Origin of the sequence: Ureibacillus sp. 179-F W5.1 NHS (genome assembly GCF_045369345.1) — a bacterium.
Taxonomy (GTDB): Bacteria; Bacillota; Bacilli; order Bacillales_A; family Planococcaceae; genus Ureibacillus; species Ureibacillus halotolerans.
Map to the genome: position 1 here is coordinate 1 of NZ_JBIQFG010000016.1, position 57671 is coordinate 57671.

51 protein-coding genes (1 of these 51 running past the window's edge) are annotated in these 57671 nt (G+C 34.5%); 35 read left to right on the forward strand and 16 right to left on the reverse strand.

The window, feature by feature from the left end; genetic code table 11:
* Positions 1-112 precede the first annotated feature (112 nt).
* Both ACH0B5_RS09145 and ACH0B5_RS09150 read right to left on the reverse strand, forming a co-directional pair.
* Positions 113-679, reverse strand: a complete 567-nt coding sequence (locus tag ACH0B5_RS09145) for a GNAT family N-acetyltransferase (RefSeq protein WP_406927750.1) — start codon at positions 677-679, stop codon at positions 113-115.
* 106 nt (positions 680-785) lie between these two features.
* Positions 786-1457, reverse strand: a complete 672-nt coding sequence (locus ACH0B5_RS09150) for a LytR/AlgR family response regulator transcription factor (protein ID WP_122973712.1) — start codon at positions 1455-1457, stop codon at positions 786-788.
* A 215-nt stretch (positions 1458-1672) separates the two neighbouring features.
* Here ACH0B5_RS09150 and aceA point away from each other — a divergent pair, with 215 nt between their 5' ends.
* The 3 genes from aceA to ACH0B5_RS09165 all read left to right on the forward strand — a co-directional run bounded on the left by aceA (position 1673) and on the right by ACH0B5_RS09165 (position 6011).
* Entirely contained in the window at positions 1673-2956 is a 1284-nt protein-coding gene (gene aceA / locus ACH0B5_RS09155; RefSeq protein WP_122973713.1) for an isocitrate lyase, read from the forward strand.
* Positions 2957-3024: 68 nt separating this feature from the next.
* Positions 3025-4626, forward strand: a complete 1602-nt coding sequence (aceB, locus tag ACH0B5_RS09160; RefSeq protein ID WP_122973714.1) for a malate synthase A — start codon at positions 3025-3027, stop codon at positions 4624-4626.
* Between the two features lie 206 nt (positions 4627-4832).
* Positions 4833-6011, forward strand: a complete 1179-nt coding sequence (locus ACH0B5_RS09165; protein WP_122973715.1) for a pyridoxal-phosphate-dependent aminotransferase family protein — start codon at positions 4833-4835, stop codon at positions 6009-6011.
* A gap of 59 nt (positions 6012-6070) precedes the next feature.
* On the opposite strand, the gene ACH0B5_RS09170 is transcribed toward ACH0B5_RS09165, so the two are convergent.
* Genes ACH0B5_RS09170 through ACH0B5_RS09180 form a run of 3 tightly spaced genes read right to left on the reverse strand, consistent with a single transcriptional unit; the run spans position 6071 to position 10837 of the window.
* Entirely contained in the window at positions 6071-7876 is a 1806-nt protein-coding gene (locus ACH0B5_RS09170) for an ABC transporter substrate-binding protein (protein ID WP_122972684.1), read from the reverse strand.
* A 23-nt stretch (positions 7877-7899) separates the two neighbouring features.
* Positions 7900-9396, reverse strand: coding sequence for an ABC transporter permease (locus ACH0B5_RS09175; protein WP_122972685.1), 1497 nt, complete (start codon positions 9394-9396; stop codon positions 7900-7902).
* A gap of 1 nt (position 9397) precedes the next feature.
* Entirely contained in the window at positions 9398-10837 is a 1440-nt protein-coding gene (locus ACH0B5_RS09180) for an ABC transporter permease (protein WP_406927751.1), read from the reverse strand.
* A gap of 139 nt (positions 10838-10976) precedes the next feature.
* Here ACH0B5_RS09180 and ACH0B5_RS09185 point away from each other — a divergent pair, with 139 nt between their 5' ends.
* The 4 genes from ACH0B5_RS09185 (at position 10977) to ACH0B5_RS09200 (ending at position 16597) form a co-directional block, all read left to right on the forward strand.
* Positions 10977-12722, forward strand: coding sequence for an ABC transporter ATP-binding protein (locus tag ACH0B5_RS09185; protein WP_122972687.1), 1746 nt, complete (start codon positions 10977-10979; stop codon positions 12720-12722).
* A 134-nt stretch (positions 12723-12856) separates the two neighbouring features.
* Positions 12857-14602 (forward strand): adenine deaminase, encoded by a 1746-nt coding sequence (gene ade, locus ACH0B5_RS09190; RefSeq protein ID WP_174232692.1) that lies wholly within the window; start codon positions 12857-12859, stop codon positions 14600-14602.
* Positions 14603-14900: 298 nt separating this feature from the next.
* Positions 14901-15296, forward strand: coding sequence for a YkvA family protein (locus ACH0B5_RS09195; RefSeq protein ID WP_241559345.1), 396 nt, complete (start codon positions 14901-14903; stop codon positions 15294-15296).
* 47 nt (positions 15297-15343) lie between these two features.
* Positions 15344-16597 (forward strand): DUF5050 domain-containing protein, encoded by a 1254-nt coding sequence (locus tag ACH0B5_RS09200; RefSeq protein ID WP_406927752.1) that lies wholly within the window; start codon positions 15344-15346, stop codon positions 16595-16597.
* A 175-nt stretch (positions 16598-16772) separates the two neighbouring features.
* On the opposite strand, the gene ACH0B5_RS09205 is transcribed toward ACH0B5_RS09200, so the two are convergent.
* Positions 16773-18311: a methyl-accepting chemotaxis protein gene (locus ACH0B5_RS09205; RefSeq protein WP_122972689.1), complete on the reverse strand. Its 1539-nt coding sequence runs from the start codon at positions 18309-18311 to the stop codon at positions 16773-16775.
* Between the two features lie 298 nt (positions 18312-18609).
* Positions 18610-20604, reverse strand: a complete 1995-nt coding sequence (locus ACH0B5_RS09210; protein ID WP_406927753.1) for a methyl-accepting chemotaxis protein — start codon at positions 20602-20604, stop codon at positions 18610-18612.
* Positions 20605-20854: 250 nt separating this feature from the next.
* On the opposite strand from ACH0B5_RS09210, the gene ACH0B5_RS09215 reads away from it, so the two are divergent.
* The 3 genes from ACH0B5_RS09215 to ACH0B5_RS09225 are packed head-to-tail and all read left to right on the forward strand — an operon-like array spanning position 20855 to position 21800.
* Positions 20855-21196 (forward strand): GNAT family N-acetyltransferase, encoded by a 342-nt coding sequence (locus tag ACH0B5_RS09215; RefSeq protein ID WP_406927754.1) that lies wholly within the window; start codon positions 20855-20857, stop codon positions 21194-21196.
* Between the two features lie 13 nt (positions 21197-21209).
* Positions 21210-21449 (forward strand): GNAT family N-acetyltransferase, encoded by a 240-nt coding sequence (locus tag ACH0B5_RS09220; RefSeq protein ID WP_406927755.1) that lies wholly within the window; start codon positions 21210-21212, stop codon positions 21447-21449.
* Between the two features lie 42 nt (positions 21450-21491).
* Entirely contained in the window at positions 21492-21800 is a 309-nt protein-coding gene (locus ACH0B5_RS09225) for a YolC/YozM family protein (RefSeq protein WP_406927756.1), read from the forward strand.
* A 51-nt stretch (positions 21801-21851) separates the two neighbouring features.
* On the opposite strand, the gene ACH0B5_RS09230 is transcribed toward ACH0B5_RS09225, so the two are convergent.
* The 3 genes from ACH0B5_RS09230 to ACH0B5_RS09240 all read right to left on the reverse strand — a co-directional run bounded on the left by ACH0B5_RS09230 (position 21852) and on the right by ACH0B5_RS09240 (position 25324).
* A complete protein-coding gene (locus ACH0B5_RS09230) occupies positions 21852-22796 on the reverse strand; it encodes an N-acetylglucosamine kinase (protein ID WP_341361421.1) in 945 nt (314 codons plus the stop codon).
* A complete protein-coding gene (argH, locus tag ACH0B5_RS09235) occupies positions 22793-24313 on the reverse strand; it encodes an argininosuccinate lyase (protein WP_122972693.1) in 1521 nt (506 codons plus the stop codon). Before argH ends, ACH0B5_RS09230 begins: the two co-directional genes overlap by 4 nt.
* A gap of 117 nt (positions 24314-24430) precedes the next feature.
* Complete coding sequence (locus tag ACH0B5_RS09240) at positions 24431-25324, reverse strand: EamA family transporter (protein ID WP_122972694.1); 894 nt, start codon at positions 25322-25324, stop codon at positions 24431-24433.
* 339 nt (positions 25325-25663) lie between these two features.
* Here ACH0B5_RS09240 and ACH0B5_RS09245 point away from each other — a divergent pair, with 339 nt between their 5' ends.
* Positions 25664-26608 (forward strand): carbohydrate kinase family protein, encoded by a 945-nt coding sequence (locus ACH0B5_RS09245; RefSeq protein ID WP_122972695.1) that lies wholly within the window; start codon positions 25664-25666, stop codon positions 26606-26608.
* Between the two features lie 84 nt (positions 26609-26692).
* On the opposite strand, the gene ACH0B5_RS09250 is transcribed toward ACH0B5_RS09245, so the two are convergent.
* A complete protein-coding gene (locus tag ACH0B5_RS09250) occupies positions 26693-27412 on the reverse strand; it encodes a YetF domain-containing protein (RefSeq protein ID WP_174232693.1) in 720 nt (239 codons plus the stop codon).
* Between the two features lie 132 nt (positions 27413-27544).
* Positions 27545-28225 carry an adenine nucleotide alpha hydrolase family protein gene (locus tag ACH0B5_RS09255; protein ID WP_122972696.1) on the reverse strand — a complete coding sequence of 227 codons (681 nt, stop codon included), beginning with the start codon at positions 28223-28225 and terminating at the stop codon, positions 27545-27547.
* 327 nt (positions 28226-28552) lie between these two features.
* Between ACH0B5_RS09255 and ACH0B5_RS09260 the strand changes: the two genes are divergently transcribed.
* The 12 genes from ACH0B5_RS09260 to ACH0B5_RS09315 all read left to right on the forward strand — a co-directional run bounded on the left by ACH0B5_RS09260 (position 28553) and on the right by ACH0B5_RS09315 (position 38191).
* Positions 28553-30961, forward strand: a complete 2409-nt coding sequence (locus ACH0B5_RS09260) for a Na+/H+ antiporter subunit A (RefSeq protein ID WP_406927757.1) — start codon at positions 28553-28555, stop codon at positions 30959-30961.
* Positions 30951-31373 carry a Na(+)/H(+) antiporter subunit B gene (locus tag ACH0B5_RS09265; protein ID WP_122972698.1) on the forward strand — a complete coding sequence of 141 codons (423 nt, stop codon included), beginning with the start codon at positions 30951-30953 and terminating at the stop codon, positions 31371-31373. Before ACH0B5_RS09260 ends, ACH0B5_RS09265 begins: the two co-directional genes overlap by 11 nt.
* A 1-nt stretch (position 31374) precedes the next feature.
* Positions 31375-31713 carry a Na(+)/H(+) antiporter subunit C gene (locus ACH0B5_RS09270; RefSeq protein ID WP_122972699.1) on the forward strand — a complete coding sequence of 113 codons (339 nt, stop codon included), beginning with the start codon at positions 31375-31377 and terminating at the stop codon, positions 31711-31713.
* A complete protein-coding gene (locus tag ACH0B5_RS09275; protein ID WP_122972700.1) occupies positions 31706-33184 on the forward strand; it encodes a Na+/H+ antiporter subunit D in 1479 nt (492 codons plus the stop codon). Before ACH0B5_RS09270 ends, ACH0B5_RS09275 begins: the two co-directional genes overlap by 8 nt.
* 5 nt (positions 33185-33189) lie before the next feature.
* Positions 33190-33672 carry a Na+/H+ antiporter subunit E gene (locus ACH0B5_RS09280; protein ID WP_122972701.1) on the forward strand — a complete coding sequence of 161 codons (483 nt, stop codon included), beginning with the start codon at positions 33190-33192 and terminating at the stop codon, positions 33670-33672.
* Positions 33673-33957, forward strand: a complete 285-nt coding sequence (locus ACH0B5_RS09285) for a Na(+)/H(+) antiporter subunit F1 (RefSeq protein WP_122972702.1) — start codon at positions 33673-33675, stop codon at positions 33955-33957.
* On the forward strand, positions 33935-34336 hold the full coding sequence (locus ACH0B5_RS09290) for a Na+/H+ antiporter subunit G (RefSeq protein ID WP_122972703.1): 402 nt from the start codon (positions 33935-33937) through the stop codon (positions 34334-34336). Before ACH0B5_RS09285 ends, ACH0B5_RS09290 begins: the two co-directional genes overlap by 23 nt.
* 331 nt (positions 34337-34667) lie before the next feature.
* The gene (locus ACH0B5_RS09295; RefSeq protein ID WP_406927758.1) at positions 34668-35042 is read left to right on the forward strand and encodes a GntR family transcriptional regulator; all 375 of its coding nucleotides are present in this window, start codon (positions 34668-34670) and stop codon (positions 35040-35042) included.
* A 2-nt stretch (positions 35043-35044) separates the two neighbouring features.
* The gene (locus tag ACH0B5_RS09300; RefSeq protein WP_406927759.1) at positions 35045-35932 is read left to right on the forward strand and encodes an ATP-binding cassette domain-containing protein; all 888 of its coding nucleotides are present in this window, start codon (positions 35045-35047) and stop codon (positions 35930-35932) included.
* A complete protein-coding gene (locus ACH0B5_RS09305) occupies positions 35916-36641 on the forward strand; it encodes a hypothetical protein (RefSeq protein ID WP_148037826.1) in 726 nt (241 codons plus the stop codon). The genes ACH0B5_RS09300 and ACH0B5_RS09305 overlap by 17 nt, the downstream gene beginning before the upstream one ends.
* The gene (locus tag ACH0B5_RS09310; protein WP_122972707.1) at positions 36638-37336 is read left to right on the forward strand and encodes a hypothetical protein; all 699 of its coding nucleotides are present in this window, start codon (positions 36638-36640) and stop codon (positions 37334-37336) included. Before ACH0B5_RS09305 ends, ACH0B5_RS09310 begins: the two co-directional genes overlap by 4 nt.
* 39 nt (positions 37337-37375) lie before the next feature.
* The gene (locus tag ACH0B5_RS09315; protein ID WP_122972708.1) at positions 37376-38191 is read left to right on the forward strand and encodes a metallophosphoesterase; all 816 of its coding nucleotides are present in this window, start codon (positions 37376-37378) and stop codon (positions 38189-38191) included.
* A gap of 43 nt (positions 38192-38234) precedes the next feature.
* On the opposite strand, the gene ACH0B5_RS09320 is transcribed toward ACH0B5_RS09315, so the two are convergent.
* Positions 38235-39416, reverse strand: a complete 1182-nt coding sequence (locus ACH0B5_RS09320) for an alanyl-tRNA editing protein (RefSeq protein ID WP_122972709.1) — start codon at positions 39414-39416, stop codon at positions 38235-38237.
* A gap of 223 nt (positions 39417-39639) precedes the next feature.
* Here ACH0B5_RS09320 and ACH0B5_RS09325 point away from each other — a divergent pair, with 223 nt between their 5' ends.
* The 5 genes from ACH0B5_RS09325 (at position 39640) to ACH0B5_RS09345 (ending at position 44909) form a co-directional block, all read left to right on the forward strand.
* Complete coding sequence (locus ACH0B5_RS09325; protein ID WP_406927760.1) at positions 39640-40617, forward strand: BMP family lipoprotein; 978 nt, start codon at positions 39640-39642, stop codon at positions 40615-40617.
* Positions 40618-40630: 13 nt separating this feature from the next.
* The gene (locus ACH0B5_RS09330) at positions 40631-42277 is read left to right on the forward strand and encodes a methyl-accepting chemotaxis protein (RefSeq protein ID WP_406927761.1); all 1647 of its coding nucleotides are present in this window, start codon (positions 40631-40633) and stop codon (positions 42275-42277) included.
* Between the two features lie 88 nt (positions 42278-42365).
* Complete coding sequence (locus tag ACH0B5_RS09335) at positions 42366-42665, forward strand: DUF6509 family protein (RefSeq protein ID WP_341361429.1); 300 nt, start codon at positions 42366-42368, stop codon at positions 42663-42665.
* Positions 42666-42928: 263 nt separating this feature from the next.
* Entirely contained in the window at positions 42929-44113 is a 1185-nt protein-coding gene (locus tag ACH0B5_RS09340) for a CaiB/BaiF CoA transferase family protein (RefSeq protein ID WP_341361430.1), read from the forward strand.
* Between the two features lie 226 nt (positions 44114-44339).
* Positions 44340-44909 (forward strand): hypothetical protein, encoded by a 570-nt coding sequence (locus ACH0B5_RS09345; RefSeq protein ID WP_341361431.1) that lies wholly within the window; start codon positions 44340-44342, stop codon positions 44907-44909.
* Here the strand turns inward: ACH0B5_RS09345 and ACH0B5_RS09350 are convergent.
* Both ACH0B5_RS09350 and ACH0B5_RS09355 read right to left on the reverse strand, forming a co-directional pair.
* Positions 44899-46356 carry a hypothetical protein gene (locus tag ACH0B5_RS09350; protein ID WP_122973382.1) on the reverse strand — a complete coding sequence of 486 codons (1458 nt, stop codon included), beginning with the start codon at positions 46354-46356 and terminating at the stop codon, positions 44899-44901. The two genes, ACH0B5_RS09345 and ACH0B5_RS09350, sit on opposite strands and share 11 nt — an antisense overlap.
* A gap of 120 nt (positions 46357-46476) precedes the next feature.
* Entirely contained in the window at positions 46477-46665 is a 189-nt protein-coding gene (locus ACH0B5_RS09355; RefSeq protein ID WP_122973383.1) for a hypothetical protein, read from the reverse strand.
* A gap of 564 nt (positions 46666-47229) precedes the next feature.
* On the opposite strand from ACH0B5_RS09355, the gene ACH0B5_RS09360 reads away from it, so the two are divergent.
* From ACH0B5_RS09360 to ACH0B5_RS09390, 7 genes are all read left to right on the forward strand, one after another.
* A complete protein-coding gene (locus ACH0B5_RS09360) occupies positions 47230-47427 on the forward strand; it encodes a hypothetical protein (RefSeq protein ID WP_122973384.1) in 198 nt (65 codons plus the stop codon).
* Between the two features lie 158 nt (positions 47428-47585).
* Positions 47586-50603, forward strand: a complete 3018-nt coding sequence (locus ACH0B5_RS09365; RefSeq protein WP_406927762.1) for a lantibiotic dehydratase — start codon at positions 47586-47588, stop codon at positions 50601-50603.
* A 130-nt stretch (positions 50604-50733) separates the two neighbouring features.
* A complete protein-coding gene (locus ACH0B5_RS09370; RefSeq protein ID WP_341361434.1) occupies positions 50734-52080 on the forward strand; it encodes a lanthionine synthetase C family protein in 1347 nt (448 codons plus the stop codon).
* 23 nt (positions 52081-52103) lie between these two features.
* Entirely contained in the window at positions 52104-53828 is a 1725-nt protein-coding gene (locus ACH0B5_RS09375) for an ABC transporter ATP-binding protein (protein WP_122973387.1), read from the forward strand.
* 16 nt (positions 53829-53844) lie between these two features.
* The gene (locus ACH0B5_RS09380; RefSeq protein ID WP_122973388.1) at positions 53845-54132 is read left to right on the forward strand and encodes a hypothetical protein; all 288 of its coding nucleotides are present in this window, start codon (positions 53845-53847) and stop codon (positions 54130-54132) included.
* 7 nt (positions 54133-54139) lie between these two features.
* Positions 54140-55081, forward strand: a complete 942-nt coding sequence (locus ACH0B5_RS09385; RefSeq protein WP_406927763.1) for a S8 family peptidase — start codon at positions 54140-54142, stop codon at positions 55079-55081.
* A gap of 190 nt (positions 55082-55271) precedes the next feature.
* On the forward strand, positions 55272-56201 hold the full coding sequence (locus ACH0B5_RS09390; protein ID WP_122973390.1) for an AEC family transporter: 930 nt from the start codon (positions 55272-55274) through the stop codon (positions 56199-56201).
* 90 nt (positions 56202-56291) lie between these two features.
* Here the strand turns inward: ACH0B5_RS09390 and ACH0B5_RS09395 are convergent, their stop codons facing one another.
* On the reverse strand, positions 56292-57671 hold the 3' portion of the coding sequence (locus ACH0B5_RS09395; RefSeq protein WP_122973391.1) for a catalase. 117 nt of this gene lie beyond the right edge of the window; 1380 of the gene's 1497 nt are visible here — the last part of the coding sequence; the start codon falls outside the window, past its right edge; the stop codon is at positions 56292-56294.

Sequence of the window (57671 nt, forward strand, 5' to 3'; positions counted from 1 at the left end):
CGTGTCATCGCGCTTCGCAGAAAGCGTCGATGGTAGTTGAGGGGTACCCCCTGTGAGAGTAGGACGTTGCTAGGCAACAAAGACCACTGAAAATTCAGTGGTCTCTTTAAACTTAATTTTGTTCATGCTCTTCCTTTAATATGGAGTAAATTTTTAAATCTTTATGTTCTCCTTTAACAAACATCGATTTTCTGAGGATGCCCTCAAAAGTCATGCCCGATTTTTGCATAACCCGCTCTGAACCAAAATTTTCTACAAAACATCGTGCTTGAATACGAGTAAGGTCCATATGTTCAAAGCCGAGAGAAATCACTTGCTTTGCTGCTTCCGTCATCATCCCTTTCCCCCAATGTTCATGAGAAAGGGCATATCCGATTTCAGCTGTTTTATGTTTTGTGTCCCATGTTATAAAATCGATGGTTCCAATGAATTTTTTATTTTCTTTGTCTACGATGCCCCAAGGAGAAAGTTGATGAGCTTTATATCTTTTTAATGAGAAGTCGATAAAGGCTTTCGTATCTTCAATCGTTTTGTGTGTATCCCACACTAAATATTTTGTAACTTCATCATTAGAACAATAATGAAACATTTCTTCTAAGTCATCGAGAGTTATTTTTCGAAGGATTAGACGTTCTGTTTCCAATATTGGGAGATCACTATAAATATCTTTTATTTTCATGACATCGCCTCTTCTCCAATTAAGTTAATAGTAATTATAAACGATTCGATGTCATCTACAAAGATGGTAGTTACTAAATTTTAACAAAATTATATTTATAAAAAGATTAAAACTCTAGTGCTCTTCTCAAATCATGGATATAAGACTGACTAACGGGTAGTTCTTCTCCATTTTTAAGTTCAACAACAAAGTTTGACGTTAAGTCTCGAGAGATTTTTTTTATATAGTAAATATTTAATATATAGGATCGATGAATGCGCAAAAAATATTCTGGAAGTTTAGTTTGGAGTTCCTTTAATGTCATATTTGATTTAAATTGTTCATTGTCGGTGTAAAACCAAGTTCGTTTTTGCAGACTTTCAATATAGGATATTTGCTTAACGGGGATAGGAGTCCAATCTTCATCTCGTTTCCCAGTTAAAAATTTAAAGGATTGTTGTTTTTCCGGAAAATATGTGGAAGGCAAAATAATAATTAAGGCAGCGTCTTGTTGATCAATCGTAATAGGATATCCCATTGTATAATAGGGTACTCCAAGGGTGGACGCATCAAGTACCAATTCAGTTTTTTTACGATGCTTCAGGACTTGTGCGGCAATGCTATCTGGATGAACATATTCCCCCGTTTTTAAATGAATATGATGAATGCTAGGACAATAGTAAATATACGTATTATCCGTTGCAATGGCTAAAGATGCATCCTTTGGTAGCCAATCTTCTAAAATAAGTTTGAATTGCTCTAAGCCCTCTTTAGATACATTCAAATTTCCTATTTTCATATTTAGAATCCCCCTAAGTGTTATAACTAAATCTAAATACTTCATCACGAATTAATACCAGTTCATCCCAAATTCTAAAGGTTTCGTCAGAAAATAATGAAAAATAAAATACTCTGTTATATATTAATTTACATCAAATACTTCTGTTATGGAACAGTAAATTCAAAAAATTTTTAACAGATTGTATTTAAACAAAGGGGAAGGTGTGAATATTCATGTCAACAAGACAAGAAAAAATTGAAGCTATAAAAAAGGATTGGGCAGAAAACCCACGCTGGAAAGGGATTGAAAGAACATATACTGCTGAAGAAGTTGTAAAATTACAAGGTTCTGTAGTAGTTGAACAAACTTTAGCCAAAAGAGGTGCGGCTCGTCTTTGGAAGTCATTGCATGAAGAAGACTTTATTAATGCTTTAGGTGCGTTAACTGGTAACCAAGCGGTACAACAAGTAAAGGCTGGTTTGAAAGCGATTTATTTATCTGGATGGCAAGTAGCTGCAGATGCGAACCTTGCTGGCCAAATGTACCCTGACCAATCATTATATCCAGCTAACTCAGTGCCTCAAGTTATAAAACGTATTAATCAAGCGTTACAAAGAGCAGATCAAATTGATCATGCAGAAGGGCGAAATGATGGCTTCGACTGGTTTGCACCAATTGTTGCAGATGCAGAGGCTGGATTCGGCGGACCTTTAAATGTGTTCGAACTTGTAAAATCAATGGTTGAAGCGGGTGCTGCTGGCGTTCATTTAGAGGACCAGCTTGCTTCTGAGAAAAAATGCGGTCACCTTGGCGGGAAAGTATTACTTCCTACTCAAAACGCTGTTCGTAATTTGATTGCTGCTCGTCTTGCAATGGACGTAATGGGAGTAGATACAATTTTAATTGCACGTACAGATGCCGATGCTGCGGACATGGTAACTAGTGATATTGACCCTCGAGATGCAGAATTTATTACAGGGGAACGTACGCCAGAAGGATTCTTCCGTACGAAAGCAGGCATTAAGCAAGCAATTGCCCGCGGTTTAGCGTACGCACCGTATGCGGATTTAATTTGGTGTGAAACTTCCAATCCATCTTTAGAAGAAGCTCGTCAATTTGCAGAAGGGATTCATGCGAAATTCCCAGGCAAAATGTTAGCTTACAACTGTTCACCTTCCTTTAACTGGAAAGCGAAACTGTCAGATAAAGAAATTGCAGAATTCCAACGCGAGATTGCGAAAATGGGCTATAAATTCCAATTCGTTACATTAGCTGGTTTCCATTCACTTAATAAATCGATGTTTGAACTTGCATTAGACTATAAAGATAATGGTATGGCTGCATACTCAAAACTTCAACAGGCGGAGTTTGATTTAGAAGCGAAGGGCTATACAGCTACAAAACATCAACGTGAAGTAGGTACTGGTTACTTTGATGAAGTGTCACAAACAATTTCTGGTGGTACATCGTCAACAACTGCAATGGCGGGATCTACAGAAGCAGAACAATTCGTATAACGAATGTTTGAAATTTGCCTAGGCATGATTTGAATAATGTTATTTATATAAGGGTGGGGATTTTGAAAATGGAACAGGCAACATCACAAAAGCTTAAAATTGTTGGGGAACTAACAGAACAAGCAAAGGAAATTTTAACGCCTGAGGCACTTGAATTCATTGTTTCACTTCATGATAAGTTTAATGGGCGACGAAAGGAATTATTAGAAAAACGGAATGAAAGGCAAAAGCGACTTGATGGGGGTGAGCAACTAGAATTTTTACGAGAAACAGAGGAAATTCGTCAAGGAGATTGGACAATTGCCCCCCTTCCAAAAGATTTACAAGATCGTCGTGTAGAAATTACTGGGCCGGCAGTAGACCGCAAAATGGTTATTAATGCATTAAACTCTGGTGCCAAAATGTTTATGGCATGTTTTGAAGATGCATCGACGCCAACATGGGAAAACATGATTGCTGGTCAAATTAATATGCGGGATTCCGTCCGTCGTACTATTGAGTTTACCCAAGAATCGAATGGGAAAACGTATAAACTTAATGAACAAACCGCTGTTCTTTTAGTTCGGCCGCGTGGTTTGCATTTACTTGAAAAAAATGTACTCGTTGATGGGGAACCTATGTCCGGTAGCTTCTTTGACTTTGGCTTGTATTTCTTCCATAACGTAAAGGAATTATTGGCTAACGGATCCGGTCCATACTTTTACTTACCGAAGCTTGAAAGTCATTTAGAGGCAAGACTTTGGAACGATGTGTTTGTTTATGCCCAACAATATTTAAATATTCCACAAGGTACAATTAAAGCAACTGTATTAATTGAAACAATCGTTGCTGCCTTTGAAATGGACGAAATTTTATATGAACTGCGGGAGCATTCAGCAGGACTAAATTGTGGTCGTTGGGATTATATTTTCAGCTTTATTAAACGATTACGAAATCAGCCGGATGTTGTTTTGCCAGACCGTGGTCAAGTAACAATGACCGTTCCGTTTATGAAGGCTTATACATCCTTATGTATTCAAACTTGCCATAAACGGAATGCCCCTGCGATGGGCGGTATGGCAGCCCAAATTCCGGTAAAAAATGACGAAGAGGCGAATAAACTTGCCTTTGCAAAAGTTGCGGAAGATAAACGTCGTGAAGCAACGGATGGTCATGATGGTACTTGGGTTGCTCATCCAGGGTTAGTTCCGGTTGCCATGGAACAATTCGATGCGATTATGAAAACACCGAATCAAATTGATAAAAAACGTGAAGATGTTAAAGTAACGGCAGAGGATCTTGTTGCCGTACCAAAAGGTACAATTACAGAAGAAGGTCTTCGTATCAATTGTAGTGTAGGTGTACAATATATTGCATCATGGTTACGAGGAAATGGTGCTGCACCTATTAATAATTTAATGGAAGATGCAGCAACTGCTGAGATTTCCCGTACCCAAGTATGGCAATGGATTCGTCATGAAAAGGGAATTTTAGAAGATGGACGTAAAGTGACATTGGAGTTAACACTGGAAGTATTAAATGAAGAGCTTGCAAAAATTAAAGAAGCTGTTGGGAAACAGGCTTATAACAGTGGTCGTTACGAAGAGGCGGCGGAACTGTTTAAAACTTTAATCGAGCAAGACGAGTTTATTGAATTTCTAACTTTACCGGGTTATGAAAAAATAAGCTAATTTACAAAAGGGATGAAAAGGTTGCCTCCTTTATTTATTCCTTCGTTCTAAGGGGATTATATATAAATTAATTGTTCGACATGGGGATGGGTGTCTTACTAGTGTAATAGCTAGTAAGACATTCTTTTTGTTTTAAAGAAGGGAAATCATCGATTATTGGAGAAAAGGTTAAGGATAGAAAAACGTACATAAAGGGAAGGTGTCACATGAAAAATAAGGAATTGCTTTTAGTGCCAGGACCAACACCGGTTATAGATGAGATTTATGATGCTTTAGCGAATGAAACTAGGGGACATACGGATCCTCGGTTTGTAGCAATTTATAAAAATGCTATTGAACAGACGAAACAGTTGCTTCAAACCGATGGGGAAGTATTTATTGTTGCAGGATCAGGAACTTTGGCAATGGAAATGGCAATCGTTAATACGATTGGAAAAGGAGAAAGACTACTTGTAATAAGCCATGGTTATTTTGGTGATCGATTTAAACCTTTAGCAAAAGCTTATGGAATTGAAGTAGATGTGTTGCAAGCAGAGTGGGGCAAGCAAGTGGATCCATTACTTGTAGAGGAAACATTGACACAAAAAGAATATAAAGCGGTAACAATTACGCATGCAGATACTTCGACGGGGGTTCTTTCAGACTTAGACATCCTCGTACCATTAATTAAAAAAACAGGTGCCTTAGTTATATTGGATGGAGTAGTTGCTACGGCTGCCCTTGATGAGAATATGAGTAAGTCTTATGGTGGAAATGCAGAATATAAGATTGATATTGTATTAACTGGATCCCAAAAAGCGATTGGTATTCCACCGGGTCTTGCGATCATAGCTTTCAATCAAACAGCCTTAAAAGCAAGGGATGCCTTAGGCGAAGTAGCTGCCTACTATTGTGATATAAAGAATTGGATCCCTATTATGCAAGATCCATCGAAATATTTCGCAACGCCACCAGTAAACTTAATTTATGCATACCAAAAGGCAATGGATATAGTGCTAGAAGAAGGAATAAAACAAAGGGAGCAACGTCATATTGCTTTTGGGCGAGGGATACGTGCTGCCCTACGTACGTTCGGTATGAAACCTTTAGCTAATGAAGAAGTGTCAGCCCCTACTTTAAGTTGTATTTTATATCCTGAAGGGGTAGATGATGTAGCTTTTCGAACGTTACTTTCCCATAAAGGAATTATTGTCGCTGGAGCTTTGGCCCACTTAGCAGGCAAAGCTTTCCGCATTGGTCATATGGGGAATACAACTGCGGAAATGCTAGAACAAGCAATTCGAAGCGTAGGGGAAGTATTGCATGAGCTAGGGGTGGAAGTAAATCAAGAACTAGCTCTACAGTCGTTTAAAGAGGAACTGTTATTGATTGGACAAACCCATTAAAAATAAAAAACTCGAGTATTTTAGTATACTCGAGTTTTTATGATGGTTAAAGATGACGATTATTTACTTTCGTTATAAGCATTTAAGAATTCTGCAACCTTTTCTTTATCTGCTTCAAGTTTTAAGCCAGTATCAATTAATGGCGATACTGTTGAAACAGCTGGACGCTTATTACCTTGATAGTAAGTGATAAATTCTTCTTGGTTTATTGAGTAAAGAATAGCTTTACGTAAATCAGCTGAATCTGAAACTTCACGACCTGATGTGTTGAATTGTAAGTACGATACCGCGTTACTATCAGCTTGGTTTAAAGTTAAGTTTTTATCTGAAGTAACGACATCGTATTTCGTTTCTGGTACGGATTGAAGTACATGAATTTCCCCATTACGTAATGCGGATAATGCACTATCGTTATCATCAATAAAGCGTACAGAAATATTCGTAATCTTTGGTTCATATTCACTACCTACTCGGTAAGCAGGATTTTTCACGAATGTTGCTTCATAATCATTCTTTTTCACTAAAATGTATGGGCCGCTCGCATATAAATGGTTGTTATATGAGTCGCCTTCTGTCACAGTTGCTTGGTCACCATAGGCAACATCTTTATTTGGATCATAGTTTGCTACGTCATAAGTATTGATACTTGAAACTTGCCTTTCAGAAACGATGCCACCGGATTGGTGAGCTAAATAGTTTAATACTTGTGGGAATGGGTTAGGCGTTGTAATTTTAACCACTTGGTATTTCCCTGAGGCATTATCAACTTCCTCTTTTGAATCGACTAATTCTGTTACTGGTGCTGGTAAACCTTTTGATAAAGCATCTAAAATTGTTTCGTCAGAACCTGCAACTTTTCCATTTTGTAATTCAGCTAAATCCGTCACTATTTCAACAGTTTCAATATTTTCATGAATACTATATGTGCGGTGGTCTGGAACTGAGTTTGGATCTTTTGCGCGGTTTAAAGAGAACACAACATCTTCCGCTGATACAAGCTCTTTCGTGTCAACTGCTGTTCCGTTTTCTACCTTTGCAAAGTTAATATCATCACGTAAAATGAAGTAAAATTCAGAGTTGCCATCTGCCATTACGTGGTTGTAAGATAATGAACCATCTGAAACGACTTTATCATCATCCGTTAAGTTTACTAAACGTACATACATGTTTGTATTTAATGTATTGATAGAACCGTCATTCCCTTTAATAGGATCAAGAGAAGTAAGCGTTGAAATTGCTTGATGTAATACGAGCGTTTCGCTTTCGTTTAGAGACTCATCATTAAAAGAAATGGATTCCCATACTTGTGCACGGGATTTAGGAAGACGAACCGTTTCAGGATTTACTTCCGCTGAATAAATACCTTGTGCTTTATTCGAAATATATAGGGGGGCAATATAAGCTTGATCAAATACTAAAAGTTGTTCAAGCTCTTTATAAGCTTCTTTTGCTTCATCGCCAGTTAATGTACTTGCTTTATCGATTAATTCATCTAATTTTGAATCACTAACAACACTGTAGTCTCCGCCTGTTTTGAATAAACCACGCACAGCATAGTCAGGGTTACCTGTTACTGTAGTCCAACTAGATAGAGCGACATCGTAGTTACCAGCGTCTTTTTGAGCTGAAAAAGAACCATAATCCGGTTGAATATTTAACACTACATCAAAGCCGTTTTTCGTTAATTGGTCACGTAAAATATTTATATCATTTTCGTTTGAAGCCATTCCTAAAATTTCAACAGATGGTTTTTCACCAGAAGTCGATGTATCAGCATCTCCTCCACCTTCAACATCCTTTTTCGTTTGTACACAGCCTGCAAGAGCGAGAACTGCTACAAGTAAAAGGGCAAATAGTCTTTTCATATGAACCTCCAAAAAATAGTTTTTTAATTTGTTTTAGGGTCTAATGCATCACGTAAACCATCACCAAAGAAGTTAAATGATAGTACGAGTAACATAATGCAAACCCCAGGGGAAATTGCTAAATATGAATGGGTTTCAAGGTAAGTGCTACCGATTTTTAAAATATTCCCCCATTCGGGAATATGTGGTTCTACTCCTAAGCCGAGGAAACTTAAGCTGCTTGTTGAAATGACAGCTCCACCTATTGTTAAAGTTGCTTTTACAATCATCGGTGCTAACGAGTTAGGTACGATATGTTTAAAAATAATCGAACTATCGGAGGCTCCTAACGCTCTAGCGGATTCTACAAACTCATAGTTAGAGATTTGCATCACGGTTGCACGCATTGTACGTGCATAAGTAGGGATCGAACCAACGCTAAGGGCGATAATTAAATTCACAGTATTTGCACCGAACGCAGCGATAATGGCAATCGCTAATAAAATTCCAGGGATAGCATATAAAATATCTAACAAACGCATGATGATGTTATCCGTTTTCTTGCCATAATAACCTGAAAGTGCGCCAAGTGTTCCTCCAATAACAGCTGGAATAACGGTAGCGGAAAAACCAACAATTAATGAAATTTGGGCCCCAAATACAATCCTTGAAAATAAATCACGACCGAAGTCATCAGTTCCAAGGGGATATTCAAGGGTGGGTGTTTGCAAAATAGCACTATAATTATTTTCAGTTGCAAAATCATAGTCAAAGGTCCAAGGACTTATAACGGATAATGAAAACATAAAAATAATAAAAAACAGACCAAATACAGCCATAGAATTACTTAAAATTTTTCGCCACATTTTTTGCCATTTTTCAATGGAAGAAGCATCTTTATTACGTGCTTTTTTGATTAGTCCAATTCCTAATAGAAAGGAAAATAAGTTCCCAGTTAATAATGGGAATAATAGAACAATCCCAATAGGTAACATCCATTTAGGGGCAAAGGTTGAACTTACAAGGTTGGCAACGAGTACAAGCATAAATCCATAGAAAATCGTTAGAGCAATAAATAGACTGATAGCTAATAAAAATGAATCAACGACATAAGGTTTAAATAGATTAAGAGCGGAAATGCCAATAATCAGAATTTGAGTTAAAAAAGCGTAAATGGCGAAAATATATTCCGGCGTCTTATTTTTTGTTATAAGTGTAAATCCGTAGCTACTCGAAAAAATATTCCCTACCAGTATCGTGAATATTAAAGGGATACCGAGTAATCGGGTACGCTTTTGAATTTCTCTACTAGTTGCTAAGTCTCTTTTTATCTGTTTCGAAATAAACCAAACATATAAAGTGGTTAGGAGATAAATAAGGAATAGAGTTAAAACGATAGGTCGAACGGTTTGGCTATTAAAATTAAAACTGTAAAGAAAAAACAAGAATGAAAAAATAGCAGAAAAGGATAATGTAAAATGAGCATTTCCATATTCCTGTGTTATTTTTAAAAGCAGTTTTACATTTGAGATGACCTTCACATTACCCCTCCTTTTTCATTTTTGAGCGAATTCGTGGATCAAAGAATGCATAAGTAATGTCAATGATTAAGTTAACGATGGATATCGTAATAGCGATATAAACAACACCACCTAAAATGGCAGGGATGTCTGGGATGAATTGTTTATCAACGATATAGCTTCCAATCCCACTAATATTAAAGACTTTCTCTGTTACGGAAGCACCGCCTAGCATTCCTCCAAACAAGAGCCCAATAACAGTAATAATCGGAATCATCGCATTTCGAATCGCATGTTGGAAAACGACTTTTCGTTCATTTAATCCCATTGCTTTTGCTGTAATAATGTAATCTTCATGTATGACTTCTAGCATTGAAGAACGCGTCATTCGAGCGATGGACGCTGTTAAGGATGTTCCAAGAACAACGACTGGCAATACGAGTGATAACCAGTTTTGTGGATTATACGTTGCAGGGAACCAATTAAGCTCTAAAGAGAACGTTAAAATAAATATCAATCCTTGCCAAAAAGCAGGGATGGAAAGCCCAATTAGCGCCAAAATCATAAAAGAATAGTCTAAAAATGAGTTTGGACGGATAGCTGAAATGATGCCAACTGGTATGGCAATGATAATGGACATCAAAAGTGAAAATACAGCAATTTCGAGTGTGACAGGAAACTTATTTGCAATACTAGCCATAATATCTTCTTTTCCTGCAAAGGAAGTTCCTAAGTCGAAAGTAAATAGTCCAGAAAGGGAATGCCATAATTGAACGAAATAAGGTTGATCTAAGCCATAAAGTTGATTAAAGTTTTCAATTTGTTCTGGAGTTGCTTCGACTCCAAGAATATTTCGAGCCGGATCTAATGGTGAAATATAAAGAATCGTAAAAACAAGTGTTGCTACACCTAATATAACGAAAAGAGTTTGGATGACCCGTTCAAAAATGAATTGTACGAACGGATTACTATAAAGAAGTAAAAAACTATACATCAATAGCCCAGGTATAGCAGAAACAATTAAAAATTTTTTATTTTGTAAGAGATGGATAAAGAAATTTTGATACGTATATTCCTCTAATCCTAATAAGTCCACTTGTTTTTCTACTTCTTTTTGAAGCTTCTCTTGTACAAGGAGATCAACGTTCTTATTTATTTGTTCCTTTGATAAAGATTCATGAAAGAAGGAAGCTTTTCTATTTTCCTGTTCCAAAAATTGTTGCTTCCATGCTTCAACGTGTCCCTTAGAAACAATTTCCTGTTTACTGATTTCATAAGCTTTTCTGTAAGGCTGTTGGTATTGTTCTTTTTTCAAATGGAATAGGATGAACGTTACGATATGTACTGGCAGCCCGAGTATAAATAAAAGCATCAAATAGCTTCTTCTATTCGATAGTTTTTTAAAGGTACTGTCAAAAATGGATGTTGTTTTGGAAGAATGGGTAATTCCCTTTTGATTCATTGAAGTCCTCCTTTCTCGAAGAATATAAATATCTTTATCTTGAAATAAACGAATTACCATATTAAACTATTCCTAGTGGTATAGTATGATATGAGTAAATGATTGTCAATAAAATTTATTTTTATAAAGGATGATAAAAATGAACAATACAATATTAGAGGTGAATAACCTCCGTGTTTCATTTATCGTCGACGATAAGGAGTTTGAAGCGGTTAAAGGTGTAAGTTTTCATGTCAATAAAGGGGAGACAGTCGGAATCGTAGGTGAGTCTGGAAGTGGAAAAAGTGTTACGGCCCGCTCTATTATGCGCTTACTTCCATCCCCACCTAGTTTCTTAAAGTCTGGTGAAATCCATTTCCGAGGAAAAAATTTAGTTGAACAGTCCGAAAAGGAAATGGAATCTGTTCGAGGTCAACATATTAGTATGATTTTTCAAGACCCGATGACGTCTTTAAACCCAACTATTCGAATCGGCGAACAAATTTCAGAAAGTTTAAAAAAACACCAACAAGTCTCTAAAAATGAAGCATATAAAAAAACAATTGAATTGTTAGAGCTAGTAGGAATTAAAAATAGTGAAAAACGCTACACACAATATCCTCATGAGTTTTCTGGGGGGATGAGACAACGGGCAATGATTGCGATGGCATTAGCATGTAATCCTTCATTGCTTATTGCAGATGAACCAACAACCGCATTAGACGTTACAATCCAAGCGCAAATCTTATCACTAATGAAAAGTATGCAGGAGCGTTTAGGCACATCTATTATTTTAATTACTCATGATTTAGGTGTAGTAGCTGGAATGTGCGACCGAGTGATTGTAATGAAGGAAGGAGAAATTGTTGAAGAGGGAACGACGGAAGAAATTTTCAACAATCCTCAACATCCCTATACACAACGTTTATTGAATGCACTTCCAAAACTCCATGAAAAAAAGGAACCAAAAAAAGCACCTTTAAATAATATGGACTTTAATTTATCTAAGCCTCTTCTCGAAATACAATCATTAAAAAAACATTTTGATCTTGGCCAAGGAGAAATATTAAAAGCGGTAGATGATTTATCCTTTGAAATTTATCCTGGGGAAACGTTGGGGTTAGTAGGAGAATCCGGTTCTGGAAAATCAACAACAGGGCGTACTATTCTGCAATTGCATGAACCGACAGATGGAGATGTTTTATATAAAGGAATTCCGATTACACGTTTGTCAAAAAAACAATTAAAAACAATGAGAAGACATATGCAAATTATTTTCCAAGACCCTTACTCTTCCTTAAACCCACGGAAAAAAGTGTTGGATATTATAGGAGAAGCGTTAGATCTTCATGGGCTTGTGAAAAATAAAGAAGAGCGGAGAGCACGGGTAGAGGAGTTGCTTGAATTAGTAGGTTTAAATAAAGCGCATGCTAGCCGTTATCCCCATGAGTTTTCCGGTGGTCAACGACAACGTATTGGGATTGCTAGAGCTTTAGCAGTGGAGCCAGACTTTATCGTCTGCGATGAACCACTATCTGCCCTCGATGTATCGATTCAAAAGCAAATTGTTGATTTATTAAAAGATTTACAGCATCGATTAGGATTAACATATTTATTTATTGCCCATGATTTATCAATGGTCAAACATATAAGTGATCGAGTGGCAGTTATGTATGGTGGAAAAATTGTCGAGTTAGCGGAAAGTGAAGAGTTGTATTCCAATCCTCAGCACCCTTACACAAAGAGCCTTTTACAATCGATACCGATTCCGGACCCAGGTATTGAAAAGAAAAAGAAGCGTCTTTTAGATAAAGAGTCGAGTGCAAATAAATACGATGTCCAAAATACTGTATTAAAAGAAATAGTTCCAAGTCATTGGGTAGCAGTGCCTCGACATGAATTATAAAAATAGAAATCTCTTTGAACGCGGAATATGTTCAAAGGGATTTTTCATTTCTTTGACAGTTATATTACGAAATTTATAAAAATATATTGTATGATAGTAGGAATAAACAATTCCATAGGGAAAGGGCTGTTAAAATGAGCGACCAAACGATAAAAAAATCCATTCAAATATCCCAAAAGAAAATGGAAGCAGATTTTATTTTAAAAAATGCTTATGTTGCAGATGTCTTTTCTCTATGTTGGAGAAGGGCAAATATCGTTGTAGCAGAGGGGAAAATTATAGCCCTTGATGAGAAAGACGAGTTTACAGCATCCGTTATAGAAGACGCAGAAGGGAAATACGTAATTCCTGGATTAATCGATGCACACATTCATATTGAATCTTCAATGTTAACTCCATCCCAATTCAGCGAAATTTTATTACCCCATGGTATTACTTCTGTTATTACTGATCCTCACGAAATCGTCAATGTTTCAGGATCTAAAGGAATGGAATACATGTTAGAAGATGCAGAAAATGCGAAAATGGACATTTATTTCATGTTGCCTTCCAGTGTTCCAAGTACTTCTTTTGAAAATTCTGGAGCGGTCATGAAAGCAAACGATTTAGCATCCTTTTTAAAACATGGACGAGTCCTTGGCCTTGCAGAAGTAATGGACTTTCCGGCCGTTCTAGAAACGGATTCGGACATGCTAGATAAGTTAAGCCTTGTTCAAAAGGCAAATAAACTTATTGATGGCCATGGAGCTGGCTTAAATAGAGAACAACTTCGAGGCTATCGCGCTGCAGGTATTCAAACAGATCATGAATGTGTAACGGCAGCAGAAGCACGGGAACGAATTAAACAAGGTATGTATGTACTGATGAGAGAAGGTTCGGCTGCAAAAAATTTAGTGGATTTATTGCCAGCTGTCACACCTGCCAATGCGCGACGTTTTGCCTTTTGTACAGATGATAAACATTTGGATGAACTAATGGAAGAGGGCAGTATTAATTTTGCCGTGTCCCTTGCGATTAAACAGGGTATGACCCCACTACAAGCAATTCAAATTGCCACATTAAATGCAGCAGAGTGTTACCGCCTCTATGATAGAGGGGCTATTGCAGAAGGATATGTTGCTGACCTTGTCATGCTAGAGGATTTACAAACGATGGAAATTGCTACGGTATGGAAAAATGGAGAGAAGGTTGCCGAAAAAGGTAAAGCATTCCAGAAGGAAAAAAAGAAAACAACGGTCGGTCAAACAATTCTCCAATCCGTCCATATTCCAAAACTAACTGAAAAAGATTTGGCCATAACATTTAGTAAAGGAAATAGAGCAAATGTTATCGAAATTATACCAAATCAAATTATAACGAAGCATATTGAAAAAGAAGTAGATATTGAAAATGGTTATTTTGTTCCTTCTATTGAAAAGGACTTATTAAAAATTGCAGTCATCGAGCGTCATCATTCTCTCGGTACAAAAGGATTAGCAATTGTTCATGGGTTCGGTTTGCAAAAGGGAGCAGTAGCGACTACAGTTGCCCATGATTCTCATAACGCAATTGTTGTTGGGACAAATGATCAAGATATGCTTGTAGCCCTTGAAGCATTACAGGCGATGCAAGGTGGGCTTGTTGTAGTAGATGAGGGGGAAGTAATCGGGTCCCTTGCATTACCTATAGCTGGTCTTATGACTTCATTAAATGCAGAAGAAGCTGTGAAGAAGCTGGAGGATATACATAAGGCACTTCACGACATTCATTCAGATTTACACTTTCACTTCTTTTTAACTTTATCTTTCTTAAGTTTGCCAGTTATTCCTGAGCTAAAATTAACGGATACGGGGTTATTTAATGTGAGGACTTTCCAACACATCCCGGTTGAAATTGTTTAGCAAAACACGTCGAAAAAGCTTGTTTAATTAGAGAGTTTGTCCTTTAGGGAACAATCTTTTACACTCCTTGGACAAGATACTATAATAGATATGTAAGCATTCCTTCCTTTTAAAAGGATCCTATAATGATTTCAAGTAATAGACTTTAAAAGATTTTTCGTACTAACTGATTAGTACTACAAAAGGAACTACTATTTTTTATAGGGAGTATTCTTTTATGTAGTACTTTTTTAATTAATTGGTAATGATAGTACTATGGAAAAACAATAGGTTATCGTTTTTAGAGGAGGAAGTTAAATTGGAGGAAAACTTACAGTTAGAAACAACCATTAGAGGAAAAGAAAAATACTATTCACCAAATAAATTTTTGAATAAAGTTAAAAAGTACGGTATGAATTTAGGCTTTAGAGTTTTATACGGTGTTGCCATATTATATTGTGCTTTGAAAAGTCCGGATATGCCTAAAGAGCATAAACTGATGATTTTAGGAGTGCTTGGATACTTTATCTTACCTATTGACCTTATTGCAGATATTTTACCAACTGTAGGTTTGGCTGACGATATTGTCATTATTACAAAAGCGATTTCCGTTATTTATTCTTCCATTACAGATGAAATGAAAGAAGAAGCCCATGAACTATTAAAGAACATTTTTGGCGAAAAATACGAACCAAGTATTGAATATGAAATCTAACATTTCGTAATGCCAGGAAGTTGAAATCATGTAGAGGTGATTGTACTTTGTTAAAACGAATAACATTTCTCGTCATTGCCATCGTACTGATTAAGCCGATATATGATTTCGGCTCCCAATGGTACGACGATGTGATGCAATTTTTAAATAATCATGAAGTGAAAATTGAAGATGCAAGTTCTGAAGTTTTATCTTCTGTTTCTTCTGCGAAAGAAACCCTTGTAAATACAGCGGCCAATGCACTAACTACGGTAGACGTTGAATTGCCTAATAGTGTTCAAACGACGGAAGAGTTAGCTGATAGTTTCTATTATTACTTAAGCCGTTGGGAAACGAATTTTGAAATTCACTATGTTGGTAGTACGGCAGATATTGAAAACATTATTCAAAAAGCAATCGATGATGCAGCAAGTCGTGATCAATATATTTTTGGCCATTTGGCTGAGCGCACAATCGAATATGAATATAGCAGCCTTGATGCTAAGATAAAGGTACATCAAACGTATTTAACAAATCCAGCCCAAGAGGACGTTGTAAATGAAAAAGTAGCAAGCATTCTTTCAACCGTGGATGCGGAATCAATGTCGGATTTCCAAAAGGTGAAATTTGTTAATGATTATATTGTAAAAAATACGGAATATAGTACAAACACGGCAGCCAGTCCCCATAGTGCATACGCAGTAATACAAGAAAATAAAGGAGTTTGCCAAGGGTATGCGCTGCTAGCTTTAAAAATGCTACAAGCATTAGGTGTTGAAACAAAATATGTTGTCGGTGAAGTATATACTGGAGGACATGCATGGAATTTAGTAAAGGTTGATGGTGAATGGTACCACCTTGATACAACGTGGAATGACCCGACACCAGACCGGAAAAATATCGTCCGTTACGAGTATTTTTTAGTGAATGATGATAAATTAAAGCTTGACCATACATGGATCCACTCCGATTACCCAGAAGCGAAAAGTTCCAAGTTTGAGTTTATGGCACAAATCGATCACGCCTATGAGCAGGATGGGGTTATCTATTATAGTAATGTAGATGACAATAATTTGTTGTATCGAATGGATTTAAATACTGGTGAGACGGCGCCATTAACAAATAGCCGTGCCCAATACATTGTAGGAGCTGGTGAATGGATATATTTTAGTAATTATTCCAATGGCGCCTATTTAACGAAAATCCGAACGGACGGCTCGGATGAATCTACTTTATATCGGGGAGAAGTCGATAATTTATTTGTAGAAGATGGATATTTATATTTCTCTACAGAGGAAGGCTTGAAAAAATTGGAGTTATAAAATAGAGAAGGCGCCTATAGGTTGCCTTCTTATTTATTTTAGTCAATCCAAATTTAAGTAAATTATTTCGGGTTTAGATAGGGTACAATCCTTTATTCATGGCATGTGAAGAAACTTATAAGAGGAGGTCAGCCAGGGGTATTCTGGCTGATTAATAATTAAAAGGGTGCTACTCCTAAACTTTTAAAGTTTCGATTACTTCCTCTAACTCGTTAGTTAAGTCTTTTAAAATTTGTGCAATATGAGCTACTTCATTAATATAGGTTAATTGTTCATTTGAGCTTCTTACTACATTGCCGGTATTTTGGGAAGCTGATGTGGCAAGGTCCATTCCTTCTAATATCGAGTCAGAAATGTCATTCACTCGTTTACTAATATCAGTTATTGCAACGGTTACGCCCTTTACTTTTTCTTCTACATCGATTGTAGAATGGATGATTCCTTTGAAGGATTGATCTGCTTCTTTTAAATATTGAACGCCTATCTTGAATCCTTCTTTTACTTCAGCCATTTTCGTCACCGTATGATTAATGCCGGAAGATAAAACGGAGACGATTTCTTTTATTTTATTTGTCGATTGTTTAGATTGATCAGCCAACTTACGAACTTCATTGGCAACGACAGCAAATCCTTTACCGTGTTCTCCAGCTCTAGCCGATTCAATGGATGCATTTAACGATAAAAAGTTTGTTTGTTCTGCGATTTCAGAAATCATTGTTAGTATTTGACTAATGGTTTTCGAATGATGATGTAAATCATTAATAATTTTTACGGATTCATCGATAGTGTCATTTGTTTTGGACATTTGTTGATTTAGATTAGCAATCGAATGGGACCCGTCTTTTGCTTGTAATGAAGAGTCTGCACTCGCTTTATCTACTTCTAAAGATAGATTTTCTATATCTTCAACTAATTTTCTTACTTCGGATACCCTCACCACATTTTCTTTATATTTATTGAGTTGCAGTTTGGCACCATCAGAAACTTCGTTAACGTAGTTCGCTACATTGTGACTTATTCCTAATGTTTGTTCATTTTCCGAAACGAGTTGTTTAGATGTTTCTGCTAAACTTGTCATTGTTGAAGAAATACGTTGAATGATACTTTGGGTTACATTTTGTTTTTGGCGTTCCTTTTCGATTTCAACTTCTTTTTCATATTTTTGAGAGTTATAGATTTGCCATATGACTACACCGGAAGTTAAAACTAAAAATACTGCGTGTACGATTACCATTGTTAGTGGATACTCTATTACTCCAAATACAAAAAGAGGAGCAAACAGTAATCCGATGATATGCTGAAGCGTAAAAATGACTGTCATTACGATTACAAGGTAAATTTTCTGATAGTAGGCTAAAGTTGCAACTACCATAAAGATAGAAAAATGGAATTCCGACATTCCACCTGAACCAGAAATTAACGCAATGCTTCCAAAGGTTAATGTTAACGTGTTGAACAGTGGGATGGATTTGTGAAGACCACCACTTAACTTGTATAAGATTAAAGATGTTATACAGAGGAGGGTAGGAATAGCAACTAAAATAATAATTCCTAAATTGTGAATAGTGCTGTTTGTTAATAACCCCAGACCGCATATTGAACTTTCAGACATTTTAAATGTGTCTGTATACTGCCCTAACAATGTCACTACAATAGACATTACCACTATTCCTAGAGCAATCTGGGTCATCGTTTGATTCTTTTTCTTAATCATAAGTCCCTTCTTTCCTTTAAATGAAAACAAAATTAGTCTCTTTTAAAAAAGAGTATCTTATTTGCATATTTAAATGTATATATTATTACCTATACATCAAGTGTTAATTTATGTCAATAGATGGTTTGTTATACCTCTATTAAAATATTTCTTTAGACCTATAAAAGAGAAGTTCTAATGGAAACGCTTCTATTTACTATCCAATAATTCATAAACAATAAAACATACACAATGAGAAAACCAAGGATGTATAACATTCCTTGGTTTCCTTATTTACTTAGCTAAACAGAAAAAAACTCTAATCTATTTTAAATTGACTAATTGTAGTCGCTAATTCGGTGCTTAAGTGATTTAGTTGCTCAGAAGCTTTTGCAACAGATTGAATAGCAGTAAGTTGTTCGTCGCTAGAGGCACTTACTTCTTCACATGCAGCCGCAGTAGATTGGGCTGTCAGTGACATTTCCTCAATCGTTTGTACTACTCGATCTTTATAGTTGATAATTCCTTCCATTTCAGAAATCACATTTTTAAAGGTGCTCTCCATATTCTCAATAAGAGAAGAAAGGTTTTTAAATAGGGAACCTGTGTCTTCTACAACGATTCCTTGCTTATCGAATGTGTTTTGAATCCCTTCCATTTGTTGTGTTACTTGAAGGGATTCTGATTGTAATTCATGAATCGTTGATTTAACTTGTTCCGTTGCGGCTGCCGATTGTTCGGCTAATTTTCTAACTTCCTCTGCCACAACAGCAAAGCCTTTGCCATGTTCACCTGCCCGGGCAGCTTCTATACTTGCATTTAAGGCAAGTAAATTTGTTTGAGCTGAAATCTCAGAGATTGTGTTCATCACCGTGCCGATTGCAGCCACTTTATTTTCTAGATTATTAATTGCATAAACCATATTCGTTAATTCAGATTTCGAGTGATCAAAGGAGCCAAGTAAGTTTCTCATTTTTTCATGACCGATAATATTTAATTGGTCAGCTTCGTTTGCAATATCATGGAGTGAGTTTGTTTGAATCTTCATACCATTTATTTTTTCACCTAATTGACTTGTTGTTTCTGTTACTAGATCCGCATTTTCCGATGAAGTCGTAGCACCGATTGCAATGTCATTAACAGCTTTTGATACTTCCATACTGGAAGCGCTCGTTTCTTCAGCTAGGGCACTTAAATGTTGGGATTGTTCTTCAACATGGCTCGATGACTCTTGAATCACTTGAATAATGTTTTTCATATTTTTAATCATGGAATTAAAGTGTTGCGACAAGACACCAATTTCATCCTTCGATTTTATATCGATATTGACAGATAGATCACCTTTTGATACTTCTTCCATTAGGTTACCTAATTGACGGATAGGTTTTATAGTACGAGAAATGAAGAAGTATAACACGACTAAAGTGACGATTACGATGGCAACAGCCACAATGATAATCACTTTTTGAAGACTATTCGATAGTGCATGAATATCATCTTTTTCATAAACTGCTGCTACAGTCCAACCAACCTCTGGTATTTTACTGTAAACAGTAATTGACTCTTTTCCATCAATTGAACTATGTAAATTGTTTGTCTCTTTTTTATCCGATTGAATCGATTGAACAAACTTTTCTTCGCTTAAGTTTTCTCCCATTTTTGTAGGGTGAACGATTGCTACACCAGTATTATCTAGAATGAAAGGGTAGCCATTATACCCTAGTTCGATAGTTGATAACATATCCGTCAGTTGGGATAATAAAATATCTACACCTAAAACACCTATAACTTCATCTCCATTTTTAACAGCAACTGAACCTGTAATCGCATACTCACCAGAAACACTATCAAGGTAAGGAGATGACCATACAAATTGATCTGGATGTTGAACGGCATTAGTATACCAAGGACGGGATTGAATATCTAAATCTGCTATACCGTCAAAATGGGGTTCAATAATTGTGTATTCCCCATCAGTAAAGTAGATACCTGATGCCGCATCATAGATAGATAAATAGTCAGCTAAATCTGAACGATATAGACGATCGGCACTGTCGTTATATACCTTAGAGTTGGAATGGAAATTTTGTACGTCTGGAGAAGAAGCTAATTTTAATATACTTTTCTCGTAAGTTGATAAAAATGTTGTAATAGTTGAAGAAAGCCCATTAACTACTACTTCACTTTGATCTACCATACTATCTTCGGTTTTGGAAGTAATTAAAACAGAACTAATGGTAGACAATGTCCCCAACCCTAAAATGATGATGACTAGGACTATGGATATAATTCTCCATCTAATTGAATTCTTCACAGTAAAATCCTCCTAATAAAGAAATATAAAATTATTACTATAATACAAAGAAATTTTCAGAATTGCACTAAAAATTTGTCTATTTTAGTAAGAAAAAAACTTTATAAGAACTATAAATATATAAGAGAACTAAAAAACCTTTCGGATATAGGGTTTATCGAAGGGGGAAGAATCCGGAAGGATAATTCTTTTTTTAATCGAATAAGTACAATGTGAGACTATTTTCGCGATAAAGGAGATCCATACTAAAATGAAAATAGAGACTGAAATATTATTAGAAGGTAATTCAATTGTTCTTATTCCCCTTGAAATGAAATATAAAGATTCGTTATTTGAAGCATTAAAAAGTCCGGAAGTATGGAAATATACTTGGCGAGAAGTTAAAACAATTGATGATTTTGAGCCAATTTTTATGGCGGCTATTCAAAATAAAGAAGAAGGTAAACAAATCCCTTTCATCATTAAAGATAAAGTTTGCGGAAAAGTAATCGGAACTACTCGAATTGGAGACATAGATTTAGTTAATCGAAGTGTAGAAATTGGTTGGACGTGGCTTTCCCCTTCTTTTTGGAGAACGGGGGGCAAATACTGAATGTAAGTTTTTATTGCTTCAATATTGTTTTGAAGAGTTACAAGTCATACGGGTTCAATTTTCAGTTAGTGGACAAAATGAACGTTCGCAAAAGGCGATAAAACGAATAGGGGCTACAAAGGAAGGAATCTTTCGCAAACATCGTATGAAAGGTGATGGTACGATGCACGACAATGTGTTTTATAGCATTCTTGATGAAGAATGGGATAGGGTGAAAGAGAATTTAATGAATTTATTAAAACAGAAATATTAGAGCATTTTATGATAGAGAATATTCTAAAGGATGGGATAATTTTTGAAGAAAGTATTTGGATTTGGTTTTTTATTAGTAATAATACTAGTAATCTTTATTCAATCTGAAATGAAATCGAGTGTAAAAGAACTAGGGATAGAAGAGGTTTTGAATGATTCGTTATTTGATGAAGCGGCAACTAAGTTTGGCTTACATGCGATGGGGGTAGCCATTGAAGAACGGACTTTAACAGTAAGAATAGATACTATTCAACATAAAGAAGACACTTATAATTTTTTTAGAGAACAACTAGATTCTAGTGGTATATCAGATTACAAAATTGAAGTATTTGTTGATCAGTTAGATTCATAGTGAAACTGTTAACATCAAATTTAAAAATAAAAATCCTGAATAGTATCGTCACTACTCAGGATTTACATAATGAAGGGCTCTTTTTACAACATATTCAATCGGTTCTTCGGTACATAGTTCAATCGAAATAGAGGGGAAGGATTGGTAAATTAATTGCTTGAACCGCTTTAAAATCATTGGATGGTGTTTTAAAACGCCACCATTTAAATAGAATGGGAATGTTTCATTTTCATAATGGATTTTACATAAAGTCGCTTTTGCTAACAAATAGAGTTCATAGGCTGCATTTTGAGCAATTGTTATAGCATGCTCATCACCTAGGGAAACGGCCTTTGGCAAGATTGAGCTAATGCTAGCTGTTTGAGCATTTGTATAATGAGGGTGGTAGAGCCATGCCATCAGCTCTTCCATCGTTGTAATTTGTAGTTTTTCAAAAACAAGATGTTGCAAGATGGTTGGTCCAGCAAGTAGGCCGTCCTCTATACGAAAAAGGGTATTTAATATTTTTTGGCCAATCCAGTAACCACTGCCTTCATCACTTGCGCGGTGTCCCCATCCGCCTGTGCGAACAATCTTCCCATTTCCATTAGTAGCAAAGGCAATAGAGCCAGTTCCCGAAATAAGCAATGCCCCAGGGTGATTCCCTACTAAACCCAGTAATGTGGCGTGGACATCATTTTCTACAATCATGTTCGCCACATTAAACGAGGACTTTTCTATGCTATGCTGTATAATCCTATTAATTATCTTAAAATCTAATTCAGTATCCATTCCAGCAATGGCAAAGGCAGCCAAATGAATTTGTTTTAAATTTGTAGAATGGTAGGCTTTAGAAAGTAGCTCGCTCAATACTTGTATGGCACCATTTTCTCCTATCGTTTGGTAGTTGGAACCGGTTGTGGTTTGTTCAAAAAAATTTTCCCCTTTTTCAGATCGTATCGTTAAAGTTGTTTTCGTTGCACCACCATCGACAGCTAAAATGATTGATTCCTTCATTCTTTATTCCAACCTTCTAAAAACTTTTGTAGTTGCTCTTCACATTGTACTATTTGTTCATCCTTTTCTTTTACCCAATGTTCTAATAAAGGCGAAACTGCTTGAGCTTGAAAAAGGGAGTTTCGCATCGTTGCTGGCGCTGGACCGCCTTTTAATGTACGAACTTTAACGAAGAAATCGGGCTTTAATGCATTATAAAATTGTTCTTTTGATATTTTTAAAGGTTTTCCTGTTACTTCAATGGATTTTTCATTAGCTAATTCCCAAGTTAAACTTTGAAGAGAATCCTTTTTTGATTCTAATAAAGTTTTCACACAACTACTAACGATGCGATGGGATTGTCTGAACGAAATGTTTTCAGAACGAACAAGGGAATCGGCCAACTCCGTTACGTTGGCAAAGCTATTTTCGGCCCTTTTTAGAAGTTTTTCTTTATTTACATCCATCGTAACAACTAAACTACCAAATAGTTTATAGATACCACGAAGTTTTTCCACAGCTCGCCATAGATAAGGTTGCATATCATCCTCGGTATCCACAATATCTCCAAAAGGTGTATTATGAATCATTTGTAAAACAGTTGAAGCATCGCCTACAACCGATGATAGTAAAGAGCGTGTATGTTCGATAGATACTGGATTTCGTTTTTGCGGCATAATGGAACTTACTTGGACGTAGGGGCTTGCTAGGCTAAAAGCGTTAAATTCTTGGGTTGCCCATTGTAAGAAATCTTGTGATGTACGCCCAAGATTCAAGGCAGCAAGTTGCACAACGCTGGCTGCTTCTGCTATATAATCGGCCCCTGCAACAGCGTCCCATGCATTTTCAATTATTCCATCAAATCCAAGTAACTCTTTCATCCGTTCACGATTAATTTTAAATCCTGTTGTTGTAAGGGCTGCTGCTCCCATACTGCTTTGATTAATCGTTTGAAAGGCTGCTTGCATCCGTTTGAAATCGCGGGTCAGCTGATCAATGACAGCTTTTAAATAATGGGCAAAAGTTGTTGGCTGTGCTTGTTGTGTATGTGTGTAGCCTAACATAATAGTATCGATATGCTCCTCTGCAAAGACAATTAAAGAAGAGCGAAGAGCAAGCAATTCATTCATAAGAGTGAGTAATTTTTTTCGTAATGTCATGCGATAAATAGCAATCCCCATATCATTACGACTTCTACCTATATGCAAATTACCAGCCACATCACCGGCAAGTTCAATTAATTTATTTTCTATGCGGAAAAACAAATCTTCAAATTGTGGATTGTAATCTCGATGTTCAAAGTAATTCAAATCAAGCTTCGCGATAGCCTGCCCGATTTGTTTTGCCTCATTTTCTGTAATTAGTTGTTGTTCTTCAAGCATTTTTAAATGAGCAATATGTATGTGTACCATTGCTCTTAAAAAATGCTTTTTCGCTTCATCGTATGCTGGTTGAAGTACCATTTGACGATAACTATTAGAAGGAAATTGACTGCCCTCAATTTCTTTAATTCGGCTTTTATAATCTTGAAACATCATAGAATCGCCTCCGCAAAAATACCTTTCCATTCTTAATTTCATATTAAAAAGTTAACCTAAGGGTAGGTGCGATTTTTAATAAGAGGTAAGAAGAAAATGACTTATACTTATTAAATGTTAAGCTGTATTTTTTAATTGGGCTAGGACAGTTGGTAGTATCATTCCAATAAGTACTAATACAATACCGGAAATTTGTAGGATAGATAGTGTTTCATGTAATACAATAACGGATGCAATGACTGCTACAGGTAATTCCATTGCACTTAAAATTGATGAAAGTGCCCCACCTACTTTAGGCGCGGCAATGGAAAATAGGAAAATCGGTAAAATAATGCCGAAAATCCCTAACACAATCCCAAAAATCCATAATTCTGTGTTAAATAATTTTCCACTCCAAATTACTTCAGGTGCTGAAAAAATACAAATCATAAGGAAAGCTACAATGGACATAAAGAGAGTACGAGTGACAGTCGTAATGCCTTCTACTTTTCTAGAATTAATTTGAATAAATATCGCAAAACTTGTAGCTGCAATTAGTCCATATACCCATCCTTGCCAAGGGATTGTAGAAAGATCTGTATCCATAACGCCGGCTGCTAAAATAGTACCTGAAAATAAAAATAATAACGAACTAGTTTCAAAACGGTTTGGCCATCTTTTATGCAAAATACAGTCGATGAATAGGCCGATCCACGTGAACTGGAAGAATAATACGACTGCAAGGGATGCTGTTATGTATTCTAAAGCATGTCCATAAACAATTCCTGTTGTCGCTGTAAAAATACCAGCTAACAGAATTGTAATAAAACCTGAGAAGTTTAACTTTGGTAAACTTCGTTGCGTTACACTAAATAAGAGTAAAGCTAATAAAAATCCCATAAAATACTGGCTTGTTACTGCTTCGGGGGAAGTGAAACCATAACCCATTGCCACTTTAATAATGGTAGATAATATGCCATAACTACTAGATGCTATGACGATAGATAATGGATAAAATAGTTGTAATTTCATGCTGTTATAACCTACATTCTAATTTCAATTTAGTTCATTTCATCATATGATAAAACGATTCGAGCGTAATTGTCTAAAATTCCGATATGAAATTTCAAGAACCTCTCGAAAATAATAGTTTTGTATTATATTACCACTAATAGGGGATAGAGACCTCCCTTTTAAGGGATTTCCATAAAAATCCTGTAAATTCCAACTTTAGTCTATACTATGGAAAAATTATAACAAATTATTGAAGGAAGATATGACCTTTTCACTGTCTGAATAGTTTTAAAGTTTCGATGTGGGTACATTTTATGATAACCTTAATAAAGCAAATATTCGGAGGTCTAACAACTCATGGTTGAGTCAAATAAAGATTTCGTATTAGTATACGGAGATGCTTTTGTTGATTTTATAGCGGATGATATAACGAACAAATCGTTTACAACATATTTAGGTGGAGCAACAGTCAATGTTGCAGCGGGAATTAGTAGAATCGGAGCGCCGTCAGCTTTAATTACCATTACAGGTGATGATCATACATCCCAATTTGTTCAATCAGAACTTGATAAAGAAGGCGTCAATTTGGATTACGCAATCATATTACCGGAAAAGCGAGTAAGTGGCGTATACGTGCATTTAACAGCGGAATGTGAACGTATTTTCAAAGATTACGTTGACGAAACACCTGATTTACAAGTTACACCTGAGCAATTAAATGAAGAGGCTTTCAAAAGAGCTTCAGTATTTAATGTTTGTTCCGGTACAATGTTTCATCCAACAGCTCTTGCGACGACAAGAAAGGGCGTTGAAATGGCAAAAGAAAAAGGTGCCATCATTGCCATCGATGCAAACATCCGTCCGTTACGTTGGAGTAGTGAAGAAGTTTGTCGTGAAACGATTACATCATTTTTTGAGGATGCCCACATCCTTAAATTAACAGATGAAGAATTATTCTTTTTAACTGAAACGAATGATTTACATGAGGGTATTGCAAAGTTAAACCAATATTTAGTACCGATTGTATTAATTACAATAGGGGCAAACGGAGCATATGCCGTGTTAAATGGTGAAACGATTCACGTTCCAACAGATAAAGTAAATGCCGTAGATACAACTGGATCTGGAGATGCCTTTATGGCCGGTGTATTACGCTTTGTCCACTTTAATGGCTTGCCGACAACTGAAGAAGATTTATTTAAATGTGTGAAATTTGGCAATAAGTTAGGAGCGTTAGCTGCTACAAAGCCAGGTGCTTTAACGGCACTTCCTCATTTTGATGATATAAAAGAATGGTTATAATAAAAGGTCGTCTCATTTGTTGAGACGACCTTTTATTATATTTGGTTTCATATTTCCCCATGTAAATGAATATTTTAGAACGTACTATGATTCCTTTTTTTCAGCCTGTTTATTTAAGCTAATATAAAGGGAACCATTTTCAAGATATTGGGCAAAATAAACGTCTTTAATATCTTTTACGTTTTTCTTTTTTAATTTATTAAATAACCATTCCTCCGTTAAATTCAACTCACCTAAATTTTTCTGATTAATTTTCCCATCTGAAATAAGTTCTGTAGGCATATGTTCGGGTAGTGAAACATCTGCTTTTACATCTTGTTTTGTCGCTGCACTATTGGCAGGTTTTTTCAATACACTAAGTTCTCCGTTTGTTTCAAATACAGCATAATGCACTTCATCAAAGGAGAAAATTCCTTGTTCTCTTAAAAGCATACTAAGTTCATCTATATGGAGTCGAGCTTTTTTCATGCCACTTTTAATAATCGTTCCATTTTGAATTAAAATAGTTGGTCGGTCATCTACTAATACGCGTATTTTAGAAGATTTTAATGAAATAAAACTAATAAAAAGGGTAAGGAGTGCCCACCATATTAAAGAAGTAAATCCGTCCCAAAAATCTGTTCGATGTTGGGTAGAAACTTCAGCTGCAATTGACCCAATAGTAATACCTGTAATGTAATGGAAGAAGGTTAATTGGCTTAATTGTTTTTTTCCAATAACCCGAGCAACGATAAGAATAGTAGCAAAGGCAAAAGTAGATCGTAAAATCATTTCAAAAAAATGAATATGTTCAAAAGCATGCATATAAATACTCCTTTCGTTCTTTTATTAAGATGAGCGAAAGATAATAACTATATGCAAACTTTTCTAAGGAGAACAAAAACAGCATCGCAATAGTTAGCAAATTTCTAACCATTGGGATGCTGTTTTAACTATTTACTTTTTGGAAATGCCATAAATGGAATGGATAAGGTGAGGATTACTTACGAATCCTTCTTTTATTTTCACTTCATGCATTCTATTTTCAAAGGAAAATTTAAAGATACCATTATCAAAATCTGTACCAATTTCTTTAAAGAAAATGCCTTCAATGGATGGAAACTTAGGGCATGTAAAAACGATTTTATAGTTCTCAAGATCTTGAATGACATAAGCACGCACGCCTTTTTCAAAGGTTCCAGAGGTTTCATCTTCGATAGGGCGCTTAACGGCTACGATATGGAAGTCAACGAAAGGTACTTCCTTTAGTAAAACATTTAAAAAGGATCCTTTTGTAATTTCTTCCCATCTACTTTGAGCACTTTGCCCAACAATGATTTGTGTTACATTATTTTCCCTTGCAACTTCAGCGATGATTTTTTGAATAGGACGTTTTTCGTTATCTTTAATAATAAATTTCTCTACTTCTAGTTCTTCCGCTAGTGCAGTCCATCTTTCAATATAACCAGATTTTTCAGCGTCAAACGCATCAAGGGGTTTTGTATCAACTGTCAATATATAGAGTGGACAATCAAGTAACGTCGCAAGTTTATGGCCTCTACGAATAAGACGCTCACCATTAAGTCCGTAATATACACATACTAAAATACTTTCATCCGTTCTTTTAACATGCTTCATCGTAGTTTGCTCCTCTTAAAATTTGTTCATTATCAAAATATAAAATTTGCTATTTTTTAGCGAAAAACTGTATAAAAAAGCTAAAGTGAATGCGAATTAAGTGCATTTATGCCATTCTTACTGTATACTTTTAATAGTAATGTTTATTATCGTTTTATCAAATAATTATTAAAACTAACATTTTTGCAAAATAGTATAAATTGGAAATTATCGCTTTATCTTTATGACACATTATTATGAAGTGAGTATTTTTGGAAGTCAAGTAGATATACTAATTCTAATTTTTTAAATTGCATTATGTTACAAAGAAGTAGGAGGTATTAGCTTGTGACAATTGATATTGCCATCATACTAACTCCGTTTATTATGGCAGCACTTATTCCCATTTTTTATAGGCGACTGAGGAAAAACGTGATTGGTTGGGTCGTCCTTATAATTCCTGTTAGTTTATTCCTTTTATTAACTACGTATATCCCTCGTGTTGCAAAAGGTGAAGTTTTTTCACATACATATGAGTGGATCCCCTCGTTTCATCTAAATTTTACGACTTACATAGACGGTTTAAGCTTAATCTTTAGTTTATTAATAACCGGTGTCGGAAGTTTAGTCATTTTGTATTCCATTTTTTATTTATCAGTGAAGGAATCCCTTCATCATTTTTATTGCTATTTATTACTATTTATGGGAGCAATGTTAGGTGTTGTATTCTCAGATAATTTAATGGTTTTATATGCATTTTGGGAGTTAACAAGTGTTTCATCCTTTTTATTAATTGCCTTCTGGCATCATCGGAAAGCTTCTAGAGCTGGTGCGCGCAAATCGATGACGATTACTGTTTCTGGCGGCGTTGCCATGTTGGTTGGTTTTTTAATGTTGTATGCTATGTCGGGAACATTTAGTATTCGAGAAATTATAAATAGTATAGATGCTATAAGTGGGCATGTATTGTTTATTCCTGCGCTATTATTAGTTCTTTTAGGTGCCTTTACAAAATCCGCCCAATTCCCATTCCATATTTGGCTCCCTGATGCGATGGAAGCGCCAACCCCTGTAAGTAGCTACCTACACTCCGCTACGATGGTTAAAGCGGGAATTTATTTAGTAGCACGGTTTACACCGATATTTGGTGGGGAAATGATTTGGTTTTGGACTATAACCGGTGTAGGGTTATTCACCTTATTTTGGGGGTCCTTTAATGCTGTTCGACAAGTAGATTTAAAGGCCATTTTAGCATATTCAACGGTAAGTCAGCTTGGCCTTATTATGAGTTTGCTCGGGTTAGGTTCTGTTGCGGTCTATTTAGGCTACTCTACAGAAACGGTTATCTATACTCAAGCAACGTTTGCTGCACTTTTTCACTTGATCAATCATTCAACTTTTAAAGGTGCTTTGTTTATGATGGTTGGAATCGTTGACCATGAAATCGGTACAAGGGATATACGACGTTTAGGTGGGTTAATGACCATTTTACCTTTTACGTTCACTATTGCTATAATCGGTTGTTTTTCTATGGCAGGATTGCCACCGTTTAATGGTTTCTTAAGTAAAGAGATGTTCTTTGCAGCCGTTCTGAACATTACAGAATTAAATATTTTCTCGATCCAAAATATTGGTCTATTAATCCCGATTATAGCATGGTTTGCTAGTGTTTTTACCTTTGTTTACTGCCTCATTATCGTAAGCAAAACGTTCTTAGGGAAAATGAAGCCAGATATCGTAGAGAAAAATCCACATGAAGCACCCTTTGGAATGTTACTGCCTCCGTTTATTTTAATTGGTCTAGTCATTGCGATTTTCTTCTTCCCAAATCTTTTAGGGGAATATATTTTACAGCCTGCAATGTTAAGTGTCTATCCAACATTTCCATCTGCTGAAGAGATGACACCCCATATTTCTGCATGGCATGGATTTAACACAAAATTGTTAATGACTTTCGGAGTAGTAGTTTTAGGTATAATTTTGTACCGTTTTTTAAAATACTGGTCTAAAATTTACCGACTATTCCCGAAACAATGGACACTTAATGCGATTTACGAAAAAGTCATTACATCGAGTGAAAATGTATCAGAAAGTCTTACAAAACGATATATGAGTGGTCATTTAACGCATTACTTTGTCTATATATATGTGAGCTTTGTCGTAATTGTTGCGGGCACATTCATTGCCCTTGATACCTTTGAATGGAATCCTACTAACGATGCTGTCATCGAAAATTATGAATTAATTTTAGTGTTCGTCATGATTTTTGCGGCAGTAGCTATTTTGTTTGCGAAGTCTCGCATTACGACGGTTTTATTAAACGGTGTTCTTGGATACTCCGTAGCCTTTTTCTTTGTTATTTTTAGAGCTCCGGATTTAGCGCTTACTCAACTTGTTGTTGAATCGGTCACAACAGCACTATATTTAATTTGTTTTAAATTCCTTGCAGAGTTAAAACCTGAGCAATCTACAAAACGGGTGAAAATATCTAAGGGATTAATTTCTGTTTTTGTAGGAGCTACGGTTACGTTAATCGGATTAACAGTAGTAAATTATGATAAGTTCAAATCGATTTCCTCCTATTTCGAGGATTCATATAACCTTGCTGGGGGTAAAAATATAGTTAATACGATATTAGGGGATTTCCGTGCCTTCGATACGATGCTGGAAGTAGTCGTTCTCTTTATAGCTGGCTTAGGTGTTTTCGCACTCATTAAGCTAAAGGCGAAGAAAGGGGATGTAGATATTGAAAATTAATGATGTCATTTTAAGAACGGTTGTAAAGGGCGTTATTTTCATTATTTTGACCCTTGGTGTTTATTTGTTCTTTTCTGGACATAATGCACCAGGGGGCGGATTTATTGGCGGACTTGTCCTAGGATCAGGTCTTGTCTTGCTATATATTACGTATGATTTGGAAACCGTGCATAAAAAAATGCCCTTCGATTTTAAGAAAGTTGCTGGTTTAGGAGTATTATTAGCAACTGGATCAGCAATTGGTTCAATCTTTTTTGATGCACCTTTTTTATCGCAAACGGATGCGTATTTCACATTTCCTATATTGGGAGAAAAACATTTAACGACTGTAACAATTTTTGAAGCAGGTGTTGCCTTAACCGTTATTGGTACGCTTGTTACGATTATTTTAAGTATTAGTGAGGATGAGTAGAATGGAATCTTTAATGATGATTTTAATTGGTATTCTCGTCGCCGTTGCGACCTATTTAGTCCTCTCTCGAAATATGATTCGAATCATTTTAGGGACTGCCTTGTTATCCCATGCTGTTCATTTGCTTATTTTAACAGTAGGTGGATTAAAAAAGGGAGATGTCCCATTACTTAGTCAATCCGAGGGACCTTTTACCGATGCCTTGCCACAAGCTTTAATATTAACAGCTATTGTGATAAGTTTTGCAACAACCGCATTTCTCCTTGTTTTGGCTTATCGGACTTATAAAACGAATGGTTCGGACGATTTGCAAGAATTGAGAGGAATGCCTGATGAATAATTTACTTGTATTACCGCTAATAATTCCAATCATTACTGCGGTGGTTCTCGTGTTTTTAAAGGACCATATTATTCTCCAGCGAATTATTAGTTTCATTACGATGTTGTTTGTTACTGTATTGTCATTCATTTTATTAAATATTGTTCAGACAGAAGGGATATTACGATTAGACTTCAGTGGATGGTTACCACCATTCGGCATTCTTTTTGTTGCTGATTCCTTTGCAATGATCCTCGTTTTAACCGCAAGTGTTGTAACGACGATTTGTCTCCTTTATGCGTTTTCAACAATTGGAGATCGCCACGAAAAAATGTTCTTTTATCCCTTTGTTTTATTTTTAATTGCAGGGGTAAATGGCTCCTTTTTAACAGGTGATATTTTTAACTTATTTGTGTGCTTTGAAGTAATGTTGCTTGCCTCGTATGTATTGATAGCCCTTGGTGGAGAAAAGAGACAACTAAGGGAGTCTTTAAAATATGTATTAATCAATGTTGTAGCATCATGGATGTTTCTTGTTGCCCTTGCCTTTTTATATGGAACAGTAAAGACGTTAAATATGGCCCATATTGCACAGCGTGTTGCTGAGGCAGGACAGGACCCATTACTTACGACAGTATCAATTCTCTTTTTAATTGTTTTTAGTTTAAAAGCAGGATTACTTTTGTTCTTTTGGTTACCAGGTTCCTACAGTGTGCCACCGACTGTAGTTCAAGCTTTATTTGCAGCTCTCCTAACGAAGGTTGGTATATATGCTCTTATTCGTACGTTTACTCTTATGTTCCCACTAAATCAGGATGTAACCCATGTCATTATTGGGATTATGGCGGGTGTGACTATAATAGCAGGCTGTATGGGGGCATTGTCGGGTCGTGATATATATACGATTGCAACATATAACGTCATTATCGGTGTCGGTTTTATTTTAATAGGTTTAGCTGTAGGAACTGAATCGGCGATAGCTGGGGCCATCTATTATTTAATTCACGACATGTTAGCGAAAGCTTTATTATTCTTATTGGTCGGAATGATGTTTTATTTAACAGGAGAGTCTGTTGTAAAGAAAATGAACGGACTTATTAAAAACTACCCTATTTTCGGTTGGATTTTCTTTTTAGTTATGCTTGCATTAGCAGGTATTCCTCCATTAAGTGGATTCGTCGGAAAAGTGTTAATCGGACAAGGGGCAATTGAAGCTGGATCGTACATCTTACTAGCCCTTGGTTTTGCCTCGAGTATTATCGTTTTATACTCATTACTACGAATATTCCTAGCATCCTTCTTTGGTGAAACTACTATTAGTTTTGAAGATAGAAAGCCAATTCCTAAAGGCGCCTATTGGTCTTTCATTTTGTTTGCTATATCCATTGTCTATGTTGGTATGGGGGCCGAATCATTGGCGGTCTATGTGAAGGATGCAGCAGAAACATTAATGAATCCTTCTATTTATATTGATGCGATTTTAAAGGGGTGAGGTAAATGTTTGGACAGTTTTTACTAAATTTATTCATTGCACTATTATGGCTTTTATTAGTCGATGAACCAACCCCTCAATTAACGACCTTCTTTACTGGATTTATTGTTGGGATCGGTATTTTGTATGTGATGCATAGATTCTTTGGTACTCAATTTTACTTAAGAAAATTGTTTAAAGTACTTTATTTAATATTGCTCTTTATTAAAGAATTAATCATATCCAGCTTTTCAGTGATGAGACAAATATTATTTCCAAAATTACAAATTAAGCCGGGTATTTTTACGTATAAAACGAATTTAAAGGGAGAATGGGAAGTAACAACGTTAGCCCTTCTTCTAACCCTTACACCTGGATCAGTCGTGATGGAAGTTTCGGAAAGTGGAGATGTGTTCTATATTCATGCGATGGATATAGAAGAGTCAAAGGAATCGGTTATTCGATCAATTGGTAAGTTTGAAAAAGCAATTATGGAGGTGACTCGATAGATGAAAGAAACAATACTTTTACTAGCGTTATTACTTTTTATGGTGGCCATTGCATTATTACTTTATCGTGTAATTGTAGGACCTACAATGCCAGACCGGGCGATCGCTTTAGATACAATTGGAGTGAATTTAATTTCATCCATTGCGGTTGTTTCGATTATTTTAAGTACGACGGCATTTTTAGAGGCGATTTTAATTTTAGGTATTTTAGCGTTTATCGGGACGATTGCCTTTTCGAAATATATCGAAAGGGGTGTCATCGTTGAGCGGAAAGGAGATTCTTGAGTGGGTTGCGGTTTTACTCATATTATTTGGTGCTGTTGTAAGTGTCATTAGCGCTTTAGGGTTAATTAAATTACCGGATGTTTATACAAGGTCCCATGCAGCATCGAAAAGTTCTACATTTGCTGTTCTAGCTTGTTTATTAGGGGCATTTATTTACTTTTGGACAGTTGATGGCTATGTAAGTGTCCGGTTGATATTAGGAATTATTTTCGTTTTTATTACATCCCCTGTTGCGGGCCATTTAATTTGTCGCGCGGCTTATCGTGCGAATGTACCTTTAGCGGAAGGATCGGGAGAAGATGAATTAAAGCCCCTTTTATTCGGTGGAGAGGGTTTAACTGTTTCCCCAGATGAATTAAATAAAGAGAATGAAAAATAAGTTATCCACATAGGGAACCATTCACTTTTATATAAAAAGTGAATGGTTTTTTCATTTTGTGTATAACTTTTTTCAATTTTCGGTGGAACTAAAAAATAGTGATGTGGACAAATAGAGTAACTGAGGATAAAGCTGTGGAGAACCTGTAATAAGTGGATGGCTCGGCTAATAATTGTGGATAAAAAATATTTAGGTGAAAAAGGAGTGTTCATTTTTAATGGAATTTAAATGGATTTATTGACAAAAACATCCATTATAGATTATAGTACATCGCAACAGTAATGTACTATTGTTATAAACATATGAACGCTACTCAGAAGGAGGAGCAAACTTGAATTTAAAACAAGAAAGTAATACACCGATTTATATCCAAATTGCAGAATGGATTGAAAATGAAATAATAGCTGATCAGTTATTGGAGAATGGAAAAGTATTTTCACAATATCAGCTTGCTGAAATGTTCAATATTAACCCTGCAACGGCGGGGAAGGGGTTAGCAATACTTCTTGAAAATGGAATTTTATACAAGAAAAGAGGTCTTGGAATGTTCGTTCAAGAGAACGCAAAGGAATTGATACTATCTAGGAGACGCAATGAAAAACTTTCAAAGCTCGCAATAGAGATTGTGGAAGAAGCAAAGCGATTGCTTGTTTCCGATAGTGAATTAATTGAATTAATTAAAAAAATCCAAAGGGGAGAGGGATAGGAGTGTTTAAAGTTACTTGCCATCAAGTCGAAAAAAGATATCGGAATAAAAGGGTTCTCCATTCACTTACTTGTTCGATCGATGAAGCAAAATTGAGTGGCTTAATCGGACGAAATGGTGCAGGAAAATCGACATTACTGAAACTATTAGCGGGACATCTTAAACCAACTAATGGGGAGATTACAGTGTTTGGGGAGTGCCCTTTTAATAACTTAAAAACCGCCTCCAATATTATGTTTGTTGAAGAAGGGATGACCTTTCCTCCACTATTTACAGTGTTAGATATTTTCAAAATGGCAAAAGATTTTTATCCGAATTGGCAACACGAACTTGCCAAACGATTGTTGGATTATGCGAATATCCCAACAAATGCTTTTCATCATAATTTATCAAAAGGCCAAAAATCAACGTTCAATTTGATTTATGGTCTTGCTTCGAGATGTACTATTACATTACTAGATGAACCAATGAACGGGATGGATGAGTCTATTCGTACAGATATGTACCGGGCCATATTGAAGGAGTATATTGCATACCCAAGGACAATGATTATCTCAAGTCATCATTTAAATGAAATGGAACATTTACTTGAGGAAATTATATTGATCGATAATGGGCAAATTAAGTTACATGCTTCATTAGATGATGTACAGCAAATGTTGGTTCGTTTAAGGGGAGATATAAATTTAATTAGAAAACTCACGAGTGATATGGAAGTATTTTTCGAAAAAGAAGATTTATTTCACTATGAAGTGGTTGTTGAGCGTAACAAAATTGATGAGAAGTTATTACAAACGATGAACATACTAGTTCAACCAGTAACGGCTTCTGAGGTATGCAAATTTATGACAAGCAAAGGGAAAGGGGGAATAGATGATGTCTTTAAATGAAATTTCATTTTCTCAAATCGTCTTAAATCAGGTTAAATGGAAAATGAAAGCGTATAGTCAGTCTATTATTATATTAATTCTTATTCAAATTACTGTGTCAATTCTCTTCTCAGGCGGAAATATTACAATGGGGGGAGGATTTAATGAAGTTAATATAAACATTCATTACTATACGCTAGATAGTTACATAATTCTCTCCTGTATTTGGGCTTTAGTAATCGCCATATTAATGCAAACAAATGGATATCGCCATGATGATTATGCTGTAATAACAACTCGATATACCGCTAGTCTGGCAAATGTCATAGTACTTTTTGTGTATAGTTTCATCGCAACAATTATTTCTTTCATGACTCTTTATATTCTAATAGCATTAATTCAGGTAGTAGGTAATATTGCTGTAATGAAGGAATATACACTTTTTGAATTTGTCCATTTCGGACTGGCGTTTTTTATTATATTACTTGCAGCTTCAATTGGTTACTTAATAGGTTCCATATTCAAACTATCAAAAGGGTTAGGTATTTTAATGGTTGTACTTGCTGTAATATTTACTGCGATATTAAATGTACAACCAGAAGCTTTATTAGTGAATTTCTTTTTTAACACAGGCTATTTATCGTTTATGTTAAAGGCTTTGTTTACTTGTATCCTATTATTTGTATCATCTATATTCATTCTCAGCAGAAAAGAGGTAAATAGAAGATGACAGCATTAGTAGCCCTATTACCCGTTCTCCTAATCATCTCCCTTAGTATTATTTTTGTTGTTGTTTCAAAGGGAGTGAAATTTACGAAAAATTTTTGGACAGTTAAAAAAATATTTATAGGAATTAGTTGTTACATAGTTTTAGGACTACTTGCCTTGTTGTACTTATCGATTTCGGATAACGAACAAAAGAGATTACTATCAAAGACTGAGACGGAACGATTGGTACAAGAGGAAAATAAGTTTTGGGAAATCATCGCTCAAAATTCAGCGAAGGAGTTAAAAGAAGAGTTTTTAATTGATGAGAAAACCTACGAGTTACCAACAAGTGAACTAATTCTTGAAACATCGTCAGGACAGTATAACGGGGTGGAAGTTTTAGTGAAATATAGAGATGATCCAAACTCTAATAAAATTTATGCAAAAACTTACCAAATTCCATCTGTTTATGAGAGCATTGATGTAACAAACATGATGGATGAGCAAAAAATGGAGTTATTAAATAATAAACTCGTTATTTATGATAGAGCCGAACGACAGTTTTCTTTTTATAAATTTAATCCCTCTATCCAACTAGTAGAACAGTATTTTAGTAAAGGGTTAATAGGTGATTTTAATGACAGTTCTATAATTGGTTTAACGATTCTCTACTTGAATGTTCCAAACCATGTTACTATTATTGATAAGGTGAATTAGTTATTCACATCAACTTATTAACGAATCGAGCGAAATGTTTTGAAAAGAATTGTAAAATTATTTTTATTTATTATCGTAATCTATTTATTTTTATATATAAATAACCATTGGATTGTGACAACGGAACATGTATATGAGTCGGAAGAAGTTCCTGAAAACTTTGATGGTTTTCGAATTACCCAAGTATCAGATTTACACGATGCCGTCTTTGGCGATAATCAGCAAAATTTAGTGAAGAAAGTACAAAAGTCAAATCCAGATGTCATTTTTATTACGGGTGATGTCATTGATAGCAACCGTTATGATTTAGAGCAAAGTTTAGATGCTGTCCGTCAGTTTGTTCAAATTGCTGAAGTTTATTATGTCATTGGAAATCATGAAGTAGCTACGAATAAAGTAGATGAAATTTATAATGTTATGGAGGAAATGGGCGTTCATGTTATGGCCAATTCTTCTGTAACCCTTAAAAGGGAAGAACAGAGTATTTCTGTTGCCGGAATTGAAGATCCGTTAAATGGACATGATACGCAAAGTATGTTAAACGAAGCGTTGTCGACGGTAAATCCAGAGAATTTAATGATTTTATTAGCCCATCGCCCTGAACAATTTACTACATACGTCGAGAATCATATAGATCTTGTCTTTTCAGGTCATGCTCATGGAGGTCAAGTACGAATACCGGGAATTGGTGGACTAGCTGCACCTGGCCAAGGGTTTTTCCCGAAATATACAGCGGGAACCTATGAAGGCGGCGAAACAGTTATGAATGTTAGTCGTGGATTAGGAAATAGTGGGTTTCCATTCCGTATTTTCAATTTACCTGAAATTGTAGTAGTTGAACTTAAATCGATATAGGAAAGAATATAGATTGGCGAGCTGTCACAGCTCGCCATTTGCTTTATATATTTTGTTTCATTTCTTTCAATAATTCTTGGGCTGAAAGGACTTTTTCTCCGCCACCTTGAACAAAGCCGTCATTTCCGCCACCTTTCCCATTGATTAACGGTAAAATGGCAGTGGAAATTTCCTTCATACTCTTTTTTACATCAGCTCCGCGGGCTGCAATAAATTGGAGTTTATCTTCGTTGTTTGCAACGAAAAGGCAAATTAATTCACTATGTTGACTTACTACAGCGCGGCCAAGCTTTTGTAATGTTTGAACAGTACGGTTTTCGAAGGTGCAAGCAACAATGTTATTTACACTGTTTGCCACGAGCTCTTTTGCTTCATATTCCAGTAAATGATTTTGAGCCTCTTCTAAAGCTTTTTCGGTCGCTTTTACATCGTTTAATACTTTCTTTAGTGCTGTCGCTGCCGTCTCTTCCGGTACACTTAATTGTCTTGCCACATCCGATAAAACACTTTTTCGCATAGCGAGTTGTTTTAGCACGCGATTCCCACAAACAAAGGATACCCGAATATTCTTTTTCATTTTTTCGGTCCCCATAATTTTAATGGTGCTTACTTGCCCCGTAGACGTAGGGTGAGTGCCACCACATCCGTTATAATCATAGTCTGGGATAATGACTAGGCGTATATCTTCATCGACGGAAACGTCTTTACGTAATGGGAAATTAGGAAGTTCTTCTTTCGTAATCCATTTAGTTTCGATTGGACGGTTTTCTAAAATGATTTCATTTGCTCGTTTTTCCACAAGGGCAAGCTGTTCGTCAGTTAATTGTTCAGTTGCTAGATCGATTGTTACAAGCTCACTTCCTAAATGGAAACTAACTGTTGGGATATTCAACAATTCTACAAAGGCGGCGGTTAAAATATGTTGACCACAATGTTGCTGCATATGATCATATCTTCTATCCCAGTCTAATATGCCTGTGACCTCATCATTAAGACAATCGAAATTGCCTTCAATATAATGAAAGATTTCATCACCTATTTTTTCTACATCAACTACTCGAAGGTCATCAATATAACCTGTATCATGGGGCTGCCCTCCACCTGTTGGATAAAACGCCGTATTAGAAAGGACAATAAACGGTCTTTCTCCATCGATTCCTGTCCGTACAACATTAGCTTTAAACTGTTTCATCATGGAATCTTGATAATAGAATAATTCTCTCATGATCATTTGCTCCTTTTTTATTTCCAGTTAAAACTATTTTTACATATATATTAGAAAGTGTCACTTAATGGCGAATTTTATCTTTTTTATTACTATTTTTACATTTTCAATGTTTTCATTGTGAGTATAGTATTGTAAACTAATAGAGCATAAAATAGTAAATTTATACGAATTTAGTTGAAAATCAAATATTAAACAAGGTACAAAAGTAGGGGTGTTTATAATGAAGAGAGTTATCTTTTTAGTAACTTTTATTATTTGTATAGTAGTTCTTTCTGCTTGTTCAAATGATGAAAAAACTACTAAAAACGACCAGTTAAAGGTTGGAATTATGTTATCTGATGCAGGGTTAGGTGATCAATCCTTTTCAGATATGGGCTTTATGGGACTTGAAAAAGCTCGAGATGAACTTGGCATTTCATTTGATTATCGTGAGTTAAAAGATACGGAAACGTATGAGAAAGGGCTAGAACAATTAGTTGAAGAAGGAAATGATCTTATTATTGGACTAGGCTTTTCCATTCAAGAAGACATGGAAAAGGTTGCAAAGAAATATCCAGATAGTTCTTTCTTAATCATCGACGCCCAATCAGAGTTACCAAATGTGAACTCAATTACTTTTAAGGAAGAGGAAGGTTCATTTTTAATTGGTGTAGTAGCAGGTATGAAAACAAAAAGTGATACGGTTGGATTTGTAGGCGGTGAAGAGGCTGAACTTATTCGGAAGTTTGAAAAAGGATTTGTTGAAGGCGTAAAAGCTGTCAATCCCGATGCAAAAATTCTCTCAAAATATTCCGGTACCTTTGGTGATGATAAATTGGGAGAAAGTATAGCGAGAGAGATGATTGCTGCTGGAGCAGATTACATTTATCCAGCTGCAGGATTTACGGGAGTAGGGGTCATATTAGAAGCCCAACGCCAAGGAGTTTATTCCTTCGGTGTCGATAGTGACCAGTTTTATCTAGCTGAAAAATCCGTTGTTTCTTCCATGGTCAAACAAGTAGATGTAGCTATTTATGATACGGTTAAAGAGTTAGTAGAAACAGGCAAAATTGCAGAAAAAAATAAACAACTAGGGCTAAAGGAAAATGGAGTAGCTATTGCACCGATTCGCGCCATCGAACTTATCCCTTCGGAGCAAACGAAAATTGATCAATTTATTGAAGACATTTCAAACGGTACGATTACCGTTTTAGAGTAGGAGCGATAAAAAGATGAAGTTGAAACCAAAAATATTACTATTAGCTATTGTTCCTTTAGTGTTTTCTACATGTATTATTGGGTTTAATATTAGTCAGTTAATTATGTTGAAGTCTTCTACTGAAGAAGTTGTTGAGTCGCTTATTACAGTTGAAGAGTTAAATAGTTCTGCTAAAGGTCTTCAAAAATCTTTAAGTGGATATGCTCTAAATGTATCTGAAAGTAACAAAAATGATATTAATCAAGACTTGGAATCGATTCAAATGATATTTAATGAATTAGTACCTACATTAAATGAAGAACAACAAGTATATGCTGAAAAAATTAAAAAGAAATATGAGGAAGTTTTAGATGAATCGACAAAAGCGGTCAATGAAGACAACCTAGCAGAAATTAAAAGACAATCGATTCGAACAAAAGGTTTAATTAATGATGTTATTGAATTGAAACGAAATATTTCTACCCAATATGCAAATATGCAAGCGGATTTGCAACAAAATATTAACCAAATTATTTGGATTTCCGTTATTCTATTGACTTTACTATTAATTGAAACAATTGTTGGTTCATACATAGCGGTTAATCGACTAGTGAAACGTATTTACAAAGTTATTCATAATGCAGAAGAAATTGCAAATGGTAATTTAGGGATTGAAATAGAAGACAATAAAAATAAAGATGAGATTGATTTTTTACAAACGGCATTTAAGAAAATGACAAACAACTTGAGAGAATTCTTAACCCATGTGCAAGATAGTTCTAGTCAAGTTGCAGCTTCTGCAGAAGAATTGATGGCCAGCGCAGACGAAACAATGAAAGGTGCCGAATTAATTTCTACATCGATTCAAGAAGTATCTAGCGGGGCAGAAAAGCAATCAATGATGTCCATTGAATCTACTCAATCGGCGGAAGACAGCTTAGTGGCAGTGAAAGAAATTTCGCAAAAAGCAACTTTAGCACAGGAATTATCTATTTCAACAGGTGAAAGAACAAAACAAGGATCGAATTACGTAAAAGAGACTGTTTTACAAATGGAAAGAATTAATCAATCTGTTGAAGAGACGGATGGTGCTTTAGTTACGTTAAACAATCAAACAAAAGAAATTGTACAAGTATTATCTAAAATTACAGAAGTAGCTGACCAAACAAACTTACTATCTTTAAATGCATCGATTGAAGCAGCTAGAGCCGGGGAAGCAGGAAAAGGTTTTGCGGTTGTAGCAGATGAAGTGAAAAAGTTGGCAGAACAAACAAGAAGTTTAGTATCTAGTATTACAGAAATTGCAAAACAAATTGATGTTGATACAGAGAAAACCGTAAGCTCTATTAATGATGTGAAAGAAAGAGTAAATACAGGGTTAAAAATTGCTTCAGATACGCAAACTACCTTTGATGAAATTTTAGCAGCAGTACAAGACGTTCAAACGCAAGTAAATCATATTACAGTCGTCACAAATGAAATCGAACAGGATGTTTCTAAAGTGTCGGATCATTCGAAAGCAATGTCAGAAGTATCGAAAGCAACTTCAGATAATTCTTCTTCAGTAGCGGCAACGTCCGAAGAACAATTGGCATCGATGGAAGAAATTACTGGAGCTGCCGTTTCTCTAGCCCATCTTGCAGAAGAGCTACAAAAGCAGTTATCTAAATTTACAATTTAACGAGAGTACGTGTATGATAAAATAAACTAGCCAAGGAAGCAGGTTACATAATGCTTTAGGAGCTTTAAATAGTAAGGGAGTAACGTTTATGGAAATTACACAATTCTCAATGGAAGAAATAAAGGATCCAACCAATATCATAGAAGGAAAACGTTTTGAATTTTTACTGGACGTCGAAGTAGATGAGGAAGATGAGCTTTATTCTGAAGCAGGTATTGAGGTTCGTGTTTTAATTGGACAAAAGCCAGAGGGCGAAACGTATTTACTAAATTATTTTATCAAGGATAAAGGGAAAAACGACTATTTAGATTTTGCATTAGAAGATGATGAAGAAGCATTCATCTTGGATTTCTGTAAGGAACAATTGCTAAAGGAAGATGTCGAATAAGCAGAAGGAGGCACAAGATAACTTGTGCCTCCTTTTTTCGTAATGCTTTTTCAGGAGTTTAGCATATTCCCTAATTTAACCCCATATAATTCTCAGATAATTTTTATAAATACAATGAAAATGTATAAATTTGAAAAAAATACTGTTATAATACTGTTATTAATTATTTAACCTGTATTAAAACAGATTCGTTTTGTTAAAAAATTGGATGGAAATTTAGGCGGTGTATTTTTAGCGATTTGTACATTAAAGGGGATGGGAAAATGACGCTTTTGAAGGGTTTAAAAATTCTCGATTTTTCACCAATGTTACCAGGCTCATTTACTACGATGATGTTTGCCGATTATGGAGCGGATATTATTCACGTTGAATCATCACGAAGGGTGGATTTAATGCGTATAATGCCCCCCTACGATGAGCATAAGGAATCTTATATTCACCAACATTTAAACCGTTCTAAGAAATCGCTTACATTAAATTTAAAGACGGAAGAAGCGGTTAAAATTGTTAAATCTTTAATTCAGGAATATGACATTATAATTGAAGGGTTCCGACCTGGTGTTATGAAACGACTTGGTTTAGATTACGAATCACTTAAGGCAGTAAATCCGAAAATTATTTATTGCTCGATAACTGGATATGGTCAGACTGGGCCTTATAGACACCGCCCAGGACACGATAATAACTATTTATCTATCGCAGGTGTTCTTGATCATTCTCGGTTGAAGGGGAAAAAACCTGTAGCTATGGGGATACAAATTGCAGATATTGCTGGAGGAACTTTACATGCAGCGGTAGGGGTGCTAGCTGCAGCTTTTCACCGAGAACAAACGGGAGAAGGAAAATATGTAGATGTTTCAATGACCGATGCTGCATTTACCTTTAATGCACTATACGGGACTTCCTTTTTAGCTGGTGGACATTTACCTAAACCGGAGGAAGAAATATTAAATGGAGGAACTTTCTATGACTATTATCAAACAAAGGATGGTCGATATTTTTCGGTCGGAAGTTTAGAACCGCAGTTTAGAAAGTTACTTTGTGAAGCGTTAGAAATACCAGAATTAATACAAAGTACTTTCAATGACTCCTCCTATACACAAAAACGATTTAAGGAAGCGGTGAAAGATGCCTTTTTAACAAAAACTTTTAATGAATGGTTAGAGGTATTCAGTGAAGATTTTCAAGGCTGTGTAGAACCAGTTTTAAATTTCGAAGAGGCATGCCATCACCCACAAATTCAGGCCCGTAATATGATTGTAGAAGTTCCAGAAAAGGATGGGAAAATGCAAAAGCAAATTGGAACCGCAATTAAATTTAATCAAGTTGAACCAACCTATAAATTTGTAGGAGCGAAACTTGGGGAACATACAGAAGAAATTTTAGTTCAATTAGGATATTCAGAAGAAGAGATTCAACGATTTAAAGAAAAGGGCGTTTTGGAGTAATTAAAAGGGTAACAGGACATTATTAATTGACGGTTTCATGAAAAGAGTTGTCTCAATTTTTATGAGATAGCTCTTTTTTTGAAACTTTTCCAAATTAGAAACGTATTTCCATATAAGTAGGTCTATCGATTTAAGAAAATCTTAATAATTTTCGGTAACAAATCTTCATAAATATTGACTAGTATTAATACTAGACATGGTTTTTGGCTTTTAGGAGGTACATTATATGGATAAAGTAGTTTATATTGTTTTGACTGAAACGAAAACTCTTTTATCGAGGGCGATTCATTTATATACACAACATCATTTTACCCATGTTTCAATTTCACTTGATCCAGAGCTAAAAGAAATGTATAGCTTTGGGAGGAAAAGGGAAAAGAATCCGTTTATAGGTGGATTTGTTCACGAAAATCCTTCATCGAATTTATTAGGGGAAGCAAACTGTGCTATATATGCTTGCTCTGTTACAAATGAACAATACACATTGTTAAAAAATAGTATTCAATATTATAAACAGTTTAAAGATGCATATAAGTATAATTTTATCGGATTATTTGGAGTTATGTGTCGATTAAAAGTAAAAAGGGAAAACGCCTTTTTTTGCTCTCAGTTTATTGCAACCTTGTTTGAACAAGTAGGGCTTTCCCTATGTGGTCGAAGTCCATTTTTTATAAAACCTAATGATTTTATGGACTTTCCATATTTAACGTTAATTTATGAAGGAAAAATAAAACATTATATTTGTGATAATGAAAGAAATTCGAAGCAATTATCCCTTCCTTATTTTATTGCTTAACTTTCACATATTGAGAGACAAACTCTTTTAAGTCGTCAAAGTGGGAATTTACTTTCAAATATTTATTATAGATTTCCATTAACTTCTCAAAAAGCTCAAACTGTTCTGTTGCAAATAGTGCCTTTAACAAATTGCATAAATGTTTAGACGTCATCTCTGAAATTTCGAAATAAGGACTTTCTTCATTTTGGTATTGTTGTAACCAAACTTCAATAGATTGCCATACATATTGAGGTGAGTTATGGACAATGTAGGCAATATCCCTTTGAACAGTTGCTTCAATTTTAAATAATGCTTCTTGTCTCATGTCTAGTATATTGAAATAATCATATATACTTGTACAAGATGCCATTTCATGCTGTTGAATTAGTTGGATTACTTCATTGAATTGTTTATTTTGAACAAGGGCGTCGATTAATATAAAAAAGATATGTTCCAAATAGTTTTTATCGTATCGTTTTACAAGTGTTGATGGCTCAGGCTTTAAGTTGGGCAATACATCACTATATTCCAATAGTAATTCAATGGCATGGTTAATTAACCGATCTTTTGTAATTAAATATTTACCATATTCAATTACTTTGTCTACATGACTTTGTTTGTAAGCCGTAATGGCTTGTATATAGATTAAAAGCGTATACTCCTTTTCAGATAAGGCCCATTTTCCTTTTCCCCAATTAACAATAATTTCCTCAATCATTGCATTTAATTTGCGAAAATGTCTTTTTCCTCCGTTATAATGCGCGATCAAATTAAATAGATGGAATTCCTTTAATTGATAGGAACGAATATTTTCATTATCAATATAGGAAATCAATTGATTCATAATAATAACCGATTGATTTAGCGTGTAGAATTGCTCCAACAAAAATTTAAATTGTTTTAATAATTGAGTCGGATTTTGGATGTCCTCTAACGGTGTTTGTATAAAAATAGAATAAATTTTTTTCAAAAACAATACATTCCAAAATGAGGAATGGTCGTTGTATATGATATGTATAAAGAATTTTTTCCCGATTTTGTATAGATGGATTTGTCTTAATCCGCCAACGGATTTTGATAGTTTCACTTCTTTACCAAATACAAGGGTAATTAAGTTCTCAAATTCCATTGAATGATGTACTAACAAATAATCAAAAAGGGCTTTTGTTCCTTGGGGTGAAGAGAAGTAGGAGATAAGCCGCTGATTTGCATTTTCAAGATCAATAGATGTTTTTTGTAATGTTGCATGTAAAAATAAATCAACTTCTCCCCAATGTTTTTGAGCAATGGATACGACAAGATCTCTAGCTTTTTCTAAATTAACTAATAATAAATCTTTCGGAAGCACAGCGCCGAAAATATCAAAATGCAATTTTTTCGTCTGAAGGTTGAAAATAGCATCTTCGAGAGGTTGTCCTATTAATCCCTTTGATTCATTGAGGAGTTGCTCATCAATTTTTAGCATACTCATCTTCCTTCCAAAGAAAAATCATAACCAAAATATATCAAATATTTGTATATCGTTGTACAAAAAATCTAAAGTATCTAAATACTTCAGGGATGTCGGGGCATTTTAAGCACTGGCTTATTTTTTTGAGCTCGTTTTTAATGTCATGGCCGATAAAATTGTTGCAATGTAAATGACACCAGTAAAAATAGCGTTTCCAACTGGTAACTCACCAGTAGTTGAATACGTTCTAATCAAATTAATGGTAAACAGTACCGAGATGAAAAGACAGATGTAAAAGTGTCTTTTATTTTTACGTTCTTTCATTTATTGACCTCTTTTATTTCTAGATTTACTTTGATGGTAACAATCAAAATGAATCGTGGCAATTGTTTTAGTCTTTTTATCTATTAGGAATTGAGTAGAACGAAAGTATTATCATATTCAGTAGACTGGATTAATTCATGAAAGAAAATTGGAAGGTGGAAGTGATTAGTTGATTTACTATTTTTTTCTTCCAAATAAAAGTGAGAAAGTACATTAACTTTGAAATTAAAGTATAAGATGTATTGAAAAAATGATAAAAATTTAATCAAGTATAGCGATTTATACATAGATCGGGAGAGAGAAGATAATTTTTTAAAAGGAATAATGGTTTTAAATAGGTCTATTTATTTATATAAATACCAATATTTATAATTTAAATAGACAGTAGGATATAAGGTGTATCTAAAAATTGAATTTTCTAAAAATTAAATTTAGTTTGTAGTAAATAATGATGAAACTACCTAATCTTTTTTTACCATTTTTTTCAAACTATCTTTATATCTTTGAGGGAATAAGGTAGATTTTAAATAGGCATAAGGAGGCACTAAAAAGGAGCGGATTATATTGAATTTACAACAAAATCCTGAGTTAAAATTTAGTAAAGATGATTTTGCACTAGACTTTGAAATTACGGCAGACGCTATGGAGCTATCTGGTGATTTAGAAACTTTGTCAGTTATTACTAAATTAGCAACTAAAGTTACGTGCAAATCTACTTGTACATGCAACTGTACAAGTTTCTGTACTATGTCCTGCTTTTAATTAAAATAAAATTATTTAATTCTTTAGAAGAAAAAAAATAAAATTATTCTAGGCCTCCTTATGTCTACAATTATTAATTATAATAATTATTTCAGAAAATTAAAAGTAATAAACATGATTAAAAAATTTCGTTGGAAAATCAGGAGGTATACAAAAATATGTTAAGCTCCTTAAATTTTGAAATAGGTGAGTTTGTCACTGTTAGATTTCCAAATAGGCCTGTGAATCATTTAATTGATCATTTAAATCGTTTTAATTCCGATAATTTTAATAAAATCCAATTAATCAAGTTTTTATTAGAAGATAATGAGTTTGTATTTAATATTAAAACAGCAAGCCCCTCTTTATTCCATAACCTTACAAATCTAGAGGTGAAAAGTAAAAAGCAAATTGATAATATATTACATTCTCTAATAAAGTACTATAAAAGATTTTATAGTAGACCTACTCCTTTTAGTTTGTTTTCATCCGTTGCATTGGGAACTTTTGAAAATCAGGAGATTGAGCTACCAAAAATATCAAAAAGCGATTTGATCCCGCAAATAAGAATCAGCGAAGAATGGCTAAACGGATTTATTTTAAAATTGGAAAACGATTTTAAAATACTTCGTTCTTTAGAATTAAAAACAAATGATTTAATAATCGAAGAGGATTCCACATATTATCTAGCTTATTATACAAGTAGTGATGCTGATGAAAAGACTTCGATAAAAGAGGTAAATTTGAAAAAGACAAATTTACTTGAATACACATTAAATTATTTTAAGTCAGGTAATCGTGTAGAAAGTTTTCTTTCTATTTTAAGTAAACAGAAAATTGAAGAAGTGGATGCGTTGAATTATTTACAAAATTTATTACATAAAGAGTATTTAATCTCTAATCTAAGAATATCGAACTCAGTTGAAGATAAAATTTTAGAATTGAAAAAGCTATTAAACAGTTTAGGTGATGCTGCAAAACCATACATTTTATTTTTAGATAGTATTACTGTAACGAGGTTAGATGACAGTTTTTTAGAAAAAGAAAAAGTAATGAAAGAATTTGTTGAAGTAAAAGAATATTACCAAATCGATAGTTTTTATTCAAAAAAGATAGGTTTACCGTATTCCTTAAAAAATGAGTTTATAAAGTACTCACAAACTATGTATAAAATAGGAGCTTTATTAGATTCGAGAGACAAAGTAATGGAATATTACTTAAATAAGTTTATGGATAATTACGGTATAAATGTAGGTGTTCCTATTAAAACATTAATTAATGATAAAAGTGAATTAGGACCGCCACCGACTTATTTAAATCCGTCTAGTTTATTGGACTTTGAATACTACAATTCCAATAGCTATCAACCTCCTAAAAAAAATAACTTTATTAATGAATTTATATCCTTACTATTACATGAAAAAATTGAGGAAATCGATATACAAGAACTTCTAGTAAATTTTGAAATTGATTCAACAGAGTTAAAAGAGGGAAGTGCAGATATTTACGTATCTGTTTATCAAGATGGTGATCATTATCGCATTTATCCGTCAGGGAATATTTTTTCGCCATTTGCTGGAAGAACGGCAGGAAGATTTTTATACGGTTTACCTGAAAAAGAAGTAAAGACGTTTTTAAGTAAACAAAAGGAAGATTTATTATCCATTGATTCTAATGTTGAGCTAGTGAATGTAACTTTAAGTCCTTTTATTCCGAGGGCTTCGAATGTGATGAAGGCACCTTCAAGTTATCAATATGAAATTTCCATTTCCTCATTCCATAATGCCGCGAAAGAATTAGTGGATTTAGAGGATATTTACGTTTATACAGATGGTGGAAAACTGAAGTTTTATAGTAAAAAGTTAAGGAAAGATCTTAAATTCACTATTTCACATATGTTAAATCATCAAATGAATACCCCAAATATATATCGATTTATGATTGATGTTGAGCTATATAATAACTTTTCAACTCAATCTTTTAACTGGGGAATTCTTGATAATAAGCCTAGCTTACCTCGTATTAAATGTGGGGATTTTATAATACAACCTAAAAGCTGGAATTTGCAAATAAAGGACAAAAAAGAGGCTGAGGAGTATGTGGATCAGTTTATAGCAAAATATAATGTTCCTCGTTTCGTAAAGATTGTAGATTATGATAATTTCGTCCTTATTGATTTAAACTTTAACTATAGCAAGGAAATTTTAATTAAAGAACTTGCCAGTAAAAAGCGACTGTATATTGTTGAGGCAGATGAATTAAATTATAAAAGTATTTTAAAAGATAATAATAACGATTTATTTATTAATGAAATTGTGTTTTCTGTCTTTGTTAAAAAACAATTAAAAAATGAAAATCAACAGCAAAAAACTTCGAAACAACTAACTTTATATGAATCAAATTTATCGACTAATAGATATCCTGAAAATTGGTTTTATGTAAAGCTTTATTATCAAATAGGGAAAGATATCAAAATATTAACGAACAATTTATTAGAATTTATTCAGAAAATCGATGGCATAGGAGAAGTTTTTTATATTAAATATGCCGATCCAAGACCTCATATTCGTCTAAGGGTGAAGTTTTTTGAAGGGAATAAGAACATCGTACAAGATAATTTGCATCAACTTTTAAACTATCTTTTTGAACAACGTTTAATTTATGATGCTAATTATACAAGGTATAAAAGGGAGTTGGAAAGATATGGTGGACCCGAAGGAATAACTTTAGCGGAAAATGTATTTATTGTAGATTCTCTCCTTGTTTTACATTTATTAAGGTTAATTGAGGCTAATAAAGATATTAAATATTATATTTTAACCATTATCTCAACTGCGATGTTAAATGAATTTATTGAAGCGGGGCAACTACTTAATTGGATAGGTGAAAACTTCAATATCAATAAGAAATATTATAAAGATTATCGAAAGGAAATTAAAGAGAATCGAAAAAAGGATAAAGTTGAACAAGGTTTAAATAGCTTTCTCACTTCTGATATAGGCGTAATGTGGAAGAAGAGGCTGAAAGAGTATAAAGATTTTCTAAATAACTTTAGTATGAACGAGTATTACATTGCATCGATTCTTCATATGCATCTAAACAGATTAGGTATCCATAATACAGAAGAAGAAAAGATGTTAAATATGATTTATTACTATTTGAAGGAAGAGTCCTATAAAGCTTTAACTACACATTAAGTTCATTTCCGTCATCACGGCTTTTTAAAATTTGATTTTTCTTCTATATTAAAAGTTTTTCTCAACATAACAGTTACAAAGTTGGTTTAATCCTTTAGTAAATCTAACTGTAAGAAATGAGGATAAATAATTGATAAAAAATGATATGAAATTACAAGAAAGCTTGTTTGCATATGCTGAAAACTTTCGAGATATTAAAAGTGTCATTGATTATACAAATGAGGAATTTCAAAAACTTGAACACCCTTTTGGTGAATTATTTTATAACTTTTCATATTACGATATTGCTAACGGATTAATCGGGAACTGTTTATTTTTATCTGAAATGTATCAAGTAACAGGGGATATGAAATACCTTTTATACGCCCATCAAATTTTGAAATTAGGGATTAATCGCAAAGGAATTGAATCTATTGACAATCCTGGTCTTTGGTCAGGACTAGCAGGTGTATGTTTTGTATTAGAAACGTTAAATCAGAATAAAGATATGTATGGTGATATTATTGAAAGTTGCGATCAAGTTTTAAAGGAACAGATCCGGAAGAAATTAAATGAAGCTAAACTAAATTTATCAAACGATAATGTGAAAATGACTGATTTCGACTTGATGGAGGGGCTAGTAGGAATCACTCAGTATATTTTAAGTTACAAAATGGATCATAAGGAATATTTACCTTTACTATATGATATAACGGACTATTTTATCGAATTAGCCGAGTATCATATTGAAAATGACAGGAAAGTCCCTAATTGGTTAATTAAAGCTGAAAATCAATTTCTTAATGAGGAGAAAGTAAAATATCGCCTTGGTAATTTTAATCAAGGTGTCTCCCATGGAATTTGCGGCGTATTAATAATTTTAATCAAACTTTATAAAGTGCTTAAGAAGGAGAATATAAAGCCGGCGATTAAAGTATTAACAGAATGGTTCTATAATACGAAATCTACATGGAACGATTGTTTCGTATGGGAGAAAAAATTAAAATGGGAACAATTATTCGAAGAAAAGGAAATTCAATATAGTGAAAATCAATTGAATTTAAGTTGGTGTTATGGGGATTTAATGATTGTTTATGCTTTATCAGCAGCTGCGGAATTGTTAAATAATCACAATCTATTATTATTTACTAATAATTGTTTAGATTCATATGAAGAAGCTAATATTCATATGAATCTAATTTCTCCAAGCATCTGTCATGGATATGCCGGAACATTATTTTCAATAAAAAAACTGAAGATAATGAAAAACTTCGAGGTTTTACCAACTTTAAGTAATCAATTGTTAAATAGTTTAACTTCCTCCTATGATGCGAAGTATAAATTTGGGTTTAAAGACGTAGAGGAGTATAACGGAAAAGTGATTTTAATGGATAAATATTGTTTACTAACTGGTAGTTCGGGTATTTACTTAACCCTACTATTTCTTGAGCAACAACAAATAAAAACAAAGTGGGATGCATTATTTTTATTAGATTAGATTGAGTAAGTAAAGGAGATATTATGACATTATTAAAACTACTAAATTTAGTCAAATGGCCAAAAGCATTATTATTTACAATCATTGTCCTTTCTATTGCATCAGCGGTTATCTCCTTAGCTTTACCTATTTTAACGAGAGATTTAATTGATGCTTTTACGAATAATAGCGCTTCAAGTAAAGACGTCATAACATATATCGTTATTTTTGCCATTAACGGATTAGCCGGTGGTACTTCGTTCTACTTAATAAAATTATTGGGAAGTAAAATTATGTTTGGATTAAGGGAAACTATTTTTTCCAATATTATTAAGCTTCCCGTTTCCTATTACGACCGAACAGAAACGGGTGTTGTCATTAGCAGAATGACTGATGATGTAGAAACGATTAATGACTTCATAACCGAAAAATTAACTAATTTAATTTCTCAAGTTATTATTATAGTTGGCTCCATTACGATGTTATTCATTTTAGACTGGAAACTTACAGTGCTAATTTTTATCGCAATCCCTATTATTTTAGTGGTGATTATACCAATCGGTAATTTAACTTATAAAATTGCAATGGAGAAACAAGACACATTAGCGAATTTTACTGGTTTATTAAATCGAGTTTTATCGGAAATAAGACTTGTGAAAGTTTATAACGCGGAAAAAAAAGAGTTAAGTAATGCGAACAAGAGTTTAAAAGATTTATATAATTTAAGCTTAAAGGAAGCGAAGATTCAATCGATAGTTTCCCCTGTTGTTACTTCTACTTTAATTTTTGTATTATTTTCAGTTATTGGATATGGGGTATACCGTATTTCAATCGGAACGTTAACTGCAGGAACCTTCGTTGCTATTATTTTTTATTTAGTTCAGGCGGTTACACCAATGGCTTCATTATCTGCTTTCTTTACTGAGTTTAAGAAAACAGAAGGTGCAACGAAGAAGTTATATGATTTGTATTTAGAAGAGAAAGAACGACTTCTTGAAAACAAACAAAATAATGATAATGAGTACATTGAACAAAGTTTAGGAGATATTGAATTTAAAAATGTATCCTTTGCTTATAACGAAGAGGAAATCGTATTAAAAAATGTAAACTTTAAAATTCCAGCTCAAAAAATCACCGCAATCGTAGGACCTTCTGGATCTGGAAAATCAACCATTTTCTATTTACTAGAAAGGCTATATCAAGTGTCGGAAGGTGAGATAACATTTCATAATGTAAATATTAATGAATATCCATTACATGAATGGAGAAAACAGATTGGTTATGTAATGCAAGAAAGTTCATTGATGGGTGGAACGATTGAAGAAAATTTAGTTTATGGAATAGATAATAATTATACAGAAGCGGATTTACATCGTATTGCAAAAATTTCAAATTCAGAAGAGTTTATTGCAAAATTTAAAGATAAATATCAAACATTAGTTGGCGAACGTGGTGTGAAACTATCGGGAGGACAGAAACAAAGAATTTCAATAGGTCGTGCATTATTTAGAGATCCTAAAATTCTCCTTTTAGATGAAGCTACTTCAAGTTTAGACAGTGAAAGTGAAGTGTACGTGCAAGAAGCCATTAATAATTTAATAAAGGATCGAACTACGCTTATCATTGCCCATCGCTTGTCGACAGTAAAAAACGCAGATCAAATTATATTTTTAGATAATGGGGTAATAACGGGTATTGGAACCCATGATGAACTGATGAGTAGTCATGAAAAATATTCCTATTTTGTTCAAACTCAATCTTTTGATTAATTTATGAGGTGATAGAATGTTTATTTTAGATTTACTTTTTGATATTGCATTTTCAATTTATACATCTTTAGGTTTCGGAACACCTCAACATAAAATAAATACAAAAATGGATAAGTTATCGAAGAAATATCCGGAAGTTTACAAGCTATATGAAGAGCATAAGGAACTTTTCGAAGGCAACGAAAAACTGTCAAAATTGATTTTAGAGCATCCTATTAAAAGGGCGGAAGACAAAGAACAATTAGCTAAAAAGATTGAGCAATTTTTCACTAATTATAAACAGGGAGTTGCTAATGGAGAGTAACTTTAATATGGAACGTTTTCAATGGAATATTGAACGATTACAAATTAAAAAGAACCTGCATTTAGAGAACAATTCATTTAAGCCGAAAATTGCTTTAATTGATAGTGGAATTGATTATAAGCATACAGAATTTAATGGGAAAATAAATCTAAATGATTCATATAATTTTGCAAATGGTAATCAAGATATAACAGATAATTTAGGGCATGGTACGATGGTAGCGGGAATTATATGTGCAGAAAATGTGATCCAGGGTTGTTATTCAAATGTAGAACTAATTGTATATAAAATTACGGATAATCTATCATACGATGTTTCCAAATTGTTAAGGGCGATGAATCACTCTATTAAAAGTAAAGTAAATTTGATTAATCTAAGTCTCTCAATTCCTTTTGATAAATTAAGTGAAGAACTTATTGAACTTTTTTGTGAAGTATTTGATAGAGCAAATAAAAACAATGTTATCATTGTTATCGCAGCAGGCAATCAAAATAAAAAACTTTCGAAAAACTTTACGACTAAATATAAAAATGTTTTCCTTATAGGAGCTAGCAATAGTAACGGTTTAAAAAGTAGTTATTCTAATTTTGGAGCCGTTGATTTTATGGCTCCAGGTGGAGATTGGAACCAAAGTGAATTTAGTCTAGACGACCCTATACTCACTTGTTACCCAACTCATCTTACAACAATGGACCCTTTAAATAATAACTTAGGTATTCCTAAAGGATATTGTATTAGTTACGGGACGAGTATAGCTGCTGCCCATGTAACAGGCTGCATAGCATATTTAATGGCGAATTATTTTAAATTAACGAATTCCATATTCAATACGGAATATCTGTATTCGATTTTATGCAATAATAAGTCTAATAATCAGCAGCCGCATTATTCATTTCATGGAGAAATAAATTTATTCAAAAGTTTAAATTCAATTTACAATCGGACGTAAAAATACAAAAAGTAGAGCTAAAATGAAAAAATTGGATATAGGGGTTTTTAGGTTTATAATCATAGTGAGGGATTTGATCAATGGTCAATCTCTCACTATTTAATTTTGAATGTAGTATTTTAATTTAAAATTCATTTTTGAACTTTTAAAAGTAAATTGAATAGAGTAAACCGAGAGGATTTGAAGAACGATGAATTACTTATCCATGATATTCTTCCAAATTGTAGCCCCTATTCTTGTCTTGTTAGGGGTAGGGGTAGGATTACAGAAGAAATTTAATTTTAATTTAAAAGCAATGTCCCAGTTAATTACCTATTGTTTTATGCCTATAGCCGTTTTTCTTAATATCTATGAAACTTCTATTCAAATGTCGGTATTAGGACATGTGGCATTGTTTATTTGTCTTTTCATTGGAAGTCAGATGCTTTTAAGTCATTTTATAGCGAAATTATTGAAGTTAAACCGAATGGAGTCAGCCGTATTTAAAAATAGTGTTGTCTTAATAAACTCAGGAAATTACGGTATTCCAGTTGCTCAGATGGTCTTTGCCACCCAACCAATCGGAGTTGCTATACAAGTAATACTAGTCATATTCCAAAATATGGCTACCTATACATATGGATTATATAATTTAATTTCTACAACAAAATCAGGTGCTGCGATTGTAAAAGATTTTCTTAAAATGCCGATTGTCCATGCTCTTGTGATTGGTATCCTTTTGAATGTCCTAAATATTGAAATTCCCCAATCTATCCGGATACCTCTTGATCATATATCAGATGGCTTTGTAGCGTTGGCCCTTATTACCCTTGGAGCCCAGTTATCACAAATTGAAGTGAAAACGATTTTCCGTAAAACAATACTTATTAGCTGTTTTACGAGATTAATAATTGGCCCAGCGGTGGCACTGTTGATTATTTTCCTTCTGAAATTAGATGGGGTAGTGGCCCAATCATTGTTAATTGCAAGTTCATTCCCGACATCTCGGAACAGTTCGAGTCTTGCTCTTGAATACGATATTGAGTCAAATACGGCAGCACAAACCGTTTTATTCTCCACAATCGTCAGCTGTTTAACAGTAACCTTTGTCATTTATCTTTCTACAATTCTATTTGGTTAAAATAAAAGCTTCGTAATTCGGTACCGAATTACGAAGCTTTGTTTGTTGGATTGGATATCAATGAAAAGTTGTTATAAGGAGTTGACTATATTATTGACCTACTTTAGTTAAATATGGGTTTGAAAGATCCATACCATCTAAAGTTAGACCCATAGCTTTTGCTACACCTTCACCATAAGCTGGATCAGCTAAGTAGCAGTGTAGGATGTGGCGACGTTTAATGAATTCTTCTACGCCTTCCATGTTTGCAGCAGTTGTTTCGAATAAACGTTGTTGCTCTTCTGCTGTCATTAAGTTGAATAATTTACCTGGTTGTTCGAAGTAGTTGTTATCATCTTCACGGAAATCATATACATCAGCTGGACCATCTAAAGCTAAAGCTGGATCTTTGTATTGTGGTTGAGCTTGTAGTGCACCGTAGCTGTTAGGGTAGTAAGAAATTGCACTACCGTTATTGCCGTCAACACGCATTGCACCATCGCGGTGGTAAGCCATGAATGGGCAACGTGGTTTGTTTACTGGAATTTGGTAATGGTTTACACCTAAACGGTAACGAGTTGCGTCTGCATAAGCGAATAGACGAGCTTGTAACATACGGTCAGGTGAGAATGAAATACCAGGAACTACGTTAGATGGAGCGAATGCCGCTTGCTCTACATCAGCGAAGTAGTTTTCTGGGTTACGGTTTAATTCGAATTCACCAACAGGAATTAATGGATATTCAGATTTATACCAAACTTTTGTTAAATCGAATGGGTTATCTTTGTGATTACGAGCTTGTTCTTCTGTCATCACTTGGATGTACATTTTCCATTTAGGGAAATCGCCGCGCTCGATCGCTTCGAATAAGTCGCGTTGAGCAGACTCACGGTCTTGACCGATTACTTTTGCAGCTTCTGCATCTGTTAAGTTTTTAATACCTTGTTCTGTGCGGAAATGGAATTTCACATATACTCGCTCACCAGCTTCATTGATCATAGAGTATGTGTGAGAACCGAATCCGTGCATGTGACGGTAACCATCTGGAATACCACGGTCAGACATTACGATTGTTACTTGGTGTAATGCTTCTGGTAGGCTAGTCCAGAAATCCCAGTTGCTATTAGCGTTGTGCATGTTAGTTTTTGGATCACGTTTTACAACGTGGTTTAAATCTGGGAAGTGTAATGGGTCGCGGAAGAAGAATACAGGTGTGTTGTTACCAACTAAATCCCAGTTACCTTCTTCAGTGTAGAATTTAAGAGCGAAACCACGGATATCGCGTTCTGCATCTGCTGCACCACGTTCACCAGCTACTGTAGAGAAACGAGCGAACATTTCAGTTTTCTTACCAACTTCAGAGAAGATTTTTGCTTTTGTATATTTCGTAATGTCATGAGTTACAGTGAAAGTACCAAATGCACCTGAACCTTTTGCGTGCATACGACGTTCTGGAATAACTTCACGGTTAAAGTTAGCTAATTTTTCGAT

Coding starts and splice junctions, on each gene's coding strand:
- ACH0B5_RS09385 (WP_406927763.1), top strand. CDS start 54,140: ATGGAACGTTTTCAATGGAATATTGAACGATTACAAATTAAAAAGAAC.
- ACH0B5_RS09205 (WP_122972689.1), bottom strand. CDS start 18,311: ATGATTAAGAAAAAGAATCAAACGATGACCCAGATTGCTCTAGGAATA.
- ACH0B5_RS09325 (WP_406927760.1), top strand. CDS start 39,640: ATGAAGAGAGTTATCTTTTTAGTAACTTTTATTATTTGTATAGTAGTT.
- ACH0B5_RS09285 (WP_122972702.1), top strand. CDS start 33,673: ATGAAAGAAACAATACTTTTACTAGCGTTATTACTTTTTATGGTGGCC.
- ACH0B5_RS09250 (WP_174232693.1), bottom strand. CDS start 27,412: ATGCATGCTTTTGAACATATTCATTTTTTTGAAATGATTTTACGATCT.
- ACH0B5_RS09335 (WP_341361429.1), top strand. CDS start 42,366: ATGGAAATTACACAATTCTCAATGGAAGAAATAAAGGATCCAACCAAT.
- ACH0B5_RS09390 (WP_122973390.1), top strand. CDS start 55,272: ATGAATTACTTATCCATGATATTCTTCCAAATTGTAGCCCCTATTCTT.
- aceA (WP_122973713.1), top strand. CDS start 1,673: ATGTCAACAAGACAAGAAAAAATTGAAGCTATAAAAAAGGATTGGGCA.
- ACH0B5_RS09185 (WP_122972687.1), top strand. CDS start 10,977: ATGAACAATACAATATTAGAGGTGAATAACCTCCGTGTTTCATTTATC.
- ACH0B5_RS09170 (WP_122972684.1), bottom strand. CDS start 7,876: ATGAAAAGACTATTTGCCCTTTTACTTGTAGCAGTTCTCGCTCTTGCA.
- ACH0B5_RS09275 (WP_122972700.1), top strand. CDS start 31,706: ATGAATAATTTACTTGTATTACCGCTAATAATTCCAATCATTACTGCG.
- ACH0B5_RS09330 (WP_406927761.1), top strand. CDS start 40,631: ATGAAGTTGAAACCAAAAATATTACTATTAGCTATTGTTCCTTTAGTG.
- ACH0B5_RS09375 (WP_122973387.1), top strand. CDS start 52,104: ATGACATTATTAAAACTACTAAATTTAGTCAAATGGCCAAAAGCATTA.
- ACH0B5_RS09365 (WP_406927762.1), top strand. CDS start 47,586: ATGTTAAGCTCCTTAAATTTTGAAATAGGTGAGTTTGTCACTGTTAGA.
- ade (WP_174232692.1), top strand. CDS start 12,857: ATGAGCGACCAAACGATAAAAAAATCCATTCAAATATCCCAAAAGAAA.
- ACH0B5_RS09150 (WP_122973712.1), bottom strand. CDS start 1,457: ATGAAAATAGGAAATTTGAATGTATCTAAAGAGGGCTTAGAGCAATTC.
- aceB (WP_122973714.1), top strand. CDS start 3,025: ATGGAACAGGCAACATCACAAAAGCTTAAAATTGTTGGGGAACTAACA.
- ACH0B5_RS09350 (WP_122973382.1), bottom strand. CDS start 46,356: ATGCTAAAAATTGATGAGCAACTCCTCAATGAATCAAAGGGATTAATA.
- ACH0B5_RS09340 (WP_341361430.1), top strand. CDS start 42,929: ATGACGCTTTTGAAGGGTTTAAAAATTCTCGATTTTTCACCAATGTTA.
- ACH0B5_RS09165 (WP_122973715.1), top strand. CDS start 4,833: ATGAAAAATAAGGAATTGCTTTTAGTGCCAGGACCAACACCGGTTATA.
- ACH0B5_RS09230 (WP_341361421.1), bottom strand. CDS start 22,796: ATGAAGGAATCAATCATTTTAGCTGTCGATGGTGGTGCAACGAAAACA.
- ACH0B5_RS09310 (WP_122972707.1), top strand. CDS start 36,638: ATGACAGCATTAGTAGCCCTATTACCCGTTCTCCTAATCATCTCCCTT.
- ACH0B5_RS09270 (WP_122972699.1), top strand. CDS start 31,375: ATGGAATCTTTAATGATGATTTTAATTGGTATTCTCGTCGCCGTTGCG.
- ACH0B5_RS09145 (WP_406927750.1), bottom strand. CDS start 679: ATGAAAATAAAAGATATTTATAGTGATCTCCCAATATTGGAAACAGAA.
- ACH0B5_RS09240 (WP_122972694.1), bottom strand. CDS start 25,324: ATGAAATTACAACTATTTTATCCATTATCTATCGTCATAGCATCTAGT.
- ACH0B5_RS09380 (WP_122973388.1), top strand. CDS start 53,845: ATGTTTATTTTAGATTTACTTTTTGATATTGCATTTTCAATTTATACA.
- argH (WP_122972693.1), bottom strand. CDS start 24,313: ATGATGTTTCAAGATTATAAAAGCCGAATTAAAGAAATTGAGGGCAGT.
- ACH0B5_RS09180 (WP_406927751.1), bottom strand. CDS start 10,837: ATGAATCAAAAGGGAATTACCCATTCTTCCAAAACAACATCCATTTTT.
- ACH0B5_RS09355 (WP_122973383.1), bottom strand. CDS start 46,665: ATGAAAGAACGTAAAAATAAAAGACACTTTTACATCTGTCTTTTCATC.
- ACH0B5_RS09245 (WP_122972695.1), top strand. CDS start 25,664: ATGGTTGAGTCAAATAAAGATTTCGTATTAGTATACGGAGATGCTTTT.
- ACH0B5_RS09255 (WP_122972696.1), bottom strand. CDS start 28,225: ATGAAGCATGTTAAAAGAACGGATGAAAGTATTTTAGTATGTGTATAT.
- ACH0B5_RS09280 (WP_122972701.1), top strand. CDS start 33,190: ATGTTTGGACAGTTTTTACTAAATTTATTCATTGCACTATTATGGCTT.
- ACH0B5_RS09345 (WP_341361431.1), top strand. CDS start 44,340: ATGGATAAAGTAGTTTATATTGTTTTGACTGAAACGAAAACTCTTTTA.
- ACH0B5_RS09320 (WP_122972709.1), bottom strand. CDS start 39,416: ATGAGAGAATTATTCTATTATCAAGATTCCATGATGAAACAGTTTAAA.
- ACH0B5_RS09215 (WP_406927754.1), top strand. CDS start 20,855: ATGAAAATAGAGACTGAAATATTATTAGAAGGTAATTCAATTGTTCTT.
- ACH0B5_RS09305 (WP_148037826.1), top strand. CDS start 35,916: ATGATGTCTTTAAATGAAATTTCATTTTCTCAAATCGTCTTAAATCAG.